General features: G+C 45.5%; 50 protein-coding genes, 1 tRNA gene, 1 other RNA gene and 1 pseudogene (1 of these 53 cut by a window edge). 19 read left to right on the forward strand and 34 right to left on the reverse strand.

The genetic code is table 11. The features are described 5' to 3' along the window. Positions 1-779 precede the first annotated feature (779 nt). Complete coding sequence (locus H6F51_18165; protein MBD1824399.1) at positions 780-3,227, forward strand: hypothetical protein; 2,448 nt, start codon at positions 780-782, stop codon at positions 3,225-3,227. A gap of 316 nt (positions 3,228-3,543) precedes the next feature. On the opposite strand, the gene H6F51_18170 is transcribed toward H6F51_18165, so the two are convergent. Next, positions 3,544-3,873, reverse strand: a complete 330-nt coding sequence (locus H6F51_18170; protein MBD1824400.1) for a hypothetical protein — start codon at positions 3,871-3,873, stop codon at positions 3,544-3,546. A gap of 302 nt (positions 3,874-4,175) precedes the next feature. Between H6F51_18170 and H6F51_18175 the strand changes: the two genes are divergently transcribed. Continuing rightward, positions 4,176-4,685 (forward strand): hypothetical protein, encoded by a 510-nt coding sequence (locus tag H6F51_18175; protein ID MBD1824401.1) that lies wholly within the window; start codon positions 4,176-4,178, stop codon positions 4,683-4,685. Between the two features lie 401 nt (positions 4,686-5,086). Here the strand turns inward: H6F51_18175 and H6F51_18180 are convergent, their stop codons facing one another. Together H6F51_18180 and H6F51_18185 are read right to left on the reverse strand one after the other, a co-directional pair. Then, positions 5,087-6,973 (reverse strand): NERD domain-containing protein, encoded by a 1,887-nt coding sequence (locus H6F51_18180; protein ID MBD1824402.1) that lies wholly within the window; start codon positions 6,971-6,973, stop codon positions 5,087-5,089. 87 nt (positions 6,974-7,060) lie between these two features. Then, complete coding sequence (locus H6F51_18185) at positions 7,061-8,101, reverse strand: hypothetical protein (protein ID MBD1824403.1); 1,041 nt, start codon at positions 8,099-8,101, stop codon at positions 7,061-7,063. 235 nt (positions 8,102-8,336) lie between these two features. Here H6F51_18185 and H6F51_18190 point away from each other — a divergent pair, with 235 nt between their 5' ends. Together H6F51_18190 and H6F51_18195 are read left to right on the forward strand one after the other, a co-directional pair. Beyond that, positions 8,337-8,975: a hypothetical protein gene (locus H6F51_18190; protein ID MBD1824404.1), complete on the forward strand. Its 639-nt coding sequence runs from the start codon at positions 8,337-8,339 to the stop codon at positions 8,973-8,975. Between the two features lie 149 nt (positions 8,976-9,124). Further along, positions 9,125-9,454 carry a hypothetical protein gene (locus H6F51_18195; protein MBD1824405.1) on the forward strand — a complete coding sequence of 110 codons (330 nt, stop codon included), beginning with the start codon at positions 9,125-9,127 and terminating at the stop codon, positions 9,452-9,454. An 813-nt stretch (positions 9,455-10,267) separates the two neighbouring features. On the opposite strand, the gene H6F51_18200 is transcribed toward H6F51_18195, so the two are convergent. Further along, entirely contained in the window at positions 10,268-11,473 is a 1,206-nt protein-coding gene (locus H6F51_18200) for a tyrosine-type recombinase/integrase (protein ID MBD1824406.1), read from the reverse strand. 301 nt (positions 11,474-11,774) lie between these two features. On the opposite strand from H6F51_18200, the gene H6F51_18205 reads away from it, so the two are divergent. Beyond that, positions 11,775-11,861, forward strand: a tRNA-Ser gene (locus H6F51_18205). A gap of 219 nt (positions 11,862-12,080) precedes the next feature. On the opposite strand, the gene H6F51_18210 is transcribed toward H6F51_18205, so the two are convergent. The 8 genes from H6F51_18210 to H6F51_18245 form a co-directional block, all read right to left on the reverse strand. Next, entirely contained in the window at positions 12,081-13,373 is a 1,293-nt protein-coding gene (locus tag H6F51_18210; GenBank protein MBD1824407.1) for an insulinase family protein, read from the reverse strand. A 41-nt stretch (positions 13,374-13,414) separates the two neighbouring features. Further along, positions 13,415-14,758, reverse strand: a complete 1,344-nt coding sequence (locus H6F51_18215) for an insulinase family protein (protein ID MBD1824408.1) — start codon at positions 14,756-14,758, stop codon at positions 13,415-13,417. A gap of 339 nt (positions 14,759-15,097) precedes the next feature. Then, positions 15,098-15,282: non-coding RNA, 6S RNA (gene ssrS, locus H6F51_18220), on the reverse strand. Positions 15,283-15,359: 77 nt separating this feature from the next. Then, entirely contained in the window at positions 15,360-15,671 is a 312-nt protein-coding gene (locus H6F51_18225; protein MBD1824409.1) for a hypothetical protein, read from the reverse strand. Between the two features lie 113 nt (positions 15,672-15,784). Beyond that, entirely contained in the window at positions 15,785-16,006 is a 222-nt protein-coding gene (locus H6F51_18230; protein ID MBD1824410.1) for a hypothetical protein, read from the reverse strand. Between the two features lie 105 nt (positions 16,007-16,111). Further along, positions 16,112-16,846, reverse strand: coding sequence for a TIGR04283 family arsenosugar biosynthesis glycosyltransferase (locus H6F51_18235; GenBank protein ID MBD1824411.1), 735 nt, complete (start codon positions 16,844-16,846; stop codon positions 16,112-16,114). A gap of 1 nt (position 16,847) precedes the next feature. Then, entirely contained in the window at positions 16,848-17,936 is a 1,089-nt protein-coding gene (locus H6F51_18240) for an acyltransferase family protein (GenBank protein ID MBD1824412.1), read from the reverse strand. Next, complete coding sequence (locus H6F51_18245; GenBank protein ID MBD1824413.1) at positions 17,929-18,384, reverse strand: rhodanese-like domain-containing protein; 456 nt, start codon at positions 18,382-18,384, stop codon at positions 17,929-17,931. The genes H6F51_18240 and H6F51_18245 overlap by 8 nt, the downstream gene beginning before the upstream one ends. 53 nt (positions 18,385-18,437) lie before the next feature. Here H6F51_18245 and H6F51_18250 point away from each other — a divergent pair, with 53 nt between their 5' ends. From H6F51_18250 to H6F51_18265, 4 genes are all read left to right on the forward strand, one after another. Next, positions 18,438-19,778 (forward strand): ATPase, encoded by a 1,341-nt coding sequence (locus H6F51_18250; protein MBD1824414.1) that lies wholly within the window; start codon positions 18,438-18,440, stop codon positions 19,776-19,778. A 51-nt stretch (positions 19,779-19,829) separates the two neighbouring features. Then, a complete protein-coding gene (locus H6F51_18255; GenBank protein ID MBD1824415.1) occupies positions 19,830-20,531 on the forward strand; it encodes a TrkA family potassium uptake protein in 702 nt (233 codons plus the stop codon). A gap of 747 nt (positions 20,532-21,278) precedes the next feature. Next, complete coding sequence (locus H6F51_18260) at positions 21,279-22,910, forward strand: ABC transporter ATP-binding protein (protein MBD1824416.1); 1,632 nt, start codon at positions 21,279-21,281, stop codon at positions 22,908-22,910. Positions 22,911-22,949: 39 nt separating this feature from the next. Continuing rightward, positions 22,950-23,657, forward strand: a complete 708-nt coding sequence (locus H6F51_18265; GenBank protein MBD1824417.1) for a glycoside hydrolase family protein — start codon at positions 22,950-22,952, stop codon at positions 23,655-23,657. A gap of 45 nt (positions 23,658-23,702) precedes the next feature. Here the strand turns inward: H6F51_18265 and H6F51_18270 are convergent, their stop codons facing one another. Both H6F51_18270 and H6F51_18275 read right to left on the reverse strand, forming a co-directional pair. Then, a complete protein-coding gene (locus H6F51_18270) occupies positions 23,703-24,635 on the reverse strand; it encodes a manganese catalase family protein (GenBank protein ID MBD1824418.1) in 933 nt (310 codons plus the stop codon). A 128-nt stretch (positions 24,636-24,763) separates the two neighbouring features. Beyond that, the gene (locus H6F51_18275) at positions 24,764-25,270 is read right to left on the reverse strand and encodes a DUF2243 domain-containing protein (protein MBD1824419.1); all 507 of its coding nucleotides are present in this window, start codon (positions 25,268-25,270) and stop codon (positions 24,764-24,766) included. Between the two features lie 273 nt (positions 25,271-25,543). On the opposite strand from H6F51_18275, the gene H6F51_18280 reads away from it, so the two are divergent. Further along, the gene (locus tag H6F51_18280; protein MBD1824420.1) at positions 25,544-26,584 is read left to right on the forward strand and encodes a hemerythrin domain-containing protein; all 1,041 of its coding nucleotides are present in this window, start codon (positions 25,544-25,546) and stop codon (positions 26,582-26,584) included. Between the two features lie 61 nt (positions 26,585-26,645). Here the strand turns inward: H6F51_18280 and H6F51_18285 are convergent, their stop codons facing one another. The 8 genes from H6F51_18285 to H6F51_18320 all read right to left on the reverse strand — a co-directional run bounded on the left by H6F51_18285 (position 26,646) and on the right by H6F51_18320 (position 37,632). After that, positions 26,646-28,163, reverse strand: a complete 1,518-nt coding sequence (locus H6F51_18285; protein ID MBD1824421.1) for a response regulator — start codon at positions 28,161-28,163, stop codon at positions 26,646-26,648. Between the two features lie 2 nt (positions 28,164-28,165). Next, positions 28,166-29,146: a chemotaxis-specific protein-glutamate methyltransferase CheB gene (gene cheB, locus H6F51_18290; protein MBD1824422.1), complete on the reverse strand. Its 981-nt coding sequence runs from the start codon at positions 29,144-29,146 to the stop codon at positions 28,166-28,168. Positions 29,147-29,148: 2 nt separating this feature from the next. Next, positions 29,149-32,046, reverse strand: a complete 2,898-nt coding sequence (locus tag H6F51_18295; GenBank protein ID MBD1824423.1) for a hybrid sensor histidine kinase/response regulator — start codon at positions 32,044-32,046, stop codon at positions 29,149-29,151. A 3-nt stretch (positions 32,047-32,049) separates the two neighbouring features. Then, positions 32,050-32,775: a purine-binding chemotaxis protein CheW gene (locus H6F51_18300; GenBank protein ID MBD1824424.1), complete on the reverse strand. Its 726-nt coding sequence runs from the start codon at positions 32,773-32,775 to the stop codon at positions 32,050-32,052. 21 nt (positions 32,776-32,796) lie between these two features. Further along, a complete protein-coding gene (locus tag H6F51_18305) occupies positions 32,797-34,329 on the reverse strand; it encodes an MCP four helix bundle domain-containing protein (GenBank protein MBD1824425.1) in 1,533 nt (510 codons plus the stop codon). A gap of 25 nt (positions 34,330-34,354) precedes the next feature. Continuing rightward, on the reverse strand, positions 34,355-35,518 hold the full coding sequence (locus H6F51_18310; protein ID MBD1824426.1) for a chemotaxis protein CheR: 1,164 nt from the start codon (positions 35,516-35,518) through the stop codon (positions 34,355-34,357). Next, on the reverse strand, positions 35,515-35,982 hold the full coding sequence (locus H6F51_18315; protein ID MBD1824427.1) for a chemotaxis protein CheW: 468 nt from the start codon (positions 35,980-35,982) through the stop codon (positions 35,515-35,517). The genes H6F51_18310 and H6F51_18315 overlap by 4 nt, the downstream gene beginning before the upstream one ends. 174 nt (positions 35,983-36,156) lie before the next feature. Further along, positions 36,157-37,632, reverse strand: coding sequence for an amidohydrolase family protein (locus H6F51_18320; GenBank protein ID MBD1824428.1), 1,476 nt, complete (start codon positions 37,630-37,632; stop codon positions 36,157-36,159). 91 nt (positions 37,633-37,723) lie between these two features. On the opposite strand from H6F51_18320, the gene H6F51_18325 reads away from it, so the two are divergent. After that, a complete protein-coding gene (locus H6F51_18325; protein MBD1824429.1) occupies positions 37,724-38,527 on the forward strand; it encodes an aspartyl/asparaginyl beta-hydroxylase domain-containing protein in 804 nt (267 codons plus the stop codon). Positions 38,528-38,587: 60 nt separating this feature from the next. Here H6F51_18325 and H6F51_18330 read toward each other — a convergent pair whose 3' ends face one another. The 3 genes from H6F51_18330 to H6F51_18340 all read right to left on the reverse strand — a co-directional run bounded on the left by H6F51_18330 (position 38,588) and on the right by H6F51_18340 (position 41,478). Further along, the gene (locus H6F51_18330; protein ID MBD1824430.1) at positions 38,588-39,865 is read right to left on the reverse strand and encodes a DUF2029 domain-containing protein; all 1,278 of its coding nucleotides are present in this window, start codon (positions 39,863-39,865) and stop codon (positions 38,588-38,590) included. A 207-nt stretch (positions 39,866-40,072) separates the two neighbouring features. Then, positions 40,073-40,468, reverse strand: a complete 396-nt coding sequence (locus tag H6F51_18335) for a nuclear transport factor 2 family protein (protein MBD1824431.1) — start codon at positions 40,466-40,468, stop codon at positions 40,073-40,075. Continuing rightward, positions 40,465-41,478 (reverse strand): zinc-binding dehydrogenase, encoded by a 1,014-nt coding sequence (locus H6F51_18340; protein ID MBD1824432.1) that lies wholly within the window; start codon positions 41,476-41,478, stop codon positions 40,465-40,467. Before H6F51_18340 ends, H6F51_18335 begins: the two co-directional genes overlap by 4 nt. A gap of 324 nt (positions 41,479-41,802) precedes the next feature. Between H6F51_18340 and H6F51_18345 the strand changes: the two genes are divergently transcribed. Next, positions 41,803-42,717, forward strand: a complete 915-nt coding sequence (locus tag H6F51_18345; GenBank protein MBD1824433.1) for a DUF4437 domain-containing protein — start codon at positions 41,803-41,805, stop codon at positions 42,715-42,717. On the opposite strand, the gene H6F51_18350 is transcribed toward H6F51_18345, so the two are convergent. Genes H6F51_18350 through H6F51_18360 form a run of 3 tightly spaced genes read right to left on the reverse strand, consistent with a single transcriptional unit; the run spans position 42,705 to position 45,626 of the window. Then, positions 42,705-43,166 (reverse strand): DUF3598 domain-containing protein, encoded by a 462-nt coding sequence (locus H6F51_18350; GenBank protein ID MBD1824434.1) that lies wholly within the window; start codon positions 43,164-43,166, stop codon positions 42,705-42,707. The two genes, H6F51_18345 and H6F51_18350, sit on opposite strands and share 13 nt — an antisense overlap. Before the next feature lie 9 nt (positions 43,167-43,175). After that, positions 43,176-44,585 carry an aldehyde dehydrogenase family protein gene (locus H6F51_18355; GenBank protein MBD1824435.1) on the reverse strand — a complete coding sequence of 470 codons (1,410 nt, stop codon included), beginning with the start codon at positions 44,583-44,585 and terminating at the stop codon, positions 43,176-43,178. After that, positions 44,586-45,626, reverse strand: coding sequence for a nitrilase (locus tag H6F51_18360; GenBank protein ID MBD1824436.1), 1,041 nt, complete (start codon positions 45,624-45,626; stop codon positions 44,586-44,588). A gap of 131 nt (positions 45,627-45,757) precedes the next feature. On the opposite strand from H6F51_18360, the gene H6F51_18365 reads away from it, so the two are divergent. Further along, complete coding sequence (locus H6F51_18365) at positions 45,758-46,561, forward strand: DUF1838 domain-containing protein (protein MBD1824437.1); 804 nt, start codon at positions 45,758-45,760, stop codon at positions 46,559-46,561. On the opposite strand, the gene H6F51_18370 is transcribed toward H6F51_18365, so the two are convergent. The 4 genes and pseudogenes from H6F51_18370 to modA all read right to left on the reverse strand — a co-directional run bounded on the left by H6F51_18370 (position 46,558) and on the right by modA (position 50,926). Beyond that, a complete protein-coding gene (locus H6F51_18370) occupies positions 46,558-47,580 on the reverse strand; it encodes a VOC family protein (GenBank protein ID MBD1824438.1) in 1,023 nt (340 codons plus the stop codon). The two genes, H6F51_18365 and H6F51_18370, sit on opposite strands and share 4 nt — an antisense overlap. Positions 47,581-48,021: 441 nt before the next feature. Continuing rightward, a pseudogene (locus H6F51_18375) lies at positions 48,022-48,273 on the reverse strand (DUF1294 domain-containing protein). 40 nt (positions 48,274-48,313) lie between these two features. Further along, on the reverse strand, positions 48,314-50,116 hold the full coding sequence (gene modB, locus H6F51_18380) for a molybdate ABC transporter permease subunit (protein ID MBD1824439.1): 1,803 nt from the start codon (positions 50,114-50,116) through the stop codon (positions 48,314-48,316). 24 nt (positions 50,117-50,140) lie between these two features. Continuing rightward, positions 50,141-50,926, reverse strand: a complete 786-nt coding sequence (gene modA / locus H6F51_18385; protein ID MBD1824440.1) for a molybdate ABC transporter substrate-binding protein — start codon at positions 50,924-50,926, stop codon at positions 50,141-50,143. Between the two features lie 83 nt (positions 50,927-51,009). On the opposite strand from modA, the gene H6F51_18390 reads away from it, so the two are divergent. Both H6F51_18390 and H6F51_18395 read left to right on the forward strand, forming a co-directional pair. After that, positions 51,010-51,432 carry a TOBE domain-containing protein gene (locus H6F51_18390; protein ID MBD1824441.1) on the forward strand — a complete coding sequence of 141 codons (423 nt, stop codon included), beginning with the start codon at positions 51,010-51,012 and terminating at the stop codon, positions 51,430-51,432. 232 nt (positions 51,433-51,664) lie between these two features. Continuing rightward, positions 51,665-51,862, forward strand: coding sequence for a hypothetical protein (locus H6F51_18395; protein MBD1824442.1), 198 nt, complete (start codon positions 51,665-51,667; stop codon positions 51,860-51,862). A gap of 90 nt (positions 51,863-51,952) precedes the next feature. Here H6F51_18395 and H6F51_18400 read toward each other — a convergent pair whose 3' ends face one another. Continuing rightward, positions 51,953-53,164 carry an alanine racemase gene (locus H6F51_18400; protein MBD1824443.1) on the reverse strand — a complete coding sequence of 404 codons (1,212 nt, stop codon included), beginning with the start codon at positions 53,162-53,164 and terminating at the stop codon, positions 51,953-51,955. A gap of 257 nt (positions 53,165-53,421) precedes the next feature. Here H6F51_18400 and H6F51_18405 point away from each other — a divergent pair, with 257 nt between their 5' ends. The 4 genes from H6F51_18405 to H6F51_18420 all read left to right on the forward strand — a co-directional run bounded on the left by H6F51_18405 (position 53,422) and on the right by H6F51_18420 (position 57,289). Beyond that, positions 53,422-53,931 carry an HNH endonuclease gene (locus H6F51_18405; GenBank protein ID MBD1824444.1) on the forward strand — a complete coding sequence of 170 codons (510 nt, stop codon included), beginning with the start codon at positions 53,422-53,424 and terminating at the stop codon, positions 53,929-53,931. A 240-nt stretch (positions 53,932-54,171) separates the two neighbouring features. Then, complete coding sequence (locus H6F51_18410) at positions 54,172-55,440, forward strand: bifunctional oligoribonuclease/PAP phosphatase NrnA (protein MBD1824445.1); 1,269 nt, start codon at positions 54,172-54,174, stop codon at positions 55,438-55,440. Positions 55,441-55,512: 72 nt separating this feature from the next. After that, entirely contained in the window at positions 55,513-56,001 is a 489-nt protein-coding gene (gene sixA / locus H6F51_18415; protein ID MBD1824446.1) for a phosphohistidine phosphatase SixA, read from the forward strand. A gap of 349 nt (positions 56,002-56,350) precedes the next feature. Further along, positions 56,351-57,289 carry a MarR family transcriptional regulator gene (locus H6F51_18420; GenBank protein ID MBD1824447.1) on the forward strand — a complete coding sequence of 313 codons (939 nt, stop codon included), beginning with the start codon at positions 56,351-56,353 and terminating at the stop codon, positions 57,287-57,289. A 41-nt stretch (positions 57,290-57,330) separates the two neighbouring features. On the opposite strand, the gene H6F51_18425 is transcribed toward H6F51_18420, so the two are convergent. Further along, positions 57,331-57,671: the 3' portion of a peroxiredoxin gene (locus H6F51_18425; GenBank protein ID MBD1824448.1), read on the reverse strand. 301 nt of this gene lie beyond the right edge of the window; only the last 341 of its 642 coding nucleotides appear in the window; the start codon falls outside the window, past its right edge; it ends in the stop codon at positions 57,331-57,333.

The raw sequence follows: 57,671 nt of genomic DNA on the forward strand, positions 1-57,671 counted from the left end.
TTGAGGATATCGGAAATAACCAGGCATCCTTTTACTTGAACTGAGCGATCGGCCTACTGAAGGTCAGAAGAGTCAGAACATTCAATTAAAAAGCAGGCGGGCATTCACTCCGACCTGGTTTACTTGATGATTTAGTTGTTAGATCCTAATTAATTTAGAATGCGCTCTCTCAGAAAAGTATTTCTCCTATCAATGATATTTCTATCTACAGCAAGGTCGATTGATCATCAAAGCTCAGATTAGTCTTCAGTAATTTATGGAAGAAGCGAATTTATTTAACTTCCACTTCTTTATCTAATCTATTTGCGATTTGCACAGCTCTTGCAGATCGATTTTGCAATAATCAAGTTGGCGGTGAGTTTTGTCCTTCTTACCGCTTTTCCAAAAACGAACAAGGAATTATTTAATTTGCTCATTTCATTCCAGGTTATTTGTGTTATTAAGAAGAAGAAAGAAGAATAAAAGAGATTTAAATATGATCCCTAATGATTTGATTAGTACAAGGGAAGCCAGAGTAATTCTAGCTGTTCGCACAGTTGAAGCTGTTAGATATTACGTCAATACAGGTAAGCTGCGCGGATTTAAGAATCAACGAGGTTATATGTTTGTGAGTAAAGCTGAGGTTGAAGTGTTGAAGCGCGGCTCATTTACTCAAGTGTGATCTCTCGCCTACGAATCGAATAAAAAAATCTGAATTAATTGAAAAGCAAGAACCCGGCCACTCTGCAAAGTGAATCGGGTTCGAAATTAAAAAATATTAAAAAGGACTGAATTAAATAATGACTATTTCGACATTATCCTCCACTAAAGACGTTGGGGAGCAGGTTAATCCTGCGAATTATGCCTCTATTATGGTGTGTTTTGGAGCTAATGAGAAGGTAATCGATAAAAGTGGCACTACTCAATTAAGTCATTCGGACGCTTTTTCTAAAAAATCTGGAACGGTTAGAGATTTAGCGATTCATATTTACAAGGGTCATCCTTGGATGCCTGCAATCTTAGATAGAGGTCAACCTCGTAAGAAAGAGTATGCCAATTACGCAGAACTAGTGGCGTTGGATTTTGACTCTGAAGTTACGATCGATGAAATTAAATCCCATCCATTTGTTAAAGAGTTTTGCTGCCTTGGAATAGAATCTGCAAGCAGCACTCCAGAAAACAATAAATTCCGTTTAGTCTTCAGATATAACATCCCAGTACAAGACTGGCAGAACATCGAGATCGGTCAACAATATTTAATGAGCCTGTTCCCCCAAGCGGATCAATCCTGCAAAGATGCTTCCAGATTCTTCTTTGGAGCCAAGGGTAAAGATCCATTTATTAAAAACTGGAACGTTGCGCTTCCTGAAGACTTTATGGAAGAAGCGATTAACCGGAAAGAAGCTCAAGAAACGAGTATTAGTGCTGAAGAATTAAAGCAAGCGCGACTAACTGAAGAAGAATATGGATTCAATGCTGACACCAATCAAGCGATTGAGACTGTACGGGAAGCATTGAAATATATCCCAGGCAGAGGTAATGCGGGAAGTGGCCGCTACCCAGAATGCCTAAAGATTATGGTCTGTCTGAAGGCGGCATTTGGGGAAGCTACAGCAAAAGAGTTAATTGAAGAATGGTCGCCCACTGATATTTGCAACGGTTGGAATGTCTCAAAAAGATTAGCCAGTCTTGCCGCTACTTCAAAGGGATCTGAAGTTGGCTTCATTGTAAATCGAGCAAAAGAATACGGCTTCAAACCTAAATCAAGTAAGAAAACAGTTGGAGCAGTCAATTCAGCTTTAGAGGATCTAGCTAAGTCTGACTTCAAAGGGTTCTCAGATAAAGTATCTAAAGGTTTGGAGCAAGCCAAGGAGGAGGAAAAACAAGAGTACAAAATAGAGGTACTGACTGTTTCTCTGAAGCACCACTCCAAATTTCAGGTGAAGCAGGTGATTAAGTCAATCAACTTTCAAGCGAATGAAGAGACAAAGTTAGAAGATTTTTTGATGTCGATCGCTTCTGAAATCTCTAAAGGAATGAGGGAAGCTAAACAAATCAAGGAGTTATGCAGCCTTAGCGGTCATTACATCTGGCTAAGTCTGGAAGAAGACAAGATTTTCTATGACTTCGCTAACCTGATTCATACCTTTGGGGATCGATTAAAGTACAACACCTTTAAAAAGCAAGTTGAACTCGATGGCGAATTCTTTGAGGTGGGGACTGCTAAAACTCAAATCACGATCAAACATAATTTCGTGGCGAGAAGTAAAACAGAGTTTCCAGATATCTTCTTGATAGCGGCAAAAGAAAACTCCTACAGCCCGTTGGTTGATTATCTTGATTCAGTTCATCAGAAGTATGGCAAGTCAACTGAAATCTTGGAAGGAATGGCAAAGCGCTATTTTGGTCAGGATTTAGAGATTTACAATCAAATGCTGAAGAAAACTCTGATCAGCGCAGTAGCTAGAGCTTACAAGCCTGGATGTAAAGTGGATACTGCTTTGATCCTGCAAGGTAAGCAAGGTTTCAGAAAATCTACATTCTTCAAGGTTCTGGCAGGTGGAGATGAATACTTTGAAGATTCATTCAACGGAGTAGGTCAGAAAGATGAAATCCTTAAGATCCATCAAGCTTGGTTTTCTGAATGGGCTGAATTAGAAACAGTCTTCAAAAGAAAAGAAGTTGCGGCAGTAAAAGCGTTTCTAACCTCATCCACCGATAATCTCCGCCCTCCCTATGGACGGGACATTATTGCAATGCCCAGAGGAGGAGTAATTTGCGGAACAACTAATGAATCTGAGTTTCTCAGTGACTCTACAGGAAACCGACGATTCTGGCCGATCCCAGTTTTACAGAAAATTCCAACTGATTTACTGGAGCAGGAGCGAGATCAAATCTGGGGAGCGGTGGTTGAACTTTATAAACAAGGTGAAATTTGGTACTTAACCGATGAGGAAGAGGAACAAGTTAAAGAGTTAAGTCAGGAATTCCAAAGTAGCGATGTTTGGGACAATCATGTTGAGCAGTACATGGAAGAAAATGAATTTATTCAAATCCCAGAGCTTTTAGAGTCGATCGGTATCGATATTGCAAGACAATCTAAAGCTGAGCAAATGAGAGTTTCAAACATTCTGAAAAGAAAAGGTTGTATTCAGGAGAGAAGAAACAGAGACGGAAAAAGGATTAGAGGTTGGGTTAGTCCAAACGCAAAGCAAAACGACGATCCCCTAGCAGATTGCCCCTTCTAAAAATTAAGGTTTAAGGACTGAGGAGCTTCAATTGAGGCTCCTTTTTTCTGGGGAAATCGGGACAACCTCATCCTGTAAAAGTTGTCCCAAACTTCAATTTCTTGTATATCAAGCGGTTCAGCCTGTTTTGTGACTTTGACAGACTGTTTTTTTGGGACAACCGGGACAACCTGGGACAACCTTTTGCGGAGAGGTTGTCCCGGCCTCAATCCCTTGTATATCAGGCGCTTCCGCCTGACCTGGACAACCTGGACAACCTTTTTCTATAAAAGTTCATTTTTTTGAAATATAAACTAAAGTTATCTAAATTTAAAATTTATAAATCTAAAATTATGATTTTAGATCCGCCGACACTCAACTGGCTGTAAATTGATAGAAATTGAAAGTTTGGCGCAAAAGGTTGTCCAGGTTGTCCGACTGCTCGGAATTCTTGCAGTGTAAGGAGTTGAGCCTGGACAACCTCAAGTAAAAGGTCGGTCAGGGGTTGTCCATCAAGTTGTCCAGGTTGTCCAAGTTGTCTCCATGCTGATGAACCAATTGCCGTTTCTTTCAAGTTCAGAAATACAGCGCTATTCCACAAACTTAGAGAAACTGTGAGGTCGATCGACCTACTTAAGAAATTCAAGCTAAAGAAGCGCGCTGCCATTGCTTAATAGTTTGAGATCTCCAAGTAGAGCCTCATTTTTTGTTTGATTTTTATGCCCACAAAAATCAGAATATTTTAATTCTTCAGATCCTGTTGCTAACGCTGCCTCGATTCTGATGGTACGCGGCTCTCAAAAATATTTTAGTTCTTCCTGATTTTTATGCCCACAAAAATGGGATTAGCGAGTTAAGATACTGGAAATATATACCCACAAAAATACGGCTATGGTAAGTAGGCTAGGGCGCGGCAGACCCAAGTTAGGAAATCTGACCGATTCACTAAGATTGCGATTAGAGATCGATGTGTATGAGGAATTGAAATTAGAAGCTGCGGCTCAAGGCGTTGATGTCAGTGAATATATTCGCCGGATTCTCAGGAATAGAGAGAAACCGAGTTTTGAAGGAGTAGAAAAAGGACTCGCTGCTCAACCAAGTAAACCTGCTAAAAAGACAGTTAAGTTAGACACCTCGATCGCTGACAACTACTTCAACTATGTTCTTGAAAGTACTGCCCATATGATTCTTGAAGAAGATTTACAACAGATCGATGAATTGCTGAAGCGGGAATTTGAAGAGGAGACTGGTGAAAATGGTAGGAAATGGATCTGTTTCCACGCCTTGGAGAAGTTGGTAAGTCAAATTTGTGAAAGAGATCCGCGCACCAGTGGAGGAGTAGGGAATTGGGAATCTAATCTAATTAGAATCTATGCTCACCGTCGAGGTATAGATTGGGTTGAAGTTGGAGCACGGATGGGATTTAGGAAGGAGGTGGATAAAAGGAGGGGGCTGATCGTCAAAGAGTATCTGACGTAAAACAAGGCGGGGTAGCAATTCAGCTGCGCTTTCTTACTTTTCTCCCAGTCTTGCTGCCTTGATCGATCACCTTTTGAGCCAGTTAATTGAGTGGCATTAGCTTTGTCTCCCCAAAAGGTGTGTTGATTTGATCCTGCTTAAGAAATTAACTCTTTAAGTAATTCTCCAACAGCAGTAGAACGAAGATCCGCCAAAAGTTAAAAACCTCTGCAAATCTATCTCCGCAACCAATAAATCTAAATCTATTGATTGCTTAAATTAAGTACGAATACTTAGCAATTGCTCCTTCGAGAATGCCCAAGCTGCCGCCCGCAAGAAGTTGTTAGTACGATCCATCCTTCGATTCTGCACGAAAAATAGCGGCTACAAGGTCTGTATTTTAGTTAAAGAAACGATCTTGTTTAAGAAGCTTCCTGGTTCCCAAAATACGGAGGTTGCCTTCTAACAGGTCTTCCGCAAATCAAATCATTTAGCTGCTCTACAGACAATGAGCTAAGTCGATGTCGATTTCTTTCAGCAAAAGCAAGTTCAAGATCCTGAATCACTTGCACAAGTCGCTCTAGAGTTGTGACTCGATAATAACCGCCAATCTCAGGCTGAATATAAGAAATATCCGCTCCTTCTGGAAAAACAATGATTCCGTAAACTCCAATTCTTCCACCCGCTCTGCTTAATTGCACTCGATCCATCATTGAATCTGTGTAGCCAACAACCTGCATATAAGGATTTTCGCGACTTGCGCCTCTAACAGAAAGATCTCTACCTGCTGGTGTTCTGCAAGTCCATTGCGTATTTCGCACATCTCCTTCAGCCAAGATTTTGCCTACGTAGTACTTAACCTCAACAATAAACACGCAAGATTGACCAATAACTATGAAATCAGTGAGTTGGCGCGATCGCCTCCCTTGACCTACATCAAATTGAGAACGAAGTCGCCATTGTCTTGCTTGATATCTCCGGCTGCCTTCCAAGCATTTTTGAATAGTGCGCTCAAACTCATTGAGGAAATCATTTAATTCTTCTTCTTGACGCAGAGTAGCAATTTGTTCTTCTAGCAGACGAATATCCTCAGCATCTCGACATTCTTTTGCTTTTAACTGATTAATGGTCTGCTCCGCTTCCTGTAGTTTTAGATTTGCTTGCCGCTCCCGCTGTTTTAACTTCTCGGCTTGTGTTTTCAGAAAGGTTGTCTGTTGCTCTGTTTCTGATTGAAGATCCTCGACCTGATGTTTATAGTTTTGACTTTGCTCTTCAATAATTGTGTTACGTCGCTTAATTGCTTCTAGTTCTTGCTTCAGCTTGTTTACTAAATCATTGTTTTGTTGATTCTGTGATTGCTGTATTTGCTGTTGAAGAGTTTCGATCGTTTGTTGATTTTTCTGATTCTCCTCTTGCAACACCGAATAAGTTTTCCTTAGAGCCTCATCCTTGTGGTTCTGTGCAAGCTGATTTTCAAGATATTCAATTATTTGCTTGCTTGCTTGACTTTCTTGTTGCAGATCAGCTTTCAATTTCTCAACAAATTGTTCCTTCTCAGCAATGAGACAAGATATTTGAGATAACTGCTCTTTCCCTTGCAGGCGCGATTGCTCTAATTGGTCAAGGAGTTGACGCTTTTGTATCCGCTTCTGTTTATGGATTCGCTCAATATAAATAAAAGCTGCCAGTCCAGCGAATCCAAATAGTCCTAATGCCAGAGAGTAATATTTCTGCGCTCCACTATCCGATAACAAACTACCTGGAAGTCGGTTTATCCATTTCGGATATTCTGTCCAAAACTCTGGAGATATGCCTCGAACATAGTAAACCCGCCCAATGATTTCTCCTGAGTTAATTCTTCCAGTTGTTAGCCAGGTAGATTGACGATTACTCATCATCTCCGTTTCTGTAACTACTGGAGGTGGATTTCGTAAAATACTGTAAGGCGCTTCTGCGAGTTTCTCAACTGTTAGTTGTTGCTTCCATTCTCGATTTGAGTTAGTAGAGTATAGCATCTGTTGACCGGGACAGTTTGTTTCCAGAGTGATGCAATTTGTAACAACCATCCCGAATAATCCATAATTGCTATCAAGAGTTCGTTGAACCTCCTCAGTGTTATTTTCTATGAGTGCTAAAGACAGCTTTGTTGGCAGTGTGTGCTTCAGGATATTGAAGTCAGTTGTCTGTACTCGCAGGATCGTACCGTTCCAATAACCTTGATGGTTTGCCCAGTTCGTCACTGTAGTAGCGCAAAAACTTGCAAGACCAATAATTCCAAACCGTCCAACAGAACCTAGAAGATGTTTCATAAAGCTCCTGCAAGTTAAGTAGCGAGTAATCTCCTGAAGTTAAAAGGAGCCAAGTTAATAAACTCGACTCCCAAATGAGCTTTGAACTTACACTTCTTCTGATCCAAAAGTAAGTTGAACTTCTAATGGCGTTGATCCTGGTGGAAGCATCACAGTCTTTTTATCAAGTCGTCGCCAAAACTCAGCATCCCCCAGTTGAAATTCTGAAGTTTTAATAGGTGCGATCGCACTCATATCAACTTGCACTGGTTCAACAGACTGCTCAACCTGTAATGAAGCTGGCTCAAATTGATAAGGCTGCACAACTACATCTTCAACCAATGTGGTCATTGGTGCTTTGCCAGCAGGTGCGGTAACTTCAGTTTGTTCAACCACACCTGGAGTAACTTGAGATTGAGGGGTAATTTGAATTTCTGTCACATCATCAACAGCTTGAGCGATCGGTGCTGATTGACTTAATTGAAACCATCTAGCCTGGAACAACTGCCAATCCGTATAAGCTGTAGATTCAAAAGTTCCGTCCGCGCTCAATGAATACCACCGGAAGTCATATTGTGCATTTCCATTAGCGTCAAAACTTTGAACAGAAGTAGTAATTGGCAGTCCCGCAGGTAAAGTTTCCAATAGCTTTCGCACTTCATCAGCAGTCGGAATATAATCATTGCTTATCAGCAATGACCCCATATAACTGATCAATGCTGAATAACCGATTATCGAAAAATCAATAGGGCTTTTGAAGCCTCCTCTTAACTGGATTTTTGGATTGAAATCCGCAGTTAAAATACTTGGCAGATTAGATTTGTTAGGTGTAAAAGCTTGAGGCGCTTCAGTTAAAGGCGGAATTTCCAAAGAAGGTAGAACTTCAACCAAAGGGGTTGTTTCTAAAAAAGGTGGGACGGAATCTAAATCAGTAAAAGCTGGAGCAGGTGGTGTGGGGACAGGAGCTGGATTAAAGAATTGTGCTCCCTCTGTTTGACCCTGCTGAAAGATTTCTTCAGTTGTCAATTCATTCCCTGAAGGAGCGTAGCAAATCGATGGCACTGATTGAAAAATCAGGCGTGTTTGATCGGTTGGTGGCTGAATTGCAGCAGTGAGTTCCTGAGAAGTGCTAGAAGGTGTTGAAAACATTGCAGGCAGGTGAATGTGCGTAGTTACACATTCTGCTTCTCTCAGTGAAATCCGGGAAGTGAGAAGTTTGCTACATTACGAGTTTTTACACAGGGTTCACTGATTCTTGATGAAGCTTTAAAAATATGCAGATTTCTATATACAGCTTTTTGCTTGCTGCTAATCAGTAATAAGAAATCAAATAAGTCCGCTATTTAAAGCTAATATTCTTTGAAGCTTCTATTGGAGTTCTACTATGCCCAGCTTTGAAGAATTAAATGCCGAAACTAAAGTACAAATCGCAAAAGCCATCTTTATTTTCGAGTCGATTGGTAAGCTGAATACTGTAGAACGTAAATTTGAAATTGATGCTGATACGGTTCAGCAAATCAAGAAACAGGCAGAGCAAGCATTAACGACTGCGTTTGCAGACCTGGAAGATCAGCCGCTAATCATCGATCCTGATTTAATCTTTGCTTATATCGAGGGAAAACCAGAACCTGAAGCAACTGAACCAACTCAAGACGAGGAGCCAAAAAGAACTAGAAAAAAGTATCCCGATTTAACTGATGAGCAGAAGAAGCAGTTAAAGATAATTCTCCAAAAAATTAGAGATTACAACAAGAAACATCCCAATACTCCAGTCAAAGCTAGTGAAGGAATCCTGCAAGCTGGATTAGAACACTATGAAATGTCTGCTCCAGTTGTTATCACTAAATTGAATCAAACAAATGACGCAGATCTTCTCAAAGAGATTGAAGAAATTGATGCGGCTACAGAAAGCGTCTATCAGAAAAAAGGTAGTAAAAGTCCTGTTGGTAAGAATGCAGGAAAATTAGTGACAGATTTTGTTAAATACCTTACCACCGATAAAGAAAAGCCTGCCTCTAAATAAACCCAATCAATAATTTGAAGATTTGAAACTTCATTTAATTATTGATTGTGAAGTAAGAAATCACACCTCAAAATCTTTTTCAATTACTAATTCGCTCGATCTGATAATTTCCTAAGATTTAAATTAATTAAATTTAGGAAAATTGAATGATGGATGAGCTTACAGATCTAGAACTTCAAACGGCTGAAATGAGTTTGACAAGTATTTCAGTTAAATTAAAAGAGCGGTTGACTTTCTTAAATAATCGAGATGTATCGATCCTAGATGAACAAGAAATAGCATTCTTGAATTTTCAGATTTCTAGCCTTTCTTCAAAATTCAATTCAATCTCAGCAACTCTGAACTGGATTTCCAGAGAAATTGCAATGCGAAAAACTGGACAATTTGAAGAGCAATGGGAAATTATCGATCGACTAAGAGTTTTGTGCGGCGAGACGGATGAAGAAGATGAGGAAGAAAACTTAGAAGAACCTGAATAATCAAACAAAGCTCGTTAATTAGTCAACGAGCTTTGTTAAAGTTCCGATATATCAATTAGGAAATGCCGCGTTTAGGCAATCAAATCTAAACGCTTTTAAGCTTAAAGAAGAGGTTTGCTGATACTTTAATACTTTAGTGATCGCTTTTACTGAATTTAGAAACTTATGATCTTTGTATCCTTTGCGATTCAATAGCAATGCTGAATCCATCTTCTAGCGAATATATCAAAACGGGAAAAATCTCATCAGATGTGCGCTCTATACAAATTGAGCGCAAAAGTAATCACTCCAACTGATCACAAGCAAGTACTTTAATCTGATCTCTAACACTTAACGTCTGGCTTATCTCCATAGAGACAAGTCTTTGATCTCTACAAGCGATCAGTTGAATCTTAATCTCATCTATGAGCGATCAGTTAAAGATCAATCTAAATAATTCAATTTACCGCGCAAACAGGCAAAACTACTATATATACAAACTGAGCCACAGCCAATCTGGCTCAAAGTACTAGACCAGCGTTCCTTTGAGTTCACTCTACAGGTGTTAGCAATACTACACTTGGGTTCTTGCTAAGTTACTTAAGAGGGTTAAGCTTTTATTGTGTGTAGGCTAGAGGTACTAGACGAAGCGTTCTCTCTATCTACCAATCAGTTTGCATCTTCGTTTCGCGGACTAGCCCTTGCAGCAAGGAAGTTTGCTCCACCAATATAAACCCTGAAGCTGACAAAATCAAGATCTTAATTAACGAGCTTCTTCAACAAGATCAACGGATCTGTTTTGATTGAAATTCAGCAAGCTTACCGATCGCACACTTAGAGTTTAGGTACGTCAATCGAAGAAGCACAGCCTAAATAATGTTTAACTAAAACTTCTGGAGAATTACCAACAATCTTTGCAACGTGATGAATAGGCATTCCCGCTTCTATTGCCATTGAGATAAAGCTGTGTCTGGTGGAATACAGATTGCGGTAATGATCCACCAGCCCTTCTTTCTCCAATTTAGTAACAATGCCATCGATCCATTTTCCCTGCTGCCTGCAACCCTTCCAACAAAGAGCGCTGAATGTATGAGTGTTGATCGCTTTACCCTTCAAACTGGGGAACAGGTAATCTTCATCTTTATTCTTCAGACTCTTTCTTCTCAAGTTGATTAGGAAACTCTGCATTTGCTCATTGCAGGGAAACTTTCTAGATTTTCCAGTCTTAGTTCCTTTATGAATCTTGCGGCTACTAACATTGACTATTGCTTCTGAAATACTGATGAATTGAAAATTATGATCGATATGCTTCCATTTCAAAGCCACTACTTCACTTGTGCGGCATCCACTGAAGAATAGAAACCAAACAAACGGAGCATAAGATTTATAAATCTCATGTTCTGCAAAAGCTTGAATAATCACGTCTCTCTCTTCAGCAGTGAATGGATCTGGTTCTTCGTCTTGATCAATCTCGATTTCCAAAGCCATTCCTGAAAAAAGATTATGTTCGATCAATCTGCGCTTTACTGCCCAACTACAAGCAGCATTAATCTCCATCAGAAGAAACTTCGCCGTCTTCAAGCTGTTGTTTTCTAACCAATGCTGACGGATCTCTAAAGCCTCAGAAAGTTTTTTGTAAGGTAACTTTTCCAGGTGATTAGAAACGCGCCTGTAATGAGTCAGGGCCGTTGTCTTCTCAACTAATGGAGTTTTGTACTGAATGTACTTCTCCCAAATCTCAATCAAGTTCAAGGTATCGATCGCTGGTAGAGGAAATGTAGAGTGAGTTTGAGACTGCTCTGATACCACCACCTTTCTGCGGGGATCGTATTTGGCTAGAGTCGCATCAAATCTTTCATAGATAATGTCCGACTCAATTTCCTTGGCTTTGGCTTGAGCTAACTTAAGGTTCTCTTTGTCTGAATATCGCAACCCAGGCAGATTGAGATTATATGCCTTGCCTAAATAAGTCCATCTCAGTCGAATAGATCCATTGTTGTCTTGGACATTGACACTGCCTTTAGCTCTTCTGGATTGCATACCCACCTCTAGTCAACCTATAGGTGGCTAAATCTCTTGAAATTCCTTTTATTCTCTGATTGTATTTTTAGCCGTTATTTAGACATAAACTGATCAGGGATATTTTCTCTCGATATCGAAATAAAATTTCTTCAGGGAGAGAGGGATTTGAACCCTCGGATAAGTCACCCCATCACAGCATTTCCGGGGAAGCGCTGACCCATATTTGCCTTATTTCAAGCCATTTTCAAAAAACAGATCTCAAGGATGCACCAAGTTCTGCTATAGTATAAATTCTGTGGCTTGAAAAAGCTGCCCATCTGGAGAGATGGCCGAGTGGTTTAAGGCGCAGCACTGGAAATGCTGTGATGGGGTGACTTATCCGAGGGTTCGAATCCCTCTCTCTCCGTTCTAAAACTTTGGTGTATCACGGCTTTTAGAGAACCCTCGAAGTTTCGAGGGTTTCTTTTTGGGCGATCGATTGGGTGACTTTGAAGGTCTTTAGACACCTTTTGACTATTAGTTGACTATCCCGCGTTGAGCGGTATGGCTCAACGCGGGATAGTGGTGAATGTCTGAGGATGTCAAAAAAAATAAGCGTTCGGGGACACTGGTATGGCAGCAAGGATTAAGCAAGATGCAAATTCTCGATCGCCTCTGCTGGGCCTAGTAAAGAAACGTAAGGAGAACCAAAATACCGACCAGCAACTTCTTGTGCGGTTTCTGGGGTGACGTTGGCGATCGCGGCTTGAAACTGCGCGTCAAATTCGACCCCTAATCCTAAGGTTTCGTACCAGCCAAAAATTTGTGCGAGTTGAGAGTTGGTCTGTTTACCCAGAGCGTATTGTCCGAGTAGCTTATTTTTGGCAGTCTGGATCTCCTCTTCGCTCAAAGGTGCATCGCACAGGCGATCGACTTCTGTTTTCAAGCCGGAAAGCGCGATCTCTGTATTTCCTGGAGCCGTACCCATGTAGGTAACAAAATATGAGGTATCAAGCCGCGTCGGGTAAAAGGCAGACACTTCATAAGCCAAACCTCGCTTCTCACGCAGTTCAACAAACAGCCGGCTGGATAAACCATTGCCTAAATAGGTGTTTAGCAACTTGAGAGCAGCGTAATCTGCCATCGTACTCGATTGAACCGAGGGCGCAAGATAGCCGAGGATGACGATCGATTGCTGTGTCTCTTGGGGAATGCTGTTGCGGGTTGGATTGGATGTGACGATCGGTAACGTGAGATCCGCAACCGGTGTCGAGGGTGCCTTCCAGTCTCCTAAAATTTCTTCAACCTGCGATACCGCTTGATCCGGTGTAATTCGACCTGCAATGCTAATGATCAAGTTATCGGGGCGGAAGTATGTTTTGTAGTAATCTTGGAGATCCTGACGGGTCAACTTCTCGACGGTACTGGTCGTTCCCAAACCTGAAAGTGCGTAAGGATGTTCGCCGTACATTGTCTGGCGTAAATGATCGAGCGCAACCGTGAAGGGTTGCTCCTGCTGAGAGCGAATGGCTTGGAGTGTGAGCCGTCGTTCTAGCTCAACTTCTGCCTCTGGAAAAGTTGCCGATCGTAAAAGTTCTCCTGCCAAGTCCAGCATTTCAGGAAAATCGGCGGAGACAGTTTTTAAGCTGAGTAGAAAATAGTCCGAAGCGGCATCGGTGCCTAGACTCGCCCCGATCGATTCAACTCGTTCTGCGATTTCCAAGGACGAATGCTCTTCTGTGCCTTTCGTCATCACCGCTGCGACGAGGTGCGAAAGTCCCGCTTTATCGTATGGCTCCCAACGGCTTCCAGTTTTCAGAAACAAACGAGCCGCAATAATATCAGCCGACGGATTTTCGGTGACAAGCACTGTGATGCCATTGCTTAACACAGTGTGGTGAACCATTCGATTTTGAGACAGGGTGATAGTTGAAGTCACGATCGTTCTGAAAACTACATGCGTTGATTCTAGCAACCTAGTTACATCGGTTTCACGACGATCGCAGCATAGTGATAGGGCGAAAGATAGTGACTCGCCAGATCGCGTAAATCTTCGGTTGTGAATGATTGAATCCAATGAGGGTAAGCGATCGCGGCTTCGATTTGAGCGAGAGAATGATAATAGCCGTATAGTCCTGCAAGCTGTCCGGGGGTTTCGGTTGAGAAGGCGTGATCGTTGCAGAGTAGTCGTTTTGTGCGATCGAGTTCAGCCTGAGCAATGGGGATCGTCATCAAATGAGACAAGCGATCGCAAATCAGCGCTTCGACTCGCTCTAAATCTTCGGGATCGAGCCAAGCGGCAATTGTAAATAAACTCGAATCCCGTTGTAGAGAGAAGCTACAGTCGATCGCCTGCACCAGTTGACGCTCTTCGCGTAGTTCTTGAACAAATCGTGAGGTGCGCCCAGAGGCAAGAACGGCTGAGAGCAAATCTAGTCCACAGGCTGCTTTTAATGGATCTTGTTGGTTCGATCGCTCAAATCGTTTCCAGGGGAGCGGCTCGTCGGCATCATCCTGCTGGAGCGGTTCAACTCCTGGCGCAATCCAAGCCATCAGCAATCGAGCTTGTTCGAGTCTGGGTAGATAGAGTTCTTCGCGTCGGATGCTGGTGATTGGCGGTTCGGCTTCCGCTTCGTGCCGTGGGCAGGACATTGAATTGGGGAATGGATGAAATGCTTTTTCGACCTGAAGTTTTGCTTCGTCGAGATCAATATCGCCTGTAACCACCACAGTCATATTTTCCGGTTGGTAGTGGGTGCGATGAAACGATCGCATTTCCTCTGCCGATCGCGGCATTAAGCTCTCTTCTGTTCCTAAAATCGGTCTGCCGTAGGGATGCCGCTGATAGACCAATTCCGACAGCACCTGAAACGCGATCGCGTCGGGATCATCATAAGTCTGCAAAATTTCTTCCAGTACAACGTCGCGCTCCCGCCCAAACTCATCATCGGGAATTGCCGCATTGAGCAACAGTTCACCCAGGTAGGGTAGGGTTTCCGCAAAATCTTTTGATGCGGTCGTCATATAGAAGTGCGCGTAATCATAGCTCGTGGCTGCGTTCGTCATTCCGCCCCGGTTTTCGATCGCTTGATCAAATGCTCCGGGTGCAAGCTTACTCGTTCCTTTGAAAATCATGTGTTCAAGGAAATGAGCCATTCCCGACCACTCATTCGGTTCTACGATCGAGCCTGCATTCACCCAGACATCGATTGCGCTGACTCCAGTTGCGGGGAGATGATGGTGAATCAGCGTTAGTCCATTGTCTAGCTGATGTACGGTTGCAGGCAAAGCAAGAGGGATTTGGGGCGATCGGTAAATATTCAAGGGATTAACTGATCGATACAAGTAGAGGACAATGGTTAGAAAGGGTTAGAAGCTGCGGTATGTGATCCTGTTAACTTACAACACTGAAATAGGTGTGAGAAGATCAAAACGATCAAGACTATTTTTTAATCATTTATGCTAAATTTCTCGCGCCAAAATGCAGAGATTTGATCTCTCGATCGACGGATTTTCCAGAGTTCTGAATTAAAACATTGTTGGCATAAAATTTAATCAAAAATCGATTTCATAATAAATTTTAATCAAACTTTCGTGAGCAAGAAATAATAGAATTTTTTGCAATAAAAATTCCCTCACTTAATCAGTAAGGGATCGAAAAAGTAGGACACCGCAGCGCCGTCTTACCTCAGCTTTTGACCTGGTTAAAACCAGGTGGGTGTCGAAGTAGCGGATTTGAAGTTTCCGAGTACAAGCTCGGTCTACTGCCATCAGCCTTTTTTGACTCCCAGATTCAAAAAACATAGATCATAAAACATTGTTGGCAGTCACCAACGCCGCAGCAAATCCTTCATTTATTGTAGCGGGTCAGTTTGGAGTTGGAAAGTCTATTCTCAATTCTTCCACCCCATTTGTGACTCTAGGCTTACTGCTTCTTCTGAGCAGGAGGCTGAGCGGATTCGGTTGATTTTTCTTTTGCAGCATCGTTAGTTTTCTTGGCTGCATCGCTTGTCTTTTTAGCTGCTTCGCCTGCTTTGGCTTTTGTCGCTTCTCCAGACTTTTTAGCTGCTGTACCTGGCTTCTTGGCATCTCCGGCTTTCTCAACTGGTGTCGCAGGCTGTGCAGCGGGCGATGCAGGAGGTGAAGGGGGGGCTGCTTGCTCTGAACCGGAACATGCAGTAAGACTGGTTGCTAGAGCGAGTCCAGCTAGAATGCCGATCGCGTTTGATTTCTTCATGGTGTTTCTCAAGTCCTAATAGATTCTTTGTTCGGAGGAGACACCATAATTTACCCTAGATTGCAAAATCTAACGCAGTCATTATTCGTTTTTTGGATTGTTTCTGAACTGGACTATTGAATTCTGTCGCTGCTCTTTTGCCACAGGCGTTCTAACATTTCAATTTGTCGCTTTAAAGTCTGGCGTTTTTGCTTTTTATGGGCCAAAACTGCAAAAAATATGCTAAAAGGCAACGCAATCGCAATCAGTCCTTCAGAAATGGCGGTAGTATCGCTATCAACGCGAATAGTTGAGATCGGCGATGAGGCTTGAATTGCCCGAAAATCCGAGTGCATAAAAAAGAGTCTCCAGAACAGATCTAAAATTTGATGAATAAATTTTATTGTGGCACTAGGATCTCTACACCTTGCTCTACCATTAGGTTTGTTTAAAGGTTAGGGTTAGCGAATATCGTTATAGAAGCGTTTCAATCTTGTAGCAGAAACACCAAGCCCCCAGAGTATGCCGATGTATAGATAGAGAGCGGTTGCTTTCCAAGCTCCCCATTTTGCGACTCGACGATCGGAGCTTTGGACGATGCGATTGATTTGACGAATTCTGCCTTTGCGAATCAGCCGTAAACAGAGGTTGCCGTCTTCCATAATGGGGAGCGCTTCATCGAATCCGCCACATTCCCAGAAGTCAGATCTGCGACAAAACATGACTTGATCGCCAAATAGTAAACGCAACCCTTTGATAAAGAGATGAGGGCGAAAAAGTAGGGGGGCGTAGTAGGTTTTGAGAAAGTTGTGCAGAGAGATTCCCCAACGTGTTTTGCGATCGCCGGTCATGATCGAGATAAAGCCAGCGCAGGCGATAGCCGGATCGGCTAGAGTTTCGCGGATTAGCGCGATCGCGTCGTCGGGAATTTGAGTATCGGCGTGGAGAAAGCAGAGAATGTCACCCGTTGCCTGGGCGGCTCCGTGATTGAGCTGAATGGCACGACTGGGACGATCGCAGTGAAGAATTTGAGCGAGATTAGTTTGCTTGACAAGAGCGATCGTGTTGTCTGTACTGCCGCCATCGACGATGATGATTTCCCAAGCAGCGGGGGCGAGAATTGCAAGCTGTCTGAGGGTGCGATCGATGCTGCGGCTTTCGTTTAGGGTTGGGATGATGATGGAAACACGAGACATATTATTTCAATCCGAGAAGCGATCGCGTGATCCAAATTTTACGCACGAACAATTCATAAACCAGGAGCGTGATCAAGACGGTTGCGCTGCTGATGATAAGGAATTTTGCAGCAATATTGACGCTCCATTGCACCACGAAAAACGCGATCGTGACTAGAATCGTTTGGTGTAACAAATACACTGGATATGCTGCTTCGTTTAGGTAATTCAGAATTGCATTGCGATGTTGGAAAAAGCGTTGTCCTAAGCTGAGAAATGCGAGAACGCAGACCCAAGAATTTATTCCTCGAAAGGCTTGATAGCTCATGTATGCAAGTGAGTAAGCGCGATCGGGAACGACATCAGCAATCCATAATCCGATGAAAATTGACATCAGCACGATCGCACTTCCGATAATCCAAGAACGATATTGATCGAGCAGTTCGGTAAACTGCGATCGAGCGACTAAGCCATATCCGTAAATAAAGTAAGTCAGGTATAGTAACACATTTGCCCAATCATCGTATAAGTTTTGAAATCCAATCCATTTCGGTCGAAATATCGCTTCAATCAACGCAAGAGGTAATGCGAGTAGAATCAAGTTGATTCGGTAATTCGCAGACTTTAGAAATGAGAATATCGGTAGTGCAACTAGCGAGAAAACAAACAGGTAAACAATAAACCAAAGATGCGCCCATTCAAAATTTCCAGCAGGACGAATTCCGTTAAAGAACTGGGGATAAAACTCGAAGTAAGAGCCTTGAAAGCGCGATCGTGAAAGCAGTGAAAGATAAACCTGTGGCGGGACAAGCACAAACAATCCAAACACGAACGGGATTAATAATCGCTGCACTCTTTCTTTAAGATAATCTTTGGACGATCGCTTCTCTAAAGCAAACCAACTTGCTGCCCCAGAAACAAAGAAAAAGAGCGGCATATGCCACTGATGAATGAACAAAATCAGGAATTCCAACGCTGAATTGGTGGGTTGATTCACCACATAAAACTCACCCAGATCGCCGCGATAGAACACTGCGGCTGCATGAAAATAAATCAATACTGCAACCGCAAAAACGCGCAGCCAGTCTAAATCATTCCGTCGTTTATTCATCGATCGTGGCTCTGAGTTCAGGGTTTAGCAGCTTTCCCCACCGGGCGTTGTAGGGATGAACCGATCGCACCAATCGCCCGTTGTTTTGGTAAAGTGATCGTGCCTCATTTGCCCATTGAAAAATGCTGCCTTCTAGGTTCCATACATCAGTAAAGCCATGCTTCTGAAGCTGTTGGGCAACTTTAGCGCTGCGATATCCCACCGAGCAATATACGACGATCGCAAAATTCTTGGGTAAGTGCTTCCAGTTTGGCTGACGCGGATCAATTCGCTGGGCAGTTTTAAGATGACTCACCGCAAATTCTGGCACAGTGCGAGCATCCAGAAGAATAGGAGGTATTCGGTTAGGATCTTGCAGCCAGCGATCGAGGTCTTGAGTCGAAAGCGATCGAACTGTGGGAAACTGAAACCTTATCCAAAGCTTGAGCAATTTAAATAGAAGTCTCACAGCAAAATAGTCTTACAATTTTGCTCGATCGTACCCTTTCGCGTACTACGTTTATGACTGTCTCTCGTACCATTTGTTTAGGGTTTCTAGCGTTGATTCTGGCTGGGACGGCTCTTCTGATGTTGCCGATTTCGACTGCTAGTGGCGAATGGAACAACCTCGTCACGGCTCTATTTACGTCAACTTCATGCGTCTGTGTGACCGGGCTATCCGTTGTCGATGTGGGTAAGTATTACTCCTTTTGGGGGCAGCTTTTCATGGTGGTGCTGGTTCAAGTTGGGGGACTGGGCTACATGACCGCAACAACGGTGCTACTGCTGCTGCTCGGTAAGCGGCTGGGACTGAGAGAGAAAATTGCGGTGCAGCAGTCGCTTGACGTGCCGGGATTGTCGGGATTGGCGGGGTTATTACGATCGATTATTGCCACAACTCTACTGTTTGAGCTAACCGGGGTGATTTTGCTGATGACGGTGTTTCTGCCGCAGTTTAGCGATCGACCGCTTTGGGCACTGTGGCAATCGATTTTTCACAGTGTCAATTCGTTTAACAATGCTGGATTTAGCTTGTTTTCGGATAATTTGATCCAGTATGTGACTAATCCGATCGTCAATTTCACCGTGTCAGGATTGATTATTTTTGGCGGAATTGGCTATCAGGTGATTATGGAGATGTATTTTTGGGGACGCGATCGCCTCAACCGTAATCCCAGACGAACCAGTTTTTCGTTGAATTTTCGCGTTGCAGTCAGTATGACGATCGTGCTGTTGATTATGGGAACGATTGCCATTCTCGCAACCGAATTCCGCAATCCGAATACGCTCGGTGCACTGAGTTTTCCTCACAAACTCATGGCAGCTTGGTTTCAGGCGGTTGTTCCCCGGACGGCTGGATTTAACACGATCGACATTACTAAAATGACCACTGCTGGATTATTTATTACGATTGCGTTGATGTTTATCGGTACAAGTCCGGGTAGTACAGGCGGCGGTATTAAAACCACAACGCTGCGAGTGCTGATCGATAGTACAAGAGCAGTACTGCAAGGCAAAGAAGTAGTGCTGTCGTCAAACCGTGAGATTCCAGTGGCGCTGATTTTGAAAGCGATTGCTGTGTTGATTGGCTCGATTACAACGGTTATTACTGCAACAGTCTTAATTGCGCTGACTGATCCGGAGATTAGCTTCATCAATATCTTATTTGAAGTCGTATCTGCGTTTGCGACAGTCGGCTTAACCGCATTTGGCACTGGAAACTTATCCGTTCCAGGTCAACTTCTGATCGTGACGGTCATGTATGTTGGACGGGTGGGCGTTTTGCTCTTGATGAGTGCAATTCTGGGCGATCCGAAGCCGAGCTTTGTAAATTACCCTGAAGAAAATCTGCTAGTCGGGTAACATTTTCAAACTATTATGATTGATCGAGATCATTGAGAGGCACAAGAGATCGTGAATCTATCATCTTTGGGATTTTTTCACAGTTTGCGATCGAACAATAAAAATCGACAATTTGCGGTGATTGGCTTGGGGCGATTCGGACGAGCAGTCTGCGCGACGATGCACAATTCTGGCTATGAAGTGCTGGCTGCCGATTCTGATAAAGGCAGAGTTGACCAAGCGTTGAACGATCGCATCGTCACTCATGCTCGTCAAATCGATTCGACTCAGCCTGCTGCACTCCGAGAAGCGGGAATTTTTGAGCAAGATACAGTGATTGTGGCGATCGGCAATTACGTTCAGGAAAGTATTATTACAACGATGAACGTAAAAGAGGGCGGTGTGCCGCATGTAGTGGCAAAAGCATCTTCAGAAATCCACGAAAAGCTGCTGAAGAAAGTGGGCGCGGATCATGTGGTGTTTCCAGAACATGAAATGGGCTGTACTTTGGCACGATCGCTGACTAAGCCCGGAATTTTAGATCGGTTTGACCTCGATCCTGAAAACAGCATCGTCGAAATGATTGCCCCCGAAAGCTTCCACGGTAAATCGATCGCGCAGCTACAACTGCGATCAAACTATGGCTTAAACCTGCTTGCGTTCAGCAAGGACGGGAAGTTCATCATCAATCCCAACCCAAATATGTATATTACGAAGGGAACGGCAATCGTGGTAATTGGAACGAATCGAGATATCGATCGTTTACCGATCTAACCAGCCATAGGATTACCCTGCTTCAATGCGTAGAGTGACGTTTCACGATTGCGAACGCCCCTGTGGAACTTCGCGATTCAAGTTTCTAACTTTCACCCGGAGCATTAAGTTAAGAAGTTGTATTATTTGATTTTGCAATTACGGTATCGAGTTTAGAAATTTCGTTTTTTAGTTTTTCTATTCTGTTACTTAGTTTTGCAATTACGGTATCGAGTTGACGAATTCGTCTTTTAGTTTTGCAATTACGGTATCGAGTTTAGGAATTCCGTCTTTTAGTTTTGCAATTACGGTATCGAGTTGACGAATTCTGCTACTTGATAGCGCGATCGTTATATCTGATAGCAAGTCAATTCGTGAATGCGACAGATCCTTCGCCCCCTAAATCCCCCATTCTGGGGGACTTTGAGAACCTAATCCTTCTTTGGCTTGAAGTCCCCCACTCGTGGGGGATTTAGGGGGCTTCCAAGATTTGTAGCAATTAAAGATCAATTTGGTATGAGCGGACATCGTTCGACAAAATAAAGTGATACCGAATTCAACATAGAATGCGACAGATCAATTTGGTATGAGTCCGATCGCTGAGAATCCCGTGTCAATAGGCTACCGATAACAGTCTTGGATGGTTAGCGACTCAAGGCTGGTAAATTTGCTTGACTTGAGAAACTCATCGATTTCGCCAGTTGAGTCAGGCGATTTGAACGAGATGAGCTAAAGTGATTGCAGTCAAAAAATAGCGATCGCACCATCATGAACGATTCTTTGTTCTGCGTTGAAGACCTTACCGTTGCATATCGGGCTGGACAAAACGCAGTTGTGAAAAATGTTTCGTTTACGCTGCAACCCGGAGAGCGACTCGGCTTAGTCGGTGAATCGGGCTGTGGTAAGTCCACGCTCGGACGGGCAGCGATGCGATTGTTATCTGATGCTCAAATCCAAGGGCAGGTGAAGTTTGAGGGTAAATCGGTGTTTGATTTGTCCGAAACTGAGCTTCAGAAGTTTCGAGGTGAAGCGGTGGCGCTGATCTTTCAAGACCCAATGACGCGACTCGATCCGCTCATGACGATCGGCGATCATTGCTTAGAAACCCTGAAATCGCACGAACCAAACTTATCGACAAAAGCCGCAAAACAACGAGCGATCGACACCTTAAAAGCCGTCAATATTCCCGAAAGTCGCTGGTCACAATATCCGCACGAATTTAGTGGTGGAATGCGGCAAAGAGTCGCGATCGCGCTTGCTTTATTACTAAATCCGAAACTGATCGTTGCAGATGAACCGACAACAAGTTTAGATGTGACGGTTGCGGCCCAGATTTTGAAAGAGTTGACGCGCCTATGTAGTGAGCGAAATATGGCGCTGATTTTGATCTCTCACGATCTCGCAATGATTGCGGAATACTGCGATCGGATTGCTGTGATGTACGATGGCGAAATCATTGAAGCAGGTTCAACGCAATCCGTTTTTCGTTCTCCTCAGCAGGAATATACTCGTACACTGATCAATTCAGCGTTGCATTTGCAAAAAGATTCCGGTTCTATTGTTGAAAATAATCATGCTAGTGCTGCACCAATCTTACGATTATCTGAACTGAAGCAGCACTATACGATCGAATCTAACTTTATCTCTCGCTTGTTCGACAAAAACGATCGCACTATCCGCGCTGTGGATGGCATTGATCTTGAACTTTATCCGGGTGAAACTTTGGGTTTGGTTGGAGAATCAGGCTGTGGTAAAAGCACCTTATCTCGCACGATTTTGCACTTACTTCGACCGACTAGCGGCAAAGTAGAATTTTTTGGACAAAATCTAACCCGCCTCAATCGCGAACAACTGCAAAAACAGCGACGACAAATTCAGATGATCTTTCAAGATCCCCACGCTTGTCTGAATCCGCGCATGACGATCGGCGAAAGTATTGCTGACCCGCTTCTGATTCACCACCTTGCAACCCCAGAAAAAGCGCGGCAAGAAGTGGAATATGTTCTAGAACGAGTCGGACTCACTCCAGTTGAATCGTTTTACCATCGCTATCCGGGCGAACTCTCCGGAGGACAGCAGCAGCGCGTTGCGATCGCTCGTGCCCTGATCACTCGTCCTAAATTAGTAATCTGCGATGAGCCTGTTAGTATGCTAGATGCTACAGTGCAAACTCAAGTGCTGCAATTGATGCAGGATCTCAAACAAGAATTTGACTTAACTTATCTATTTATCACGCATGATCTGTGGGTAGCGCGATACTTCTGCGATCGCATTGCAGTGATGAACGGCGGCAAAATTGTTGAACTCGGTGAAACTCAGACTTTGTTTAAACATCCTCAGCATCCCTACACCCAATCGCTGTTAGGAGCTGCACCCTTGTTAAACAAGATGACTGGCTAATAAAGAAGCTAAAATGCTCAGGAGTGCGTAATCTGTTGTATGACGAAAGCAAATTCTCCAAAGCCAGAAGCTCCAAAACCCGATTCGCTTGAGCAAAATGTCGGTAGTTGGCTCGTTCGCAGCTTGATTTTGTTGGCGATCGTTCTGATCATTGGGCATTTGCAAGGGAAGCGCCCCGAATTTCTGACGTTTGAAGGTTCAGGACGCGGAGCAGATGCGCCCTTAGTTAAGCAGGGCGGCGATCCATACGTTCGGGCGCTGATGCGAACCATCTCGGCGAGTGAGTCAAACGTGCGAAACCCCTACGGTGTAATGTATGGTGGCACTTATGCACAGAGCTTAAACGAGCATCCCGATCGCTGTATTACGATCGTCAATGGCCCTAATATTGGAAACTGCACGACCGCAGCAGGGCGCTATCAGTTCATCACGACCACTTGGCAAGAGAAAGCAAGACGCTACCATCCGGCTCCCGACGGCTTTTTCATGTGGCAGAACTACAGCTTTGAGCCGCAGTATCAAGATGAAGTGGTTTATCGCTGGCTCAGTGACTCCCAAGCTTGGGGGGTAGATATTCCTCAATTGCTCAGAAAAGGACAGGTCGATCGAGTGTTGAAGATTTTGTCTCCGACTTGGACAAGCTTAGGCTATGGGATTGAAACCAACTCAATGAGTGATGCCTTGCCCAGAATCTATCAGCGTGTTTTGCAGCAGGAATTAAAACAAGGCAAACAATCCTCGTTTTAATTGGAACGATCGGGGTAAGCTCTGTGCTTACCCCGATTCAATTAACTATTTGTTGAAGCCGTCGATCGCGTCTTTAACACCCTCGACAATGTTCTTCACCGGATTATCGCTAGTCTTCTGCATTGCAGTTGTAGCCGGAGTTGCATGAAGTTTGGGCTTCGGTTGCGGCGGTTCAGGAATCGGGCCGAGCGGTTGAGGATTTGCGACATACTCGAACTGTCCTTTACCATCCATCGATTGTCCTTTCGCCCAGCGTCCTTCTGCGCTGTCTTCTCCTTCCGAATTGTTCCAGAACTGATAAGCATACTCGCGCTTACCGTATTCATGAGCAATCTTCGGAGTCACAACATCTTCAAAACCATCGCTTCTCAATTCTTCGATCGCTGCTAACCATTGGTTTTGGTGCATCGTATCGCGTGCAATCATGAAGCTCAAATGATCGCGGATGCCTGGATCGTCCGTCATTTCATACAAGCGAACAGTTTGCATCAGACCTTGAGACTCTGCATGTAAGTTCGATCGGAAATCCGCCAATAAGTTACCGCTTGCAGTAATAAAGCGACCATTCCAAGGGAAACCGACGCTATCGGCAGGCATTGCACCTTGACCTGACACAATTTCGTGCTGAGGGTTCATTGCAGCAACAATCACATCTCTAGGATTTGTTCCACCCATCACTGCGCCCACAACCGGATCTTTAACTCCTTCTTCCTGCATCTCAACAGGTGCTTTATCTAATAGATGCGCCACCATTGTTGCCAGCATTTCAACGTGGCCAATTTCTTCGGTTCCAGTATCTAGCAGCAAATCGCGGTATTTTGCAGGGCCGCGACAGTTCCAACCTTGGAATAGATACTGCATCATCACAGTCATTTCACCCATTGAGCCACCAATTAGCTCTTGTAGCTTTTTGGCGTAAATTGGATCGGGTTTAGAGGGTGGCGTAAAATATTGCAAACGCTTCGTATGTAAAAACATGATATTCCCCAAAAAAAAAGAGTGTTCAACAGTTGCTTAGATTGCTTTGGGTAAGCAACCTAATTAAGTCCGAACATCTCATTTCTAGCGGCCCAATCTGTTAACTAAATCAGCCTATAGTTGAACCCTCAAGACATAGATTCTTGAGAGTTTTTCCATCGCTCAACTAATTTGTATCCCGCAATGATTAGCGATATGCCAAACCCCAAAAATGCTAGATCCCACAGCATATAGTGAGCACCGGAATGCACATGATGAATTCCCAGAATTTCGTGGTCGATAATCCCTTCAAACGTATTAAACAACCCTGCCCCTAGCAAGATTAAACCGATAAAGGGCTGACTCGATTTTGGCAGTTCATCGGCTAGATGCGATCGCCACAACAGCGTCACACCTGTGATCGTCAAGAAATAATCCGCAGCATGAAACAAACCGTCTGCCACCGAATGCACTTTCACATCTGCCATATTTGTCATCGGTCGCACAGTGCTTAACATATGATGCCACTGCAAAATTTGATGGAGAAAGATGCCATCAAAAAATCCTGCAAAGCCCATTCCTAATAAAATACTCGCTAAAACGAATCGCTTCGGTAGAGTAGCTGATTCGAGCGGCGCTTGAGTTACGTTCGTCATAGTTAAATTAAACAAACCTACTAATGCCTTGACCGTCTAGACCTCTGTCTAGAGAGCGAAATCAGTGATTGAGTTACATGGCAGTTCTCAATTAGTTGAGGAGGGCCATTTCCTTCTAGCCTTTATGGCTCAAACAAGAGCGCTATATTTACAAGATCTAACTCCAGTTAGGTGGATAGTGGTGCAGTCCCTTTCAAAATTCAGGGGATCGGCAAGCTCTAGTGTTATTTTGTCGATGCCTCAAACAAATCAGTACCTATAGGAGAACTAAACATGGTTGCAACCTTAGATGATACAAAACGATTGATGATCGGCGAACGGTTAGCAGATCTCAGAGCGTTTCAAAGCCTGATTCTCTCAAACGATCAAAAACTAATTGATGCTTGCCCCTACGACGATGTTCGTGAACGATTGCAGAATATGCTCGAAGACGATCGCAAAAACTTGGGCATCGTCGAAACCGTGATTGTGCAATACGGGATTCAAGCTGAGCCAAGTCCAGCGACTCGCATCTTTATCGAGAACTTTGAGAAGATGATGGAGGGTGATCAGTTTACGTACTATCAGAAGCTGATTCACCACGAACTGATGAAGCATGGTCAAGCCATGAGCGGCATCAACATTCACAAAGCGGCTCAGAAAGTGGGAGCAGATATCGAAGTTGCGATCGCGCCGCTCAATACTGTCAATTTTGAAGGTCGAGCGCACCAAGAACAACTCAAAGGAATGCTCGAACAAGTTGGAGTCCGCGAAATGACTGGGATGGATGCGGATCAAGGAATTTGGGCGCGGGTACAAGACGCAGTTGCTGCTTTATCGGGTGTTGCAGGGAGTGTGATTACCCAAAACACCGATAAACAGGACATGAACATCCAAACCCTGATTCGGTTGGATCACAACAAAGTGAATACGATCTTCACTGAGATTGGCGCAACAAAAGATCCGCAGAAGCTGCAAGAGTATTTCGGGCAGCTCTACAAAGACATCTTGGTACATGCGAAAGCCGAGGAAGAAGTCGTCTATCCGAGAATTCGATCGTTCTACGGCGACGAAAATACTCAGGAACTTTATGACGAACAAGCTGAATGGCGACCGATGTTAGAGGAAATTAAGTCGATCGATCCTGCATCGGCGGATCAGTTTCGCTCCAAGATCAAAGATTTGATGGAGCACTTGGGCGACCATATTCGCCAAGAAGAAAGCACTATGTTTGCTGCGATCGACAAAAATTGCAGCACCGAAGAGAAGGAACAAATGGCGACTGAGTTTAAAGCGGTGAAAACAAGAGTACAGCAGGAAATGTCCTCAATGTAGTCGCTAATGTCATCGCTTGAGAGGTGCGTGATTGTGAATAGCGCACCTCTCAAGTAGAGGTCTATTTCTCAGTAAACGCCCAAACTCCGTTCCACTGTTTGGGTATTCCTTGATCGATCAGTTGATTGACTCGGCTGAGGTAAAGTTGTGCGGTTTTATCCATAGCATTCACCGCCAGAACTTTCTCAAATGATGTTTTCGCCGCGATCGCATCACCCTGACAGTAAAGTTTTATGCCTTGCTCAAAGTCTGGCTGTGTTTGAAGCTTGAGCGATCGTACTGCTTCTTGCTCCGCATCTAGAACCTCATAAATTGAGAGAGGTTCGCTTCTGCCTTTGACAATGGCACGATCGAGAAATCGCAGTTGATACTGCTCTGGAGCAGTTAGATTCTCATACGTTTGCTGTGAGAGCAATAGTGATACACCATAGAACTTAGTTAAACCTTCTAAACGAGCCGTCAGATTGACATTATCGGAAAAAGCATCACCCTGCATTCGGCTCTCTTCGCCGATCATGCCTAACATCATATGACCCACATGAATGCCAATTCCAACTTGGATGGGTTGTTCACCTTGACGGTCTTGGTTGAATTGTTCAACGGCTCGAAATAGATTAATCCCTGCTGCGATCGCATCATCTGCACCCTCTGGAAACACTGCCATCATTCCATCACCGAGAAATTTAACAATCAAGCCGTGATGATTGCGAATCTCCGGGCTGACTCGCTGTAGATAGGCGTTTACAAAGGCAAAATTTTCTTTTGGTGTCATGCTTTCAGATAGAGTCGTGAACGATCGAATATCTGAAAACATGACTGCCATTGTTTTACTCACATGGTCGCCGAGTTTCACCTCAGTAATGCTTTTCTTTCGCAGAAAGCGCAGATACTCATTCGGCACAAAGCGACTGTAGGCTTCTAGTAATTTTTCTTGCTGATGGTTCGCTTCAATCAGTTGAGTTTCCCGAATTTTAACGGTTTTAACCATGTGAGTAAACACCCGCGCCAACTGTCCGAGTTCATCATCGCGCTTTGCAACCTCAGATAAAACATCAGGTTGAAACGCATCCCGTTCGACATCGGATGCGGCAGTTGTCACTTTACCGACTTGCTCGATGTAAGCTGCTTGCCGAAGAATTTCAGCCTTAAACAAGGCTTCTGCTTCTTGTCGCTTCAGAAAATTTAGATAAGCTTTGGAATGATAGCGAATCCGAGCAATCAGCTCTCTTGCATCAGGAAGTTTTACTAAATAGTCATTCGCGCCTAGTTCAAAGGCTTTCGCTTTGATCGTTGGGTCTTCTTTGCTTGACAGCACAATTAAGGGAACAAAGCACGTTGTTGCATCGCGCGATCGCAAGAACTGAACCAGTAATAGTCCCTCCATTTGCGGCATGACTAGATCTTGTAGAATCACTGTTGGATGGCATTGTGCAGCAAAGTCTAGCGCTTCAGTCGGATCACTACAGTAGTGGAAGGCAAGGTCTACTTCTGAGGCCAACATTCGCCTGATTGCTTCAGCAATAATCGTTTGATCATCGATGAGTAGCACTGTGATTTGTTCATCGAGTGAAGAAGTCATAGTTATGTGAATCTTAAGGTAGATAGAGTTGCAGCAATTGCGGCTGGGGAAAGCACCTCGATCGCAGCGTTTAGCTCGACTGCGGCTTTCGGCATTCCATAAACCACGCAGCTTTCCTGACTCTGCGCGATCGTTTGCCAGTTCTGCTGGCGCAGTGCTTGTAATCCTTGCGCGCCATCGCGTCCCATGCCGGTGAGTAGAATTGCAGTTCCTTGACGACTCCAGTGTTGAGCTAGACTTTTGAAAAACACATCAACAGAGGGTCGATACACGTACTCGATCGGGTACGGTGTATAGTCGAGCGTGAGGTCGGATTTTAGATAGAGGTGATCGTTTGTGCCTGCAACTAACACTGTTCCGCGTTCGGGTCGATCGCCTGCCATTGCAATTCTCACAGGTAAGCGTGTTTGTTGGCTTAACCAGTCTGCAAAGCCTACCGAAAAATGAGCATCCACATGCTGAACAATGACGATCGCGGCTCTAAAGTTGGTTGGAAGGTCAGCAAGAATCGTAGCGAGTGCTTTTGGCCCTCCGGTGGATGAGCCGATCGCAATCAGCGGCATCAATCCATCTTTGTGAGCGGTTCGACTGTAAGCAGATGAACTGCGATGCGCTGAGGTCAATCGCTTACCCATTCTCGAAATTTTGGCTAGAAGCTCCGTTGTTCCAGCGCGATCATCACTTAGACCAGAGATATCCACAACATCGATCGCCCCTTGCTCGATCGCAACGTAAACAGCCGAAATATGTTCTCGCAGGTTTGTTGTTGTAATCAGAACGCTACAGGCAGCCTGTTTTAGAATCTGCTCAGTCGTCGCAGCAGGTAACTGAGCATCGATCAGAATCAAATCAGGTAGAGTCTGAAGACATTTTGCGACTGCCTCTGTAGCGCTCTGCGCTGTCCAGATTAACTGATACTGCGCCAGCGCTTGCTTGAGTGCTGCAATCTGGTGCATAGAAGGATTGACGATCGCAATTTTCATGTTCAACGACCTACCAAACTGACAACCGCATCAATCAACCCATCATCATGAAAACTACTCTTGGTGAGATAGTAGTCTGCGCCTGCTTCGAGTCCCTGAATTCGGTCTTCTGGACGATCGCGGTAAGACACAATGATCACAGGTAACGAATGCAAGCGAGAATGATTTTTAATGTGCTTCACCAGCTCAATTCCATTCATTTGGGGCATATCGATGTCGCTGATCACTAAGTCATACTGGTTCGTTCGGATGGCATTCCAGCCCTCTGCACCATTCACGGCAACATCCACGGTGTAGCCGCGATTTTCGAGCAGCTTACGTTCCATTTCGCGCACCGTAATTGAATCATCTACCACTAAAATTCTCTTATGCTTCTCAAGAGGAACATCGGCTTCGAGAGAATTCACTCTTGCGAGCTGTCCAGAATTCAGCAGCATATCAATCGATCGCACCATATCAGCAACATCTACAATCAAAATCGGAGTTCCGTCGGCAAGCAGTGAAGTTGCACTGATGTCACGCACTTTTCCCAAACGGGGATCAAGGGGTCGCACCACTAGATCACGTTCGCCCAAAAACTTATCCACAACCAGCCCGTAAGGACGGGATTGATCGCTAACCACGACCACAGAAAGGGCTGCATCCTGAGACATTAGCTCTGGCAATTCGAGAATTTGATGCGCGGCAACCAAACCAATGTGCTGTTGATTCAGGGTGAAATATTCGCGGTTTTCGACATCACTAATTTGCGATCGTTCTACTCTGACGATTTGATCAATTCGGGCTAGGGGAATTGCATAAGGTTTCCCTGAAATTTCAACTAACAAGGTTCGTACCACCGATAAAGTCAGCGGTAACTGAAAGTGAAAGCTTGTTCCTTTACCAACTTGAGACATGGCGCGGACGGTTCCTCCGACTTCTTGCGCCATGCTTTTCGCAATGTCTAAGCCTACTCCCCGTCCAGAAATTTCCGTGACTTGTTTGGCAGTAGAAAACCCTGGCAGGAATAAAAATTCCAAAAGTTCACTATCACTCAATTGTGCTGCCATTTCTGATGTTGCTAGGTTCTTCTGAATCACCTTTTGACGCAACTGCTCTAGATTGATTCCTTTACCGTCATCGGCGATCGTAATCGCTAACATTCCCCCTCGATGCAGCGCTTCGAGGCGAATTGTGCCTTCTGCGGGTTTTCCAACCGCAATGCGCTCTTCAGGAGATTCGATGCCGTGGTCGGTGGCGTTTCTGAGAATGTGGGTGAGGGGCGCTTCGAGCTTTTTGAGGATGTCGCGATCGACAGGGGTAGATTTGCCAATAATCTCTAGCTTGACTTTTTTATTCAGCTTCCGCGCAAGATCGCGAATCATGCGCGGAAAGCCTTGCACTCCATCATTAAACGGGCGCATATTTGAGGAAATGACCTCTCGATAGAGGCGATCAGAGAGATTTGCGGTGCGTTGGGCATAAAGTTCAAGCTCGGTTAAGCGATCGCCCAAGAAGCCGAAACATTCCTGTTCGCGCTGGCGAGCTTCGTGCAGTCGTTCTCTGCTTTCTTGGTCATAGATGCCGCGATCGAGCGAAGTTTGAAGCTGCTCTAGACTGCGCGACAGTTCCCCTAGTCGTCGCTTCAGCAGCATCATTGAGTCTGCGTAGGGTTGAAGCCAGTTTGCTTCGATCAATGACTCTCCTGCGAGTCCCATAATGCGGTTTAAGTTCTCTGCGCTGACTCGCACTACCCGATCTTGGATGGCTTGCTCGGATTGCTCAATGGTTGCAGATTGTTTTGAGCGGTTTGCTTCCAATAGGTGAAGAGCTTCTTCGGTGTTTGGTTCACGGTCTAAGCGCTCAGGCTCGATCAGGGTCTTCTGGCTGGATTGGGCTGCTTGAACAGTTGGATCAAGGATTTCAGCGATCGTCGATCGTATCGATTCAAATGCTGAGTGATTGCGCTTTAACCATTGAGAAAGCTCTGAATTGCTAACTTGACTGATGCCCTGAATCAGATCAACCGCTTGCAGCAGTACATCAACATTATCTGGATTGAGTGTAATTCTGTTCTGTTGAGCCGCAACAAAACAGTCTTCCATAACGTGAGCTAGGTTAACGATCGCGTCAAGTGAGACAATTCGCGCTGCCCCTTTGAGGGAATGAGCCGCTCGCATCAATGTTTCTAGCGCTTGCCCAGATTGAGCATTATTTTCCAGGGCAAGGATTCCGTCATTCAGAATTACGACCTGTGCTTCTGCTTCCAACCGAAATAAATCTAGCATCGAAGCATCTACGCTGGGCGATGCTTCAGGCGATTTCGGTGCTTCAATGAGCGCGATCGGGGTTTCTGATTTAGCTTGATCAACGGTTGCCTCACTGGGTAAAGAACTTGTAGAGGGTAAAGAACTTGTAGAGGGTAAAGAACTTGTAGAAGCTACAATCCGATGCGATGCAGTAACTTGATCAACTGTTGCCTCTACTGATTGCCCTACTGATAAGTGGTTGCTGGATGAACCATGATTTAATGCAGCAGTCGCTCTTAAGGCAGTTTGAATGATGCCTAAGCTCCAGGAATGTTCATTCAACCATTGATCAAGATCTCCTGTTGCCGCCTTGCTCATATTCAACAGAAAACGGCTAGCATACAGCAAATTCTCAACCTGCTCCGGAGAAAGCGTGACCGCTTTGTTTTGAGCCGCGAGCAAGGATTGATGGATTAAATTTGCTAACTCTACGATCGCTTCCAATTTCATCAGTCGCGCTGCTCCCCAAGTCGCATGGGCTGCTTGACTTGATCGATTCAACTCTGCGATCGACAACGGCTGCGTTTTCAGAACAGAGAGCGACTCGGTGAGAACACCAACCTGAACTTCCACTTCGCGGCAAAACAGTTCCAGCTTTGAGTAAGTGTTCATCGATTAAAAAATCTTGTGGTTTAGCGTGTAAAACAATAGTTCAGAATCGAGATAGCTCACTTTCTGATTTTGCCAATGCACAATCCCTTGCGTATATGCTTCAGCCGCTTTTGCCACCACGATCGGGGCATCTTGTAGCTCCGACGAATGAAAGCGAAAGACTCCATGCACTTCATCCACCGGAAACACCCACTTCTCGTCGCCTTGACCCGCCAGAATCATCCGCTTAGAGGAACCTGTCGCCGCATCTTCATCCGCACGTAAGTTCAAAAGATAGCTTAACGAGGCGCACAGCAAAGTTTCTCCCCGAATATTGACTAATCCGAGAAAGAGTTCATTGCTGCGGTGTGGAACGGGCTGAATGACACAGGGCGCTGTCACTTCCTGCAAAATCCGCACGGGCAGAGATAACCATTCCTTGCCCAAGCGAAAAATCATCACAGAAATTGCATCCGCTGTACACACGATCGCGCCTTCGCTTTCCGTATCTTCTGGATCGCTCGGTGCTTCAGAAAGAATGCGAATCCACTCATCGAGATAGTTCTGCTGGGGTTCGCGCTGGAGTAAACTATCTCCCGCTGCTGCATACACCGGACAGTCATAACAGTGCATCACAGTCGATAAGCGATCGCAAGATCGATCGCCCATTACACCGATCTGATTCCAGCAATCATTCAAAGCTGTGGAGTCGATCGTCTGACCTGAAGTTACTAAGTCTTGCTGTATCATCGTCACAACCAGATTCAAACGTTAGCGGGCGCGAGCAATTTCACGACGGAGATTTTGCGCTGCATCATCTAACTGATCTAAGGCGCTGTTTGTTTCTCGCAGAGCATCGACAGTTTGGTGCGATGCTTGACTGAGTTGTTCCATCGCTTCGCTGATTTGATACGCGCTTTCTGACTGAGTTTCCACACTTTGGCTAACCTGCTCGAATCGCGGCGGCAAACTTTGCACTTGCTGAATGACTTTCGCGACTTGATCTCCGATTTTGCTCACCCGATCGGCGCTGTCACCTACGGATCGATTGAACTTATCCATTTCCATCACTCCCACCGAAACCGCGGACTGCATATCTTTAACAATCTGCTCGATTTCAAGCGTGGCAACGGCGGTTTGATTCGCAAGGCGACGAATCTCACGCGCTACGACTGCAAATCCTGCTCCATATTCTCCTGCTTTTTCGGCTTCGATCGCTGCATTGAGCGACAGCAAACTGGTTTGATCCGCAACTTTGGTAATCGTGACCACGACATTGTTAATGTTGTTCGCCTTTGCATTCATTACACCCAGCTTGGATGAAATTGCTGCTGTTGCATCAGTTAATTGACGCATTACGTTGGCCATTTCTACCAGTTCGTCCTGGCTGTCATTTGCAGAAGTTGCAGTGGTTTGCGCCATTCCTGCAACTTGCTCCATTGTTTTAACCAATTTTCGGGAGGTCGATGCGATCGTTTGGGCTGTCGCGGTGACTTCATTAGTAGAGGCAAGCTGTTCGGCTACTGTTGCTTCGAGTTCTTTGCCAGATGCCGCAATTTGCGTTGCAGAGGTGGTAATTTGCACCACGGATTGCTGCAAGCGTCGGATCAAAGCGTTACCAAGATAGCGTCCGAGCAAGATAGCACTTGTAGGCCCCAAAATCATCGCGAGTATAGTCCAAGATCTTGCTTGATTGACATCTTGATCAGCGATTTTTTCAGCTTGTTTTGCGACCTCCTCGTTGATTTTGAGAGATTCGAGTAGCGAGGTCGTTGCTGCTTCAAACGAAACGCGATTTGCTCTAGCACGATCGCGCAGTTGGTTCAACACATCGGGTCTTTGAGCATTCGGATCAGTGGGAGTAAACCTGTTGTCTAGATTTTGGCTGAGCTTAATCAATTCTTCGTGGTCAGTCTTCCAGCGGTTCCAGTTTTCCAATAGCTTCTTATAGTTGCGGTCTTCTTCCTCAGTACGTGGTGTAGTCTCGTACTGCTTGAAGCCCTCATCAATCTGTGCCCATGCTTTTTTAATGCGATCGAACTCTGTCTGACGCTCCTGCGGAGTCAGTCCCGGAATTAACAATGCCCGTTCTGAGGATTCGACCTGTGTTTGTCCTTCATTGACTTTCCAGAGTCCAATTAAGCTCGGCAGGCTGTTACTGCTCAGCGTGTTGATTCCACTGCTGAGGCGAATTGTGCTGACTAGACCCACGAAAGACACAATTAGCACTAACACGCCCATGAAAATAAAGGCGCTCATGATCCGACCTTTGAGAGACTTGTCTTTTAATAGATAATTCATCATTGTTACTCGGTTGTGGTTCAAGGAGTTAGGGGCTGAGCTTCTGAATCCGCTGCTGAAGGAGTTTTGCGCCGCTGAGGTCGCCGCGCCCTTCTTTAATCAAGGCAAGAGAAACTAAGGCCTGATAATGATTTGGGTTGAGATACAGTGCTTTTTGGAAGTAGCGTTCGGCGTGAGTAATTTCGGCTTTGACTTGATGCAAGGTTCCCAGAAGTGTGTAAACTTCAGCATTGGTGAGATCGTGCTGTAGATGAGCATTGCAATGGGCGACCGCGGCATCAATTTTTCCAGCATTGGCAAGTTGTCGCGCTAGTTCTAAATCTGTTAAACCAGTGGGCTGCTGGATTGGTTTTGAGGGTGTGACGCTAGGCTTCGTCATCATTGGTCGCTCTGGTATGTCGCGATGCTCACGATCGCTCTGCTGCTTGACTGGAGCAGTTTTTTGAAACGCAAAGGTAAACGGTTGACGGACTGAAGTAAAGCGATCGCCCGGAACCTTTGCAGCTTCAGATGCACCGACGAATAGTAATCCGTTGGGTGATAACAATTGTTCTAATGTGTTGAAGACTTGCTCACAAGCAGCACGACTGAGATAAATCAGCAAATTGCGACAAAAAATCATGTCGTAGGTCACTTGGGCTGCTGGGAATGCAGTTAAGATATTTCCCTGATAAAAATTGATTGCTCTACGAACGAATGATTTAACTTCATGCCCGTCTTGAGCCGGTTGAAAATAGCGGTTGCGATCGATCCAAGCTTCACCTCGAAACGAATTTTTGCCGTAAATGCCCCGCTTGGCTTTGGCGATCGCTGTCTTACTAATGTCGATCGCATCAATATTAAAGCGATCAACGGATAAACCCGCTTCGAGCAGCGAAATCGCGATCGAATACGGTTCTTCGCCTGTTGAGCAGGGAGCGCTCAAAATTCGCAGCGATTCCCGCGATCGCGCTTGCTCGATCAGAAACTCAAACGGCTTTCGATCGCGAAAAAAATAAGTTTCTGGTATAACAATCTGCTCGATCAGCGTCTCTAGGGCTTGTGGAGAGGACTGTAGCGTCCTGAAGTAAGCAGGAATATCCTCAGGATCGCACTGGGCTGCAATGACTCGCTTGAGGTTGCGGGTTCCAATTCCCTCGACATCGATCCCGATCGTTTGATTGAGTAAGGCTGCGATCGCGGCGAAGCTCATTTCAGTTGCGACTCCCCTGACGCTGCTAGATAAATCTGCTGTACATCCGCAAACAATCGATCAAGATGAATCTGCTGAATCATGCCGCGATCGTCTAGGATCATTCCTCCTAAATAGGGAGCGGCATTCATATGAACGGCGTTAGAAGCAACAAATTTTGCTTTGGGTTTATCCAGGGTTTGAATCACTTGTTCTGCTAATAATCCTAGATAAGAAACCGTAGATGCTTCCGCAGACTTCACCATGATGATGCGGCTACTCAACTGGAAGCGACTCGGTGTTCCCTGAATCAATTCGCACAGATCAACCACGGGAACGATCGTGCCGCGATAGTTCAGCAATCCTGCGACGTATTTAGGAACGTAGTGCAGTTTTCGCAGCGGTACGCTCGGAATCACCTCCACGATATGAGAACTTTCGATCGCGTAAGGATCTTTACCAACGCAAAACAATAACAGCAGCATCGGAATGTCTTTGAGGTTTGACACCCTCAGTATTCCCAGGCTGAATTCATAAAAAACATACAATTCCGGCTGTATTTTAGGTGAACTCTCGGAAAACCCAGTAGGAATTCGGATTCAGCCTCAATTCTTTTACCGAGATTCTACGGATGATACGGAATCGCGGCTGAGCGGAAGTTAACGGCTCGACTGCGATCGCTTTAAATAACGTCCTTGCGGTGAGCCTAGAATTTGTCCTCGATCGTAAATGAGATTGCCGCGCAGCATCGTTTGCTTGACTCGCCCGGTCAGTTCCATCCCCTCAAACGGTGTATAGCCCTGCTTAGAGAATGATTCAGCAGCCTGAACTACAAAGCGTTCATTCGGATCAACTAACACAAGGTCAGCATCATATCCGATCGCGATGTCCCCTTTTTGCCAGAGTCCAAACCGTTGTGCAGGATTCCAGCAGAGCAATCGCGCCATGTGGTCGTAGGACATTCCCCGCTTACTGCCTTCGCTCAGAACGCCTGAGAGGAGATATTCTGTGCCCCCAAAGCCCGATTTTGCTAACCAGATGTTGTCTGGGTCTTGGAGACTGGCTTTCTTTTCGGCAGAGCAGCAAGCATGGTCGCTAACAATCCAATCAATCTGATTTTGTAGCACCGCAGTCCACAGAAACTCGACATCAGCGCGCGATCGAATCGGTGGATTGACTTTCGCCCATTTCCCGGTGGGAGCTTCGACATCAAGAAGCAAATGCCCGATTGTGACTTCTCGCTTAAAGTTGATATGCGGAAATGTAGACTGCATCATTAGCGCTGCTTCAACCGCTTTACGAGAACTTAGATGCAGCAGATTGATGTTAATACAGTTTGTTTCATGAGCGAGATAGGAGGCAATGCAAATAGCAAGCCCTTCAGAGTGGGGAGGACGGGCAGCACTGTAAGCACTGAGCCCAGTCAGGCTTGAGTCCTGCTGAACGATTTTGGTATAAGCATTGAGAATCTCAGCAATTTCGCAATGTAGACTAAGGCTGATTGAATCAGCCGGATAGCGCTCTCGTAGTTGAGCTAAACCCCGCATGATGAATTCAAAGTGAGCAAAGTCATAGCGTTCTTCTTTGTTAATCATCAAAAATAGATTCTGCTGATCGGATAGACCATGCAGACCATAACCACCATAAAACATAAAAATTTTGAACGAAGCGACCCCATATTGCTCAAACAACCATTGCATTTCATCAATGTGCTGAGCGCTAATCGGTGCAATGTGATAGCTATAATCGACGAAAAAGTTACCTTCCGATCGAGATAGCACCTCTGGGAAAAATTGCTGATAAGAGCCACCTTTATTGAGATAGTATTGTCCAGTCCGAATGTAGTTGAGGCTGGTAGTTACGCCTCCCATTGCGGCGGCTTTGCTTTCTGCGATCGCATCTTGTTCTAAGGATTGATAGATGCCAATGTGCATATGAGCATCTATCAATCCAGGAAAAGCGAGTAGATTCTGAGCATCGATGACCTCTGTTGCCTGTTCTGGGCTGATCTGTGACGCGATCTGGGCAAACTTACCATCCTTAATGCCTAGATCTAAGTGCTCTACACTAGATTGATGTGGACGAACGACACGCACGTTTTTGATCAGTTTATCCAGAATGCAAGGTTCAGACACAGCGCCTCCTACAAAATCAATAAGAACAATTTCTTCATAACTCTTAGAATGAAATCGTGACGAGTTTGCTTCTAAGCTAGGAGAAAGAACAATGGAGCAATTTAACGAGTATCATTTAGATCCCAAGCAGTTTACTTTTCTGAATATGCTTCAGGAGCAGTGGCAAGCGATTCGCGATGAATTTATCGCATTTAAGCAAAATGCTTCCCCAGCGGAAATGCAGCTTGCTCTTGATGTCATGGGGCCTAAAAGCCAAACGATCAAGACCAAAGGTAAATCGAAATATAGTGCCTTTGGTGTGTTATTTCAAGGAATGTTTATTGAACAATACATTCAGGCACATCGAATCAAATATCCCCAGTATGAGTTACAAGATGTGTCAGAAAAAGTATTTGAGTTAAAAGAGCAATATTTCCCAACATTGACAGAAGCGATCGTTGCAACAAATTCAGCTTATGATGGCATCCTGAGAAACGTATATTTCGGAACGTTTCTTCCGGGGCTAGATGTCAAGCTTCATGTGAACTATAACCCTCACATGAATCGCGGCTATCTGGGATTGATTGTGCCAGAAGGCGATATCGCGATGAAAATTTGCCATGACAAACTTTACTGGCACGAAGGCGAGTTTATGGTTCTAGACCACAGCTATCCGCACTGTCCACATAATTATACTGATGACGAAAGAACAGTCCTAGTAGTTGATTTCTTCAAAACGGATCAGCCTAAATCAGAAGTGATTCAGTTTGAACGGGAATTAGTCAAACAGCGTATGGAAGAGAATCCCTACAGTTTGGGCGTTTTTGGTAGGAATGATAAAGCGACCCCAGAAGACTTTATTAAGTATGGTTTGAGCCACCAGTTAGAATGGGATAGAGCGCTCGGAAGTGCCTGAATTAGCAGATTAATTCAAGCTAAATGAGTAATAAAAATTTGCGTAGGGAATTGCGGTCTGCTACTGAGCAGTAAAGGCTTTCTCTACGCTTGTTTTCTTTGCTTCTCTAGACAAATTGCGGCTCTGATCGACTAGCAAGTAGGCTGCGAATGCAGCGATTAGAACATTACGAATATTGAGAACAAAAAGCGCAATGATTCTCAAATTAAGCAATCTACCATATAACACTGGATACACCAGAAAAGTTGTCACAGAGATTGCGGTAATAAAGGCAATCGTAATTCGATTTAATCGCAAGAGCGGTAGAAAGGGTAACACCCAAACGAGATATTGGGGTGAGAAAACTTTAGCAGTAATCATAAACACAAGCAGCGTGATTGTGATGTAAGTTGCTAGAGTTCTGTATGTGATTTCTCCACTTGCTGCGTATTCCTGCCGAAATCCTTTTACGCAATAAAACAGCGTAATTCCTAATAAGCTCCAAGTGAGTATGGGTAGAACTTTGAGGATTGGAGTCGCAATCTCTGATGTGAAATGAAAGGCTCCATAGTTTAGCTCAAAGGAAGCATCAATGAAGCCGAACTTGCTCAACAGTAGCAGAATTCCACCCGGTAAGGTCTCGATGTGTAGTCCTCGTTGTCGGTGATAAGTCAGAAAGCTGAAGAACTTTTCTTGTGCAGCTAATGCAAAAGGTAAAAAAATCACAGCAACGGTGAGAATGTTGCCAAGTAAAAATTTTGCGCTAGCTTGATATTGCCGCTTTGTGAAGTAGTAAATCGAAAAGATAGGAATTAGAGCGACTGGATAAAGTTTTGCAGCAATTCCCAATCCTAACCAAATTCCCGCCTGAGTTGGGCGCTGTTTTAGGACAGCCCAAAATGCAATCACAGTTAAAAGCGCTGCGAAGATATCATATCGACAAAACACAACGATAAGGTTAGGCACAATCAGTGCTGCGTAGAAAGAGATCGTTCTAATCGCGGCTTTTTTAGTCTGCCAAGCCGCAATAATTCGCGAAAGTACGACTGCAATCAAGTGGCTAAAAAAAGCATTTTGAATAAATAGAAGAATTGCATACGCTGTAAAATTCAGCGGTTGCACAACGCTAGGCAATTGGGGAAGAGCGATCGGTAACAGCGCCAAAGGAGGATATTCAAAATTGAAATCAGTATAAGGAAATTGTCCTTTTAACAAGTTGAGCGAATAGTCGTAATAAATGCTGATATCGTATTGCTGATACTTACGCACTAGAAATAGAAATGCAATGAATAACAGCGATACAAAAATGAGTTCGATTCGCAGTGTGTTAGAAGTCGGTCTTGCCAATTTTATTCTCATCACTCAGGTATCCTAAAAAGCGATTACTTCTGCATGACACTGCCTTTCTGTCTATCAAAGTTTAATTGTCACTCATACGTCTTTGAATACTTTTTGTGCAAGCTTTTTGCCAATAGCAGAATGAAGAATTTAACCTGCTAAACACATCTATCTAGAGTAGGAAAGCTAGACTCTAATCAAAAAATGAAGCATATGTAAATCGTTATATCAGTTAGATTTGCCGTCGCTGCCTAAATATTCTCGATAGCCGCAGATTTGATTACCCCGGACATCAAAAGAGACTGCGACGCGATTTTTGTAAGGATTTCCCCACATCAATCCCTCGTCGCGAAATTCAAATACAACGGTCGTTTCGTTACTGGTTACGCGATCGAGCGTCAATTTCAACCCCGTTTCATACACTTCGGAAACATAGTTGAAAAACTCGATCGCTCTTGCTTTTCCAACATTTAATCCATGAAATTTGCCCAACGGAAACCAAAATGAAAAATCATCGGTGAGCATATCGAAGAAGGCTTGCCACTCCCCCGTTGCAAGTCCATGTTCAAAATGCGCAAAGGCTTGTCGAGCAACGGCTAATGTATTGACTGATTCTATAGTCATTTTTGGAACCTCACGACGACCTTACCGCAATTTTGACCACTCAATAGGTATTCTACGGCATCTGGAATCGACTCAATGCCATTAAAAAGGGTAGAGTCAACTGCAACCTTGAGCTTATTTGCGTAAAACAAATCGAGTAAGCGCTCGCGGGCTTCCTCTGCAAATTCGGCGAAATGCGGCATCAAAAAACCACGCACCGAAGCCGATTTCCAAAACAACTTCTGATAAATTCGAGGTTGAGTAACAGATTCTAAATCACTCATATACTCGGAAATAAAACCCACCACTACTAATCGCCCTCGTATGGCTAAATGATTCACGCAAGTATCAAAGACCTGCTTACCAATACAATCAAAAACTAAATTGATTCCATTGGGATATTCTTGTTGAAGAACTGTATCGAGTGTTTCGGTTCGGTAGTTAATAATGCGATCGCAGCCCAAACTCTTTAATAATTTCACCTTCGCCTCAGAGCCGCAAATCCCAATCACATGATTTCCAGCTAACTTGGCGAGTTGTACCGCAATATGTCCGACTCCGCCTGCTGCTGCCGTGACTAAAACAATTCCTTCGCTCGTCATTTCTCCCACTTGCTCAAGTGCGACCAGGGCTGAAACTCCGGTCGGCATTAGGGTTAAAACTTCAGGCGTAGCCGCACGAATTTTCACAGCTAGATTTGCCGCGATCGCTTGATACTCCCGATAGCCTCCCCCTCGGACTGTGGTTGCAACAGCATCTCCAACTTTCAGGGTATGAACATCTTGAGCGATCGCGACCACTTCGCCCACGGCTTCGACACCTAGATCAAAGGGTGGCGTAAGATTCACATAGGGAACGTTTCCTTTACAAAGCAAAGTATCAAATCCAGCATTGATGCCAGCGAACTTGTTGCGAATTAGAACTTCTCCAGGATTCAGGACAGGAATCGGCAGTTCTTCAAGGGCGATCGCCGAACGGAAATCATCGCTGAAGCGTTGAGCAACAAGCTTTTTGTAGGTTCTAGAAGGCATGGCAACAGTTGAATCGATCGACGCTTTTGATTACGCATTTCATTCAATCATGAGTCCGGTTGGCAATCAGGCTGTAGCATTAAAAATTGACTGACTCAGACTGACTGGCGGCTCGACGAGCCATCTGATACCAAATTGATTTTTGAGTGCTACAGATCTTGGAAGCCCCCTAAATCCCCCACTCGTGGGGGACTTCACGCCAAATCTGTTTCGGATTCTCAAAGTCCCCCAGTATAGGGGATTTAGGGGGCGAAGGTCTGTCGCATCAACAAATTGATTCGGTATGACGATACGCTTTCAGGTCTACTTAAAAACTGTAAAAGTATGGGCGAAGCCGATCAATCCTCTGCATTCCCAGCAGCGACCAATGATTTTTTAGAGGCAGCTTTAATCCCAGAAGACTGGGGTGGAGACGGTCGAGGACGGATGAATTTGTCTGGACGACGAACGGCGATTGCCTTCGGCAACAGCGAAGCTCCCGCTTCAGAGTATGTGCCTCGTCAATATCAACTCTTTGATAGTCATCGTGTCCCTGAACAAGCGTGGCAAATTCAGGGAATACCAGAGCAGCCTGCGATCTGCCGAATGCTTTCCTGGAATGATCATGGCGCATCGACAGCCAAAGTTTTGCTGCCAGCCCAATTTGAAATTCCTGCAGGCAGATTCACAGCAGACTTGGAGATCTTTGTGCTGAGCGGTGCGATTCAAGTGGGAGCATGGAAACTCAGCAAGCACTGCTACTCTTTCATTCCAGCAGGAGTGAGAGTCGGAGACTGGAAAGTGCTAAACGGTGAAAGCGCGGAAGTTTTATGGATGGAAAATGGTCGTCTCCAGTATCAAGATTTGCCGAATCATCCAGAAGCTAGACTCGGTGAGTACATTCCTGTATTGGATAGCAAATTGCTGCCTTGGGGAAAGACAGACACAGCACAATTTATCGCAGCAAACAAGAAGTGGCTGAGAAAAGCAGCGAATGGAGGTGGAGTGTGGTTACTCGCCCTTTTGCCACATTATGACGGCAAGCAGATGATGATTCAGTCCTATAACGAAGAGGCATATGGCTTGGCGGGATGGTGCGATATCGGCGACTACAGATTCGCCAAAAATCACTTTTGCTATAGCCCCAGCTTTAGCACACTTCCCAGACATATCTCAGAAGATGGTGGTTTATTCTTTGTCCGGGTCGATAGAGATTTATCCCAAGCTGGAACGGTTTTGTCCTATGGTCATTCAGGCTGACTTGGGCGTTGTCGCTCTTCTTGAATGAGCGTGCGTTGATAGATTTGGTTATTTTTGAACCAATGCCAAGTGCGAGCGCGATAGTTGTTACAAGGACTAATTTGGATCATTTCATAAAGGTAAAAGTCTGGAATTGATTTGTAACTGAACCAAAGAATTACCGTGGAATCATCAACTTCCCAAGCATGACCTTTAATACGCTCTGTATCAAACCACAGCTTTTTATCGCAGTAGGCTCCGGGAAAGCGATGTTCTTCTTGCTTGCCGTTGTCCCAGGTGTAGCGATTGATTTGATAGTAGGATGACAGGTCATCTTGGGGAAATTCACAGGTGAGATGAGAGTGATGTCGATCGAGAATGGTTCCGTTACAGTCGATCAAGGTATAAGTTCCAATCCAGTCGCCTTCGTGTCGAGCAAGAACCGGCATTTCAGTCCGAATATCTAACATGATCACCTCCTATACATACCACCAAGGATTAAACACAGGCTTTGTTTTAATCAAATACGCTTTCTTTCGCATAAAACGTTTTAGGGCTGCGGCTCCCATGCGTGAGCCTCCTATTCCAGAGTAGTGAAACGCATTCTTTTCTCCTTCGTGAATCAAAGCTGTGAGGGCTGCATCATTAATACTGATTGCGCCTGCTTGAATACGATCGCCAACTTCCAATGCTTCTGAGGTTGAGCCTGCGAATACGGCTGCACCTAAACCATAAATTGTGTCATTTGCAAGCTCGATCGCTTCTTCAACCGTTGCAAAAGGCATAATGGGCATAATCGGCGCAAATGTTTCTTCGGTCATGATTTTCATGGTGTGGTTTACCTCAGTTAAAACTGTGGGGTAGCACCATAAACCACCGTCTAAAGTCTCAATCTTTCCACCACACTGCACGATCGCGCCCTTGTTGATCGCATCTTGTAGGTGATCTGCAATGATTGCTGCTTGTCGTTCGGCAATAATCGGGCCAATTTCACCATCATTAAGGGTTGGATAAGCTAATTTAAGTTGTGTTGCTTTGGCAATCAGTTGCTCGGTGAAGGGTTGAACAATGGCTTGATCGACATAAATTCGCTCAATCGACAAACAAGATTGTCCGGTATTCACCACTGAACCCCATAGAATTGCGGAAGTTGCAAGGTCGAGATCTGCGGACTTTAGAATGATCGCTGGATCTTTTCCTCCAAGCTCTAAAAATGCTGGAATGAATCGTTTTGCGGCAGCTTCTCCCACCTGTCGCCCAGTTTTTATACTGCCTGTAAAGCAGATTAAGTCAACTTGCTCGATTAAGGCGGCTCCTGTGTCTCCATCCCCCTCAACAAAAGTCAAGATGTCTCGTAGTTCAGGAACTTCATTGACGGTATCGAGTAATGGGTTGATGAAACGAGGCGCAATCTCACTGGGTTTGACAATCACAGCACAACCCGCTAATAAGGCTGGAATCGTATCAATCAGAGATAACAACAATGGGAAATTCCACGGACTGATCACACCCACAAGCGGATAGGGAACAGAATCCTGCTGTAGGTGAATAAATGGAATTGCTGTAGGCTTCTCGATTTCCTGTAATAGTTCTGGAGCGAGTTGACACCAGCGATCGAGACTCGACAGCACCGAATCAACTTCTAATGCCGAAATGTCCAATCGTCCTGTATCTGCGACTAATGCCTGAATTAATGGCTCGGAATGCTGTTGAATCGCATGTTTCCACTGCTGCAAGGCTGCAATTCGCTGCCCTAACCCAGCGGATTGCCAAGCAGGTTGAGCCAAACGCAGGCGATCGCACTGTTGAGAAAGGTCTGCTGAAATAGGAGGCATAATCCAGGCATCGACGTTACCAGTGCGAGGATTGCGAACAGGAATCTGAGGCATTTAAATCACTCCTCGTTGAGCCAAGCGCTCGATCGTGGCTAATTGAGTTTGGATAAAGTGTTTTCGCTCGATTTCACCGTTTAGCATGGTATTGCGGGGGTAAAACTCGGAATTATGATAGCTATCCACATACGCATCAAATCGCTGGCGTGCAAGCATATTTCCTAGTCCGGGCTGCCGACGATAGCGACGGAGTGCCGCTAAATCAACTTCGGCAAACGCTGCCATACTTTCCCCTGCTCCGGTTTCAGCTAACACTAATCCTCGATAATCCACAATCTTTGAACCCCCATCGACTGATGCGATCGGAATTGAACTATCCGCGATTCCGGCGGTGTTCGACGAAATCACATACATCATATTTTCAACTGCCCGGCTAACTTTTGCAGCTTCTTTGGGCGATCGTGCTTGTCCATAAATTTCTGAAGTGGGATGAATTAAGATTTCTGCTCCCCGCATTGCTAAACAGCGTGCGACTTCTGGAAATAGAATCTCATCCGATGCAACAGCGGCAAGATTACCAATCTCGGTTTTCGCAACCGGAAACACACCCTCTAGCCCGTAATGTTCAAGATACTGATCCCAAACATCATGAGGCGTTGGCGCAAACAGCGAGTTCAACCGACGATACCGTAGAACGACAGATCCACTTGGATCTAAGACGAAACAAGTTTGAAAATACAAGCCCGGAAAATGTGGATCAAGTTCGTAAGCATTGCCTGCTAGGAAGATGCGATGTTTTTGAGCAATCTTTCCCAATGCTTCATACTCTGCGCCTGATATTTCTAAACAAGCTTTGTCTGCCCAATCTTCTAGAGATTCGCCCATCGGAAAGCCTGTGAGAAAATACTCTGGTAATACGATTAAACGACAATCAGACCCAATAAAAGCTAGGCTCACAGCAATCTGCTGATCTAAACGATCGAGGGCTTGCTGCATTTTTAATCGCGCGGAAGCGCGATCGCGGCTTTGATTGATCGCGTGACAGGTGACTTGAAGTGCTAATGCCTTGTAAGCCAGCCCGTTTTCCATCAGTTTCATGTTAGTTTCATGTTAATTTAAGCGATGTTGGTTATTCTTTGACTCTAGAATGATGTGTGGGACTCATTCTTATTGAAGGCGATGAAAGCAAGAACCTTACACGATCGTCTTAAAAATTTAATCTGGGCAGGCTGATGATTTCAACTCAACTTCTGGATGCTAAATACTGGGTGAAGATTCGATCGTCGCTTGATCCGGCACGATCGAACTATTTAATCTGGACTGGCGCGATTTACTCGTTTGTCCCCGGTGAGAAACGGCAATGTTTGTTCAAGATGGTTGGAATGAGTGTGAGCCGTTGTCTTCCAACTGAAGAAAATTGCTGGGCGTTTACCTCCAGAGAGTTAACGTATTACTTAGATCCTAAAACGGGCGAAAAGCTTCAAACTTGGACAAATCCTTGGACTGAAGAAACTGTACCTGTGATGCACGTTGCCAACAATCCGATTCAAGGAACCTTTAAAGGACAGTTTCCTGCTCAACTGGATGACGAAACCACAACGCTTACATTTGATATCTTTCCTGCTTATCCAAATCCATTGAATGATCCAAAGTTCGCGGAATACTTTCCAAATCCTAATTATCAAGCGGCAGAATTGTTCAAATTTGTTGTTCCATCTGCCGAACTCTTTGATGAGCAGCAACCTTCCGTTTCAAAAATATGGTTAGGTTGGGATCGGATTGGCCCTTGGCTACCTTGGATGAAAATGGGCGATCGCGCTGGGCACTTGATTTACAGCGCTTCAGGCTGCAAAGTAGCGGGATTTGATCAGCTACCGCAATTACTTCAAGACGAAATTAATACCCGAATGCCGCTCTATCGGGATGCACCGGCAGCACCGCTGGATACGGAAGATATGACTTCCTGGCTCTATTTCCAGCAGCATTTTGATGCGTATCTCGCTAAGGAAACGTTTCCGATTCCAGCCGCTTAGCCTTCAATCAGTGTCCAAAAATAACCATCTGGAGCGATAAAAGAAAAACTACGATCGCCAAACTCATCCCGAACAATCTCAGTCACGCTGCGAGCCGAACTTGCTGTGATGCGATCGTGATAGTTCTCAATCTCTCTTACCCGATAGGTATAAAGCGACAGACCTAAGCATCCGGGTTGTGCTCGATCGAACCGACTCGGCAATGAATAAGCTTCTGGAAATCGCACAATATACAATCGTCCCGATCGCGCTGATTGCCAATCAGTAACAGACGATCGTGGATCATCAAATGCAGTCACAATGAACTTTTCGCCGGGTTGTAAGTCAAAAATTTCCCGTCCTGCCTGCGAAGATTCATAACTTGTCTCGACATCATCCCGAACGCGCAAGAGTCCCAGAACATCTTCATAGAACCTCAGCGTTTCCTTGCGATCGTCTTGAACAATCAGCCCCATATGCGTAATCTGACTCGCTTTCAAGGCTGCCTGCTGATTAATTTGACCATAGTTCAGCACCGTGTATCCAAAGCGTTGAAACAGTACCTGTCGAGTGAGCGGTTGCAGCAATAGCATTTCTCGAACCCCGATCGCGGAATCAATAAACGGGCGCATTTGGTGCTCTTTGTTGTAAATCTTTTCCCAGTGCGGCAATGTATAACGAATTGGAAGTCCTGCTCGATCAGCTTCTTCCGCATGATTGAGAAGCGTTAAAACATCTGCTGTCATAGTCGTTGCCCATCGATTCCCTCTGACTTTCATTGATTCCAGCGCTAAACCCTCATTTCGGGGCTGTTCCCATTGCATTAAACGGATTAAGCCGTGATCAGATGCTTGGTGACTCAGGCGAACGGATTGCAATGAAGAGTCCACTTGATAGAGGGTTTGGGCGATCGCAGCAGAAAGTTTTCCTGCTTGAGCCATCTCATATCCAAAATGCTGCCAATACTCGATCGCGGATTCTATGTCAGAAACACCGATACAGACTTCGTAAATTCCAGCGATCGCAGAGGACAAAGACATAACTATTCTAAGAAGGTCAACGATGTCATTGTGTCAGCCGATGAATTAGATTGCAACTTGTAACGTTTTTTGACAAACACCAATGATGTAACACTTCTCCAAAGATTGCTATAACCCTATGTGGGTCACAATGCTTTACTTCAAGTAACTATAGGATACTGTCGGTAACTCATACCAGATTGATTTGTGGATGCGACAGATTCTCGCCCCCCAAATCCCCCACGCGTGGGGGACTTCAAGCCAAATCTGTTTCGGATTCTCAAAGTCCCCAGTATGGGGGATTTGGGGGGCGAGAATCTGTCGCATCCACAAATCAATCTGGTATTACATGGCTGTAATTATCTGGCAAATGCTGCGGCTCTACTCCTTAGAAACGGGGTAAACCTCTGCACCATCCCATCTTAAGCTAGATCAAAGTCATGGCGGCTAGTAGGAACAAAGCTAAGCCCATAGCATTCTTCCCAAAAACAGCCAAAACAACCATGCAATGTAATGAATGATAACGATCGCCCAAAACGCAGCTTGATAAGGCTCTTTCTGACTTTTGTGCCGCAGCATTCGCTGGGCGATAAACCCACCCAACCATCCACCTGCAAGTTCACATAGATGTAGCGTTTGTTCAGGGGTGCGCCAGTCCTTGCGGTTAGCACGAGATTTATCATCAGCGTATAGCGCGTAGGTTACTAAACTCATCGTATGTTAACAACGAAAGCTTATTAACCAATCTTTCCATCTAAGCTTGTAGTAGCATCAACCGAGTCGGCTCAAGCTGAACAAACCAAGGAAAATCTTTGTATTTTATAACGTTCCATTTCTCTTTGAAAACTTCAGCTTGAATGTGATAATCCTGTCGATCGACAATATCCGATGTGAACTTCAGAAAAACGGTCATTCGGTGCGGCGTTTCACTTGTGGCAACCAACCAGCAAGGAAACGCATTTTCCGCAGTTGGATCGTCTGTAAATCGAATCTGATGGGCACGAATTCCGGCATAAGCGAATCGATCGGGTAAGGGTTCAATTACTCGTAAGCGAATGCCCCAATCTATTGCATAAATCTCTTGTTCTGTGATGACTTGGACTGGAGAAATGTTCTTGCATCCGGTCAGTTGAGCCACACCTAATCTACCGGGTCTTGCAAAAATGTCATGCTTTGAACCATATGCAAGCGTCTGTCCTTGCTCCAGAACAATCAAATCATCACACACTCGATACGCTTCTTCTAAGTTGTGAGTGACAAACAAGCTCACGCCCTTAAACTCTCGGAGTCGTGCAATCACTTCTTGTTCCATTTGGCTCCGCAGAGGGGTATCTAAGGCTGAAAAAGGTTCATCGAGCAGAACTACCTCTGGCTCACTTGCAAGTACCCGCGCTAATGCAACTCGCTGCTGTTGTCCGCCAGACAATTGATGCGGATAGCGATCGCCATACCCTTGTAATTGTACTGAATCCAATTGAGCTTCGATGCGCTGACGTGCTTCACGTTTAGCAAGAGACTTTGGTAAGCCAAAAGCAATGTTTTCTGCAACAGTTAGGTTCGGAAATAAAGCGTAGTTCTGCACCAGAAAACCGACTTTGCGATCGCGGCTCGGTACATTAATTCCTGCCTTTGCATCAAACAAAACTCGTCCGTTGAGAACAATTCGTCCTTGTGTTGGACTTTCCATTCCTGCAATACAGCGTAGTAACATACTCTTTCCTGCACCTGATCCCCCTAGCATTCCTAGCGTTGATTTTGTTGCACTGAAAGTCAGATCTAAGTCGAAGGCTGGAAGCTGCTTTTGAATGTCAACAAATAAACCGGATGAAGTTGGAGAAATTGCTGCAACTGCTTTATGATTTGGCTTTCTGGCGGTTCGCAGCAGTTTCAATTGCTGCTGTCGGTCTTGCCAGAAGTTGACCGCAAAGATTCCAGACAGCGAAATCAATAGAATCATCACTGCCCAGAACCAAGCCTCATTCATTGCGCCCGCTTCTACAGCAAAATAAATTGCCATTGGAATCGTCTGCGTTTGTCCAGGAATGTTGCCTGCTAACATCAAGGTCGCCCCGAATTCACCTAATGCCCTGGCAAACCCCAGTACCGCACCTGCTAACACTCCCGGCAATGCTAAAGGCAGCAGAACTCGACGGAACACTGTCCATTCTGAAGCTCCTAAAGTCCGAGCAACGGCTAAGAAGTTCTCGTCAATCTGCTCGAACGCTCCTAATGCGGTTCGATACATCAAGGGGAATGAAACGACTGTTGCCGTGAGCACGGCTCCATACCAGGTGAATACAAGGCTGAAATCGATCGACCCCAACAACTGCCCCACCCAGCCATTCTTACCAAACACCAACAGCAGCAAAAAGCCCACCACAGTCGGCGGCAGGATCAACGGAGAGACAAAGATTCCTTCAAGAATAAATTTTCCCTTGCCGCGATAGTTCAGCATCCAATAGGCAATAGCGACTCCTGCAAAGAAGGTAAAGACAGTTGCGATCGCGGCTACTTTCAGCGAGATCCACAATGGAGACAGATCAAGGGGAACAGTCATTGCTACATTCATTCGACAAAATTGCTATTTCGGCCCAATAAATCCGTACTTGCGGAATACGCCTCTCGCTTCATTACTGGATAGATACTGCAAAAAGGATTTGGCTACATCGACATTCTTGCTGCTCTTCAACACTGCTATCGGATAAACAATTTGCGAATGAAAGCTCTCAGCAGCAATGGCAGCAATTTTCACTTTATCGGAGATCTGAGCATCGGTCACATAAACAAACCCTGCATCCGCATTGCCGCTTTCAACCGCCGCGAGAACTTGCCGCACATTGTTCGCATAAACGAGCTTAGAGTTGAGATCGTTGGACAGATTCAGCTTTTGCAACACCTGTTCAGCATACTGTCCGGCAGGAACGCTTCTCGGTTCACCGATCGCCACTCGCTTAATTTCCGGCTCTTTAAGACTTGAGAAGCTTGTGACGATTCTTGAGGCTTTGGGAACGACGATCGCTAATCGATTGTTTGCTAAGTTACCGCGAGTTCCCGGAACTAATGCGCCTCTTTGATCGAGTGTATCCATTTGCCGTCTTGCGGCTGAGATAAAAATGTCAGCAGGTGCGCCTTGCTCGATTTGCTGAAGTAAAGCACCAGATGCCCCGAAGTTATAGGTCAAATCCACATCAGCGCGAGTCTTTTGATACAGAGGCTCAATTTCCTCTAGCACCTCTTTAAGACTGGCTGCCGCAGAGACTAATAAAGTGGTGTTTGCTGTGGTGGGTTGAGCGAACTGTAAGCCAAGCACGATCGAGAAGCTAATCAGAGCAACACTCAAAACCGTCAGGAAGTGTTTACGTTTCATACAATTCTGTTTAGGATAAGAATCCTGAACGTTAATAGACCTTTACCAACTTATCAGCCTTTACCAACTAAATTGGTAGCGTAATGCCCAGAAAAGATCAAGGATGGATCACATTTCAAACCTCTGAGGAGGAGCGGCAGCTTCTAGAGGCGATATGCCAACGATCACAGCGTACCAAAACTGAGGTGCTGCGGGAGATGCTGCGGGGGTTAAAGCAGTCCAGCGATTCTGAGACGACCAAGGAAATAGCTCAAGAAGCGGCTATCGATCGGGCTGTAAATTCATCGAAGAAACCGCTCAAGGTGAGTTCTCGCAATGTTTTGGAAGGGAAAGTGAAGCGACTGGTGAAAGGGTCGATTCATACGGAGGTGACGATCGAAGTGATGCATCGGGTAGAGTTAATTTCGACGATTACAACGACCTCAGCCGAAGTTTTGGAACTCGAAGAAGGTAAAACGGCTTATGCAGTGATTAAGTCGAGCGATGTTGTAATTGCGATGGAATGATTTACTGAACGGAAATGCTTGGATCATATTGCCATACGACAATGAATGTTCCAATTAACGTCAGTTCGATGAGTTTTTTCGCTTCGATTTGAGCCGATCAGCCCCCTAAATCCCCCATTTTGGGGGACTTAGAGAATCGTGATCCCCCAAATTTAAGAGCCTTCTAAGCTTCAAAGTCCCCCACTTGTGGGGGATTTAGGGGGCTACCCGCAGATCCAAACGCAGCCAAGACTTGTATCGAACTCACGTCCAATTACAACAATTTGGAAGACTTGCTCCAGTTGGGCTGAGATTCCGCACTTATGATGTCAAGCTTGATTCGGTATGGCAGGACTATGCCGACACGATTCTCGCGCTGCCAGCCATGCAAAAATGGTTGAACAGTGCGATTTCTGAACCCGAAGTAATGTCAACGTTCGAGTCGCGATGAGGCCACAAATTTGGAGTCATTGCAAGGAATTAGGGTTGAAGACACCTTCAAACAACTCAACATCGCCGTCACCTGGGAACGTGATCTTTACTAACTTCCCCTACTTTGGCTCGATCGACGCTCAATCATTTCTCGCCTCACCAACGGCTTACCCACTGCAACCCGTGGAAGCCGATGCTTAAATCCACACAGAATTTCCCAAGAGATTGTGCCGAGTAGATTCGCCCAGTCGTCTGCCAAAATCTTTTCGTTGCCGTCCTGCCCCAACAGCGTTACAACTTCACCTTCCTGCAATGCTGGAATATGGCTCACATCCAGCATCAACTGATCCATTGTGATTGACCCAATTTGCTTTGCGTGTTGTCCCCGAACTAACGCAGTCATCTTGTTCGATAAATTACGCGGTACGCCATCTGCATACCCGATTCCAATCACCGCAATCTGAGTTTCACGATCGGCAATAAACCGATATCCATAGCTCACTCCGGTTCCCGCTTGAATGGTTTTCACCTGCGTCACCCGCGCTTTCACCTGCATCACCGGACGCAAATCCAAGCGCGACCGCAAATGCTCTGCCGGATAAAGTCCATACAGCAAAAGCCCTGTCCGCACCATGTCATAGTGCAAGCTCGGATCAACAATCGTCCCGGCTGAGTTCGCCAAATGAAAGCGGGGATGTTTTCCACTCAGGTTGTAACCACAGGCACGAAGTCCCGATTCATAGCGATGCTGCTGTTGTTGCCGGATAGTCGGATCAAGATCTTCGGCAGTTGCTAAATGTGAATAAATACTCTCGATCGATAGATTCGGCAAGCTCTTCACTAACTGCACAAACTCGACTGCATTTTCCCAAGAAGTTCCTAAACGCGACATTCCCGTATCTAGTTTGAGATGAATCGGCAACACACTCTGTCGCACCGATTCTGAGAATACTAAGGCTTGCTTGGGAGTACAGAGAGTGGGTTGAAGCTGCCAATGCTCGATCGCTCGAATCTGCTCTGCGGTATGTGTCGCGCCTAGAACTAAAATCGGCGCTTCGATTCCCGCTTCGCGTAGCTCGATCCCTTCTGGAATCGTCGCCACCCCTAGCCAAGTCGCTCCTGCTTGCAAAACAGTCTGCGCCACCGTCACCGCCCCATGGCCGTAAGCATCAGCTTTCACCACTGCCATTAGCTCAGTTTTGGCAGAAATCAGGCTAAGAATCTGCTGCACATTATGAGACAGTGCCGCCAGATCAATCTCAACCCAAGCGCGCTCCCGCTGCATCAAGGCAATACTCGAACTTTGATCCCAACTCAGCATCACTCCTACTCCTCAGCCACCATTTGCCTGTCGGCTCTTGATTCTATTTCAACAATGTTTTCAAAATCGGAAAATTTAATTTTCGATCCCGAAGCCACCGCCGGTCATCTCTCAACTGCTTGACTCTCACTTTACAAAAAAGACCAAACGGAGAAAAGTGAGTGGAGATCGCTTCTTTCGACGATCGCTCTAGCCATCACCGAATGGGTTGGATATGTTAGCATCAGTGCAAATAAGCGTGTCTTAAAACAATCCGAATGGGAAAGGTTCTGGTGCTCAATGCCTCCTACGAACCGCTCAATATTACCAGTTGGCGGCGAGCAGTTGTCCTGCTTATCAAAGGCAAAGCTGAGCAAGTCGAGCATAACGGAAAGATGATTTATTCGGGGTTTCCACTCCCCACCGTGATTCGCCTGCGCCATTATGTGCGCGTCCCCTACAAAGAGATTCCGCTCACTCGCAAGAATCTGCTGCACCGCGACGGGCACTCCTGCCAATACTGCGGCTACACCGGGGACGATCTGACGCTGGATCATGTGATCCCACGATCGAGAGGCGGCGGAGATTCCTGGGAAAACATCGTTACGGCTTGTGTGCGCTGCAACGTCAAAAAAGGCAGCCGCACCCCCAAAGAAGCCGTTATGCCGCTGCGAAATCCGCCGCATCGCCCGCACAGCAGTCTTTATTTTGAAGTCACCAAGCACGTCAAGAACGGCGTAAACCAAGAATGGCAAAAATATGTCATCGGGGGAGTGCGAGAAGAATAGGATTCGAGCGATCACGGCTCCAGATCGGTTTCCGCTCTATCAAATGAGGGAAACTGAACAAATCGCTCTGCCGTTTTTTGAACTTTTTTGCGAAGATCAGAGAGTGCCTACGATCGAGCAGCTCAAACCAGGCGAGAACACTCTGTGAAGCGAAGCTGCCGACCGAGGCTGGTTCTATTTTCCGCACAACTTCAACGTATGCAATCTGATTCGACTGTGCCATTCACTTCACTCATCACAATGGAACCAGACTCTGGTATTTCTGGGCTGAATCCAACTGAGCCTCTATCGCATAGCCTCGCTGTAGCCAAGAGCAACGATCTTCCAAAAGCGTCAAATGGCGCGGCTCATGACCAGCGAGGACGCTACCCTTACGATGTCATGCGTTCTCCGGAGCAAGAGCAGAAAATCGAAGGATTTCGTCAAGTTCTAGAGCGGCATCGTGGTGAGCGTCAGCTAATACTTTTACAGGATTTTCCTGATCCCGATGCACTTTCTTCGGCTTGGGCTTATAAACTAATCGCCCAAAGATACGACATTCAAGCCGAAATTGCCTATGCTGGAACGCTTTCGCATCAGGAAAACATTGCGCTTGTGAAGTTAACCGCATTACCGCTTCAACGATTAACGGTACAAACCGCAAAAACAAAGGACTTCTCGGTTTACAAAGGCTGTGTGCTGATTGACAACCAGGGAACCACAAGCCAGCTTCTACCGTCGGTTCTGCAATCGAATATCCCGATTACAGTTGTGATCGATCATCACAGTATGCAGGACGACCTCCACGCTGAATTCGCTGACATTCGCTCCTATACTCGCGCCACCGCGACGATCTTGACGCAATATATTCAGGCGGGAATGCTGAAATTTGATACCAGCGCCCCTGAGCATGTTAAGTGCGCGACTGCGCTGATGCACGGACTACGATCGGACACAAATCGATTGATGCAGGCGCAGGAAGAAGATTTTCTCGCGGCTGCTTTTTTAAGTCGATACTATGACGCGCAGTTGCTCAACGCGGTGATGCAGTCCTCGCGATCAAAGCAGGTGATGGAAGTGATTGAACGATCGCTGAAAAATCGCACCGTTCACAACAACTTTTCGATCGCTGGCGTGGGCTATTTGCGCTACGACGATCGTGACGCAATTCCTCAAGCAGCAGACTTCTTGGTGACAGAAGAGAATGTCCATACTGCTGTAGTTTATGGCATCGTTCACGACGAAGACGAAGAACTCGAATTCGTCGTCGGATCGCTTCGCACGAACAAATTGACGCTTGACCCGGACGAATTTATCAAAGAGGCATTTGGGCAAGATGCTCAAGGACGCTTCTTTGGCGGGGGACGATCGCAAGCAGGCGGCTTTGAGATTCCGATGGGATTTCTTTCAGGCTTTACAGAAAACAGCGAATACGCCAAAACCAAATGGTCGGTGTTCGATGCTCAGGTGAAGCAGAAATTACTGCGATTGGTCAACCCAGAGCAGCACTATCCCAAAGGAGTAAATTAATCTAAAGCAAGAAGCGTCTAGGGCAACGAATTTGGTAAAGATCCAAATAGCCCCTAGACGTTTGATAGGTGTATGAAGCTTTATTTGATTCGGCATGGACTGGCAGGACAACACGGCGATTACGCCAACGATGACGAGCGACCCCTAACTTCCGAAGGAAAGCGTAAAACTGAGCAGGTCGCAAAGCAGCTACGATCGTTTGGAGTGGAGTTTGATCTAATTCTGACAAGCCCCCTGACTCGCGCTATGCAAACGGCTGAAATTCTAAAAGCGGCTGGCTTGGGCAATGCACTCGAAGTTGAGGGATATCTTGCACCAAGCGGAAATATTCAGACCTGGATCAGTTGGCTTGAAGCGTGGCGCACACCGGAGAAGACACTGGCGCTGGTGGGACATGAGCCGGACTTAAGCGGGTGGGCAGAACTGCTAATTTGGGGAGAAGTCCGCGATCGTCTCATCCTGAAAAAAGCGGGTGTAGTCGGGCTAGAACTGCCGAATACAGGCGGCGCGATCGGCAATAGCCGCCTATTCTGGCTGACTCCTCCTAAGTTTCTGCTATGAGAATAGAACTGACTTGTGAGAAACTTTCTGAGAAAGTATCATCAATGTCGATTTGTCGCTCTGCTCATTCCCGATAGCAATTCGATTTGTGAAGGCTGCAGGCAACAGATTATTGCAAAACTTTTGGTAGGAGGACGATTAGACGATTAATTGTGTCTCTACGATTAAGGGATGCGAAGAATCGGTGATCTGCTGAATTCGTTTTAAATTGGTATTACGATCCGAATGGCGATCGTTATCCCTTAATTTTGTCTTAAGCGATTTAATTAAGCTAAAATTTTCCTACTTTGCTTTTTGCTACGCCGAGCTTCGAGATCTAAATCGTTTAATACGCAGTTTTAGGAATGAGATGATCTCTTCAGACACCGAACAAATTCCCGCTAATCTCAAACGTTTACTAGCTCCACATGGCATCGGATACCGCATCAAGCTCCTTTCTCAACTGCTTGGTCGCAGATTTCAAGAACGGCTTGATCCCTATAAGCTGACTCCGTTTCATTGGGTGGTCTTGTGCTGTTTATGGCAGGAAGACGGGCAGGCGACATCGAGTATTAGCGATCGACTCCAACAAGTCGGCGGCACTTTAACCGGGGTACTTGATCGCATGAGTGAGCGCGGCTTGATTCGCCGGGAACGCGACTTCCAGGATCGAAGAATTTGGCGGATTTGGCTGACTGATGCAGGACGACAGCTTCAAGATATCCTCCCGCCGATCGCAGTCGAAATTCGAGAAGCCACCTTGCAGGGAATTCCGCTTCCAGAGCGCGAACACTTGTCTAGCATCATCGATCGTATCATTGCCAATTTGTCTCATTCTGCCGTTACCCCCCATGCAGATGGTTGGCGGGCTTTGCTAGCTCCCTATAATCTCGGTTATCGCATCAAAATTATTGCGCAGCTAGGAACCCGCCGATTTCAAGAACAGCTTGATCCGCACGAACTCACGCCGTTTCACTGGGTCGTTTTATGCTGTTTGTGGCAAGAAGACGGGCAGGCAACTTCTGAAATTAGCGATCAACTCCAGCAAGTCGGCGGCACTTTAACCGGGGTACTCGATCGCATGAGTGAGCGCGGCTTGATTCGCCGGGAACGCGACTTCCAGGATCGAAGAATTTGGCGGATTTGGCTAACGCAAGCCGGAGCGCAAATGAAAACGACGCTGCCCCCGATCGCCCAGTCCGTGATCGAAATGATGATGACCGACATCTCGATCGAGGAGCAAGTGGCGCTGTCTGATTGGGTGAATCAGGCGATCAAAAATCTCAACGCTATAGAAAAAACTGGGTAAGGAAACTCACCCAGTTAATGAAATCACAGCAATTTGAAAGCTTACTTGTTCGGTTGCGGAGTCATGCGGAGGTAGGGTTTCACCTCGGTGACGCCTTTGGGGAATTTTTCACGCGCTTGATCGGTCGGAATCGAAGGCACGACAACGCAATCGTCGCCATCTTGCCAGTTTGCCGGGGTTGCAACACTGTAGTTGTCGGTTAGTTGCAGCGAATCAATCACGCGCAGCAATTCGTCAAAGTTGCGTCCGGTGCTAGCAGGATAGGTGAGCGTTAAGCGGAGTTTCTTGTTGTTGTCGATAATGAACACCGATCGCACCGTCAGGGTCGAACCTGTGCTGGAGTTCGGGTGAATCATGTCGTACAGTTCAGACACTTTTTTGT

It is taken from the genome of Cyanobacteria bacterium FACHB-DQ100 (assembly GCA_014695195.1).
In the GTDB taxonomy this organism is placed as follows: domain Bacteria; phylum Cyanobacteriota; class Cyanobacteriia; order Leptolyngbyales; family Leptolyngbyaceae; genus Leptolyngbya.

What these genes read in the sequence shown, in the direction of transcription:
- H6F51_18270 (MBD1824418.1), bottom strand. Translation starts at nt 24,635, where the DNA reads ATGTTTTTACATACGAAGCGTTTGCAATATTTTACGCCACCCTCTAAA.
- H6F51_18195 (MBD1824405.1), top strand. Translation starts at nt 9,125, where the DNA reads ATGGATGAGCTTACAGATCTAGAACTTCAAACGGCTGAAATGAGTTTG.
- H6F51_18230 (MBD1824410.1), bottom strand. Translation starts at nt 16,006, where the DNA reads ATGCACTCGGATTTTCGGGCAATTCAAGCCTCATCGCCGATCTCAACT.
- H6F51_18285 (MBD1824421.1), bottom strand. Translation starts at nt 28,163, where the DNA reads ATGACTTCTTCACTCGATGAACAAATCACAGTGCTACTCATCGATGAT.
- H6F51_18400 (MBD1824443.1), bottom strand. Translation starts at nt 53,164, where the DNA reads ATGCTGAGTTGGGATCAAAGTTCGAGTATTGCCTTGATGCAGCGGGAG.
- H6F51_18410 (MBD1824445.1), top strand. Translation starts at nt 54,172, where the DNA reads ATGGAACCAGACTCTGGTATTTCTGGGCTGAATCCAACTGAGCCTCTA.
- H6F51_18390 (MBD1824441.1), top strand. Translation starts at nt 51,010, where the DNA reads ATGCCCAGAAAAGATCAAGGATGGATCACATTTCAAACCTCTGAGGAG.
- H6F51_18350 (MBD1824434.1), bottom strand. Translation starts at nt 43,166, where the DNA reads ATGTTAGATATTCGGACTGAAATGCCGGTTCTTGCTCGACACGAAGGC.
- H6F51_18165 (MBD1824399.1), top strand. Translation starts at nt 780, where the DNA reads ATGACTATTTCGACATTATCCTCCACTAAAGACGTTGGGGAGCAGGTT.
- H6F51_18360 (MBD1824436.1), bottom strand. Translation starts at nt 45,626, where the DNA reads ATGAAACTGATGGAAAACGGGCTGGCTTACAAGGCATTAGCACTTCAA.
- H6F51_18280 (MBD1824420.1), top strand. Translation starts at nt 25,544, where the DNA reads ATGGTTGCAACCTTAGATGATACAAAACGATTGATGATCGGCGAACGG.
- H6F51_18260 (MBD1824416.1), top strand. Translation starts at nt 21,279, where the DNA reads ATGAACGATTCTTTGTTCTGCGTTGAAGACCTTACCGTTGCATATCGG.
- sixA (MBD1824446.1), top strand. Translation starts at nt 55,513, where the DNA reads ATGAAGCTTTATTTGATTCGGCATGGACTGGCAGGACAACACGGCGAT.
- H6F51_18190 (MBD1824404.1), top strand. Translation starts at nt 8,337, where the DNA reads ATGCCCAGCTTTGAAGAATTAAATGCCGAAACTAAAGTACAAATCGCA.
- H6F51_18295 (MBD1824423.1), bottom strand. Translation starts at nt 32,046, where the DNA reads ATGAACACTTACTCAAAGCTGGAACTGTTTTGCCGCGAAGTGGAAGTT.
- H6F51_18225 (MBD1824409.1), bottom strand. Translation starts at nt 15,671, where the DNA reads ATGAAGAAATCAAACGCGATCGGCATTCTAGCTGGACTCGCTCTAGCA.
- H6F51_18330 (MBD1824430.1), bottom strand. Translation starts at nt 39,865, where the DNA reads ATGAGAATAAAATTGGCAAGACCGACTTCTAACACACTGCGAATCGAA.
- H6F51_18305 (MBD1824425.1), bottom strand. Translation starts at nt 34,329, where the DNA reads ATGATGAATTATCTATTAAAAGACAAGTCTCTCAAAGGTCGGATCATG.
- H6F51_18185 (MBD1824403.1), bottom strand. Translation starts at nt 8,101, where the DNA reads ATGTTTTCAACACCTTCTAGCACTTCTCAGGAACTCACTGCTGCAATT.
- cheB (MBD1824422.1), bottom strand. Translation starts at nt 29,146, where the DNA reads ATGAAAATTGCGATCGTCAATCCTTCTATGCACCAGATTGCAGCACTC.
- H6F51_18405 (MBD1824444.1), top strand. Translation starts at nt 53,422, where the DNA reads ATGGGAAAGGTTCTGGTGCTCAATGCCTCCTACGAACCGCTCAATATT.
- H6F51_18420 (MBD1824447.1), top strand. Translation starts at nt 56,351, where the DNA reads ATGATCTCTTCAGACACCGAACAAATTCCCGCTAATCTCAAACGTTTA.
- H6F51_18310 (MBD1824426.1), bottom strand. Translation starts at nt 35,518, where the DNA reads ATGAGCTTCGCCGCGATCGCAGCCTTACTCAATCAAACGATCGGGATC.
- H6F51_18370 (MBD1824438.1), bottom strand. Translation starts at nt 47,580, where the DNA reads ATGTCTTTGTCCTCTGCGATCGCTGGAATTTACGAAGTCTGTATCGGT.
- H6F51_18170 (MBD1824400.1), bottom strand. Translation starts at nt 3,873, where the DNA reads ATGGCAGCGCGCTTCTTTAGCTTGAATTTCTTAAGTAGGTCGATCGAC.
- H6F51_18180 (MBD1824402.1), bottom strand. Translation starts at nt 6,973, where the DNA reads ATGAAACATCTTCTAGGTTCTGTTGGACGGTTTGGAATTATTGGTCTT.
- H6F51_18235 (MBD1824411.1), bottom strand. Translation starts at nt 16,846, where the DNA reads ATGTCTCGTGTTTCCATCATCATCCCAACCCTAAACGAAAGCCGCAGC.
- H6F51_18200 (MBD1824406.1), bottom strand. Translation starts at nt 11,473, where the DNA reads ATGCAATCCAGAAGAGCTAAAGGCAGTGTCAATGTCCAAGACAACAAT.
- H6F51_18345 (MBD1824433.1), top strand. Translation starts at nt 41,803, where the DNA reads ATGGGCGAAGCCGATCAATCCTCTGCATTCCCAGCAGCGACCAATGAT.
- H6F51_18315 (MBD1824427.1), bottom strand. Translation starts at nt 35,982, where the DNA reads ATGCTGCTGTTATTGTTTTGCGTTGGTAAAGATCCTTACGCGATCGAA.
- H6F51_18340 (MBD1824432.1), bottom strand. Translation starts at nt 41,478, where the DNA reads ATGCCTTCTAGAACCTACAAAAAGCTTGTTGCTCAACGCTTCAGCGAT.
- modA (MBD1824440.1), bottom strand. Translation starts at nt 50,926, where the DNA reads ATGAAACGTAAACACTTCCTGACGGTTTTGAGTGTTGCTCTGATTAGC.
- H6F51_18355 (MBD1824435.1), bottom strand. Translation starts at nt 44,585, where the DNA reads ATGCCTCAGATTCCTGTTCGCAATCCTCGCACTGGTAACGTCGATGCC.
- H6F51_18335 (MBD1824431.1), bottom strand. Translation starts at nt 40,468, where the DNA reads ATGACTATAGAATCAGTCAATACATTAGCCGTTGCTCGACAAGCCTTT.
- H6F51_18265 (MBD1824417.1), top strand. Translation starts at nt 22,950, where the DNA reads ATGACGAAAGCAAATTCTCCAAAGCCAGAAGCTCCAAAACCCGATTCG.
- H6F51_18275 (MBD1824419.1), bottom strand. Translation starts at nt 25,270, where the DNA reads ATGACGAACGTAACTCAAGCGCCGCTCGAATCAGCTACTCTACCGAAG.
- H6F51_18250 (MBD1824414.1), top strand. Translation starts at nt 18,438, where the DNA reads ATGACTGTCTCTCGTACCATTTGTTTAGGGTTTCTAGCGTTGATTCTG.
- H6F51_18240 (MBD1824412.1), bottom strand. Translation starts at nt 17,936, where the DNA reads ATGAATAAACGACGGAATGATTTAGACTGGCTGCGCGTTTTTGCGGTT.
- modB (MBD1824439.1), bottom strand. Translation starts at nt 50,116, where the DNA reads ATGACTGTTCCCCTTGATCTGTCTCCATTGTGGATCTCGCTGAAAGTA.
- H6F51_18300 (MBD1824424.1), bottom strand. Translation starts at nt 32,775, where the DNA reads ATGATACAGCAAGACTTAGTAACTTCAGGTCAGACGATCGACTCCACA.
- H6F51_18325 (MBD1824429.1), top strand. Translation starts at nt 37,724, where the DNA reads ATGGAGCAATTTAACGAGTATCATTTAGATCCCAAGCAGTTTACTTTT.